This window comes from Streptomyces sp. NPDC034086 (assembly GCF_055575515.1).
On the sequence record NZ_JBVISM010000012.1, the window covers coordinates 133,913 to 188,979 of the forward strand.

The 55,067-nt window shown below is 74.6% G+C and carries 51 protein-coding genes and 1 pseudogene (2 of these 52 running past the window's edge); 18 read left to right on the forward strand and 34 right to left on the reverse strand.

Features of this window, described 5'->3' with window-relative positions; all coding sequences use genetic code 11:
• Positions 1–649: the 3' portion of a YhjD/YihY/BrkB family envelope integrity protein gene (locus ACZ514_RS24720; RefSeq protein WP_468166012.1), read on the forward strand. The gene continues 206 nt to the left of window position 1, outside the view; 649 of the gene's 855 nt are visible here — the last part of the coding sequence; the start codon falls outside the window, past its left edge; it ends in the stop codon at positions 647–649.
• 71 nt (positions 650–720) lie between these two features.
• Positions 721–1,578, forward strand: coding sequence for an oxidoreductase (locus ACZ514_RS24725; RefSeq protein WP_468166010.1), 858 nt, complete (start codon positions 721–723; stop codon positions 1,576–1,578).
• Between the two features lie 79 nt (positions 1,579–1,657).
• Here the strand turns inward: ACZ514_RS24725 and ACZ514_RS24730 are convergent, their stop codons facing one another.
• The 4 genes from ACZ514_RS24730 to ACZ514_RS24745 form a co-directional block, all read right to left on the reverse strand.
• Entirely contained in the window at positions 1,658–3,154 is a 1,497-nt protein-coding gene (locus ACZ514_RS24730; protein ID WP_469125676.1) for a fatty acyl-CoA synthetase, read from the reverse strand.
• Between the two features lie 90 nt (positions 3,155–3,244).
• A complete protein-coding gene (locus tag ACZ514_RS24735) occupies positions 3,245–4,360 on the reverse strand; it encodes a calcium:cation antiporter (protein WP_469125677.1) in 1,116 nt (371 codons plus the stop codon).
• Between the two features lie 212 nt (positions 4,361–4,572).
• The gene (locus tag ACZ514_RS24740; RefSeq protein WP_469125678.1) at positions 4,573–6,132 is read right to left on the reverse strand and encodes an acyl-CoA synthetase; all 1,560 of its coding nucleotides are present in this window, start codon (positions 6,130–6,132) and stop codon (positions 4,573–4,575) included.
• A gap of 15 nt (positions 6,133–6,147) precedes the next feature.
• The gene (locus tag ACZ514_RS24745; protein WP_468166002.1) at positions 6,148–7,254 is read right to left on the reverse strand and encodes a nitronate monooxygenase; all 1,107 of its coding nucleotides are present in this window, start codon (positions 7,252–7,254) and stop codon (positions 6,148–6,150) included.
• A gap of 715 nt (positions 7,255–7,969) precedes the next feature.
• On the opposite strand from ACZ514_RS24745, the gene ACZ514_RS24750 reads away from it, so the two are divergent.
• A complete protein-coding gene (locus tag ACZ514_RS24750; RefSeq protein WP_468166000.1) occupies positions 7,970–9,703 on the forward strand; it encodes a serine hydrolase domain-containing protein in 1,734 nt (577 codons plus the stop codon).
• 113 nt (positions 9,704–9,816) lie between these two features.
• Here ACZ514_RS24750 and ACZ514_RS24755 read toward each other — a convergent pair whose 3' ends face one another.
• The 4 genes from ACZ514_RS24755 to ACZ514_RS24770 are packed head-to-tail and all read right to left on the reverse strand — an operon-like array spanning position 9,817 to position 11,876.
• Positions 9,817–10,179 carry a DUF4180 domain-containing protein gene (locus ACZ514_RS24755; RefSeq protein WP_469125679.1) on the reverse strand — a complete coding sequence of 121 codons (363 nt, stop codon included), beginning with the start codon at positions 10,177–10,179 and terminating at the stop codon, positions 9,817–9,819.
• A gap of 11 nt (positions 10,180–10,190) precedes the next feature.
• Positions 10,191–10,868 carry a DinB family protein gene (locus tag ACZ514_RS24760; RefSeq protein WP_469125680.1) on the reverse strand — a complete coding sequence of 226 codons (678 nt, stop codon included), beginning with the start codon at positions 10,866–10,868 and terminating at the stop codon, positions 10,191–10,193.
• A complete protein-coding gene (locus ACZ514_RS24765; protein ID WP_469125681.1) occupies positions 10,865–11,248 on the reverse strand; it encodes a VOC family protein in 384 nt (127 codons plus the stop codon). The genes ACZ514_RS24760 and ACZ514_RS24765 overlap by 4 nt, the downstream gene beginning before the upstream one ends.
• A 19-nt stretch (positions 11,249–11,267) precedes the next feature.
• Positions 11,268–11,876 (reverse strand): TetR/AcrR family transcriptional regulator, encoded by a 609-nt coding sequence (locus tag ACZ514_RS24770; protein WP_468696470.1) that lies wholly within the window; start codon positions 11,874–11,876, stop codon positions 11,268–11,270.
• A 77-nt stretch (positions 11,877–11,953) separates the two neighbouring features.
• Between ACZ514_RS24770 and ACZ514_RS24775 the strand changes: the two genes are divergently transcribed.
• Entirely contained in the window at positions 11,954–13,129 is a 1,176-nt protein-coding gene (locus ACZ514_RS24775; protein WP_469125682.1) for an FAD-dependent monooxygenase, read from the forward strand.
• Positions 13,130–13,165: 36 nt separating this feature from the next.
• Here the strand turns inward: ACZ514_RS24775 and ACZ514_RS24780 are convergent, their stop codons facing one another.
• The 3 genes from ACZ514_RS24780 to ACZ514_RS24790 all read right to left on the reverse strand — a co-directional run bounded on the left by ACZ514_RS24780 (position 13,166) and on the right by ACZ514_RS24790 (position 17,714).
• Positions 13,166–14,755 (reverse strand): phytoene desaturase family protein, encoded by a 1,590-nt coding sequence (locus tag ACZ514_RS24780; protein ID WP_469125683.1) that lies wholly within the window; start codon positions 14,753–14,755, stop codon positions 13,166–13,168.
• Positions 14,752–16,971: a serine/threonine-protein kinase gene (locus tag ACZ514_RS24785; RefSeq protein ID WP_469125684.1), complete on the reverse strand. Its 2,220-nt coding sequence runs from the start codon at positions 16,969–16,971 to the stop codon at positions 14,752–14,754. The genes ACZ514_RS24780 and ACZ514_RS24785 overlap by 4 nt, the downstream gene beginning before the upstream one ends.
• A gap of 362 nt (positions 16,972–17,333) precedes the next feature.
• A complete protein-coding gene (locus ACZ514_RS24790; protein WP_469125685.1) occupies positions 17,334–17,714 on the reverse strand; it encodes an SgcJ/EcaC family oxidoreductase in 381 nt (126 codons plus the stop codon).
• A 260-nt stretch (positions 17,715–17,974) separates the two neighbouring features.
• Here ACZ514_RS24790 and ACZ514_RS24795 point away from each other — a divergent pair, with 260 nt between their 5' ends.
• The gene (locus ACZ514_RS24795; RefSeq protein ID WP_468165980.1) at positions 17,975–18,841 is read left to right on the forward strand and encodes a helix-turn-helix transcriptional regulator; all 867 of its coding nucleotides are present in this window, start codon (positions 17,975–17,977) and stop codon (positions 18,839–18,841) included.
• On the opposite strand, the gene ACZ514_RS24800 is transcribed toward ACZ514_RS24795, so the two are convergent.
• From ACZ514_RS24800 to ACZ514_RS24830, 7 genes are all read right to left on the reverse strand, one after another.
• Positions 18,771–20,306: an amino acid permease gene (locus ACZ514_RS24800; RefSeq protein WP_468165978.1), complete on the reverse strand. Its 1,536-nt coding sequence runs from the start codon at positions 20,304–20,306 to the stop codon at positions 18,771–18,773. The genes ACZ514_RS24795 and ACZ514_RS24800 overlap by 71 nt on opposite strands.
• A gap of 71 nt (positions 20,307–20,377) precedes the next feature.
• Entirely contained in the window at positions 20,378–20,851 is a 474-nt protein-coding gene (locus ACZ514_RS24805; protein WP_468696459.1) for a MoaF-related domain-containing protein, read from the reverse strand.
• Between the two features lie 56 nt (positions 20,852–20,907).
• On the reverse strand, positions 20,908–21,774 hold the full coding sequence (locus tag ACZ514_RS24810; RefSeq protein ID WP_468165974.1) for a tyrosinase family protein: 867 nt from the start codon (positions 21,772–21,774) through the stop codon (positions 20,908–20,910).
• 28 nt (positions 21,775–21,802) lie between these two features.
• Positions 21,803–22,246: a tyrosinase family oxidase copper chaperone gene (locus ACZ514_RS24815; protein WP_469125686.1), complete on the reverse strand. Its 444-nt coding sequence runs from the start codon at positions 22,244–22,246 to the stop codon at positions 21,803–21,805.
• Positions 22,243–23,787, reverse strand: coding sequence for an FAD/NAD(P)-binding protein (locus tag ACZ514_RS24820; RefSeq protein ID WP_469125687.1), 1,545 nt, complete (start codon positions 23,785–23,787; stop codon positions 22,243–22,245). Before ACZ514_RS24820 ends, ACZ514_RS24815 begins: the two co-directional genes overlap by 4 nt.
• A gap of 52 nt (positions 23,788–23,839) precedes the next feature.
• A complete protein-coding gene (locus ACZ514_RS24825; RefSeq protein WP_469125688.1) occupies positions 23,840–24,844 on the reverse strand; it encodes an ABC transporter permease in 1,005 nt (334 codons plus the stop codon).
• Positions 24,845–24,915: 71 nt separating this feature from the next.
• Entirely contained in the window at positions 24,916–25,716 is an 801-nt protein-coding gene (locus ACZ514_RS24830; RefSeq protein ID WP_468165966.1) for a class II aldolase/adducin family protein, read from the reverse strand.
• 493 nt (positions 25,717–26,209) lie between these two features.
• On the opposite strand from ACZ514_RS24830, the gene ACZ514_RS24835 reads away from it, so the two are divergent.
• Both ACZ514_RS24835 and lysA read left to right on the forward strand, forming a co-directional pair.
• Positions 26,210–26,572, forward strand: a complete 363-nt coding sequence (locus ACZ514_RS24835) for an SAV_915 family protein (RefSeq protein ID WP_469125689.1) — start codon at positions 26,210–26,212, stop codon at positions 26,570–26,572.
• 10 nt (positions 26,573–26,582) lie between these two features.
• Positions 26,583–27,922 (forward strand): annotated as a pseudogene (lysA, locus tag ACZ514_RS24840) (diaminopimelate decarboxylase).
• On the opposite strand, the gene ACZ514_RS24845 reads toward lysA, so the two are convergent.
• Together ACZ514_RS24845 and ACZ514_RS24850 are read right to left on the reverse strand one after the other, a co-directional pair.
• Positions 27,919–28,605, reverse strand: a complete 687-nt coding sequence (locus ACZ514_RS24845) for a DUF1326 domain-containing protein (protein WP_469125690.1) — start codon at positions 28,603–28,605, stop codon at positions 27,919–27,921. The pseudogene lysA and the gene ACZ514_RS24845 overlap by 4 nt on opposite strands.
• A 138-nt stretch (positions 28,606–28,743) precedes the next feature.
• Entirely contained in the window at positions 28,744–29,589 is an 846-nt protein-coding gene (locus ACZ514_RS24850) for a DUF2182 domain-containing protein (protein ID WP_469125691.1), read from the reverse strand.
• 203 nt (positions 29,590–29,792) lie between these two features.
• On the opposite strand from ACZ514_RS24850, the gene ACZ514_RS24855 reads away from it, so the two are divergent.
• Complete coding sequence (locus ACZ514_RS24855) at positions 29,793–31,124, forward strand: phosphatase PAP2 family protein (RefSeq protein ID WP_469125692.1); 1,332 nt, start codon at positions 29,793–29,795, stop codon at positions 31,122–31,124.
• 2 nt (positions 31,125–31,126) lie between these two features.
• Here the strand turns inward: ACZ514_RS24855 and ACZ514_RS24860 are convergent, their stop codons facing one another.
• Entirely contained in the window at positions 31,127–32,317 is a 1,191-nt protein-coding gene (locus ACZ514_RS24860; RefSeq protein WP_469125693.1) for an acyl-CoA dehydrogenase family protein, read from the reverse strand.
• A 129-nt stretch (positions 32,318–32,446) separates the two neighbouring features.
• Between ACZ514_RS24860 and ACZ514_RS24865 the strand changes: the two genes are divergently transcribed.
• The gene (locus ACZ514_RS24865) at positions 32,447–32,947 is read left to right on the forward strand and encodes a hypothetical protein (protein WP_469125694.1); all 501 of its coding nucleotides are present in this window, start codon (positions 32,447–32,449) and stop codon (positions 32,945–32,947) included.
• A gap of 61 nt (positions 32,948–33,008) precedes the next feature.
• Here ACZ514_RS24865 and ACZ514_RS24870 read toward each other — a convergent pair whose 3' ends face one another.
• Positions 33,009–33,851, reverse strand: coding sequence for a class II fructose-bisphosphate aldolase (locus ACZ514_RS24870; RefSeq protein WP_468696443.1), 843 nt, complete (start codon positions 33,849–33,851; stop codon positions 33,009–33,011).
• Positions 33,848–34,750, reverse strand: coding sequence for an SIS domain-containing protein (locus ACZ514_RS24875; RefSeq protein WP_467883923.1), 903 nt, complete (start codon positions 34,748–34,750; stop codon positions 33,848–33,850). Before ACZ514_RS24875 ends, ACZ514_RS24870 begins: the two co-directional genes overlap by 4 nt.
• A gap of 208 nt (positions 34,751–34,958) precedes the next feature.
• On the opposite strand from ACZ514_RS24875, the gene ACZ514_RS24880 reads away from it, so the two are divergent.
• Positions 34,959–35,747 carry a DeoR/GlpR family DNA-binding transcription regulator gene (locus ACZ514_RS24880; protein WP_469125695.1) on the forward strand — a complete coding sequence of 263 codons (789 nt, stop codon included), beginning with the start codon at positions 34,959–34,961 and terminating at the stop codon, positions 35,745–35,747.
• A 43-nt stretch (positions 35,748–35,790) separates the two neighbouring features.
• Here the strand turns inward: ACZ514_RS24880 and ACZ514_RS24885 are convergent, their stop codons facing one another.
• Positions 35,791–36,159 (reverse strand): nuclear transport factor 2 family protein, encoded by a 369-nt coding sequence (locus ACZ514_RS24885; RefSeq protein WP_469125696.1) that lies wholly within the window; start codon positions 36,157–36,159, stop codon positions 35,791–35,793.
• A 70-nt stretch (positions 36,160–36,229) separates the two neighbouring features.
• On the opposite strand from ACZ514_RS24885, the gene ACZ514_RS24890 reads away from it, so the two are divergent.
• Entirely contained in the window at positions 36,230–37,105 is an 876-nt protein-coding gene (locus ACZ514_RS24890) for a LysR family transcriptional regulator (protein WP_468165946.1), read from the forward strand.
• A gap of 36 nt (positions 37,106–37,141) precedes the next feature.
• Here the strand turns inward: ACZ514_RS24890 and ACZ514_RS24895 are convergent, their stop codons facing one another.
• The 5 genes from ACZ514_RS24895 to tdh form a co-directional block, all read right to left on the reverse strand.
• On the reverse strand, positions 37,142–37,603 hold the full coding sequence (locus ACZ514_RS24895) for a hypothetical protein (RefSeq protein ID WP_468696437.1): 462 nt from the start codon (positions 37,601–37,603) through the stop codon (positions 37,142–37,144).
• Between the two features lie 38 nt (positions 37,604–37,641).
• Entirely contained in the window at positions 37,642–37,881 is a 240-nt protein-coding gene (locus tag ACZ514_RS24900; protein ID WP_469125697.1) for a phosphotransferase-like protein, read from the reverse strand.
• 119 nt (positions 37,882–38,000) lie between these two features.
• Positions 38,001–38,915, reverse strand: coding sequence for a LysR family transcriptional regulator (locus tag ACZ514_RS24905; protein ID WP_468165940.1), 915 nt, complete (start codon positions 38,913–38,915; stop codon positions 38,001–38,003).
• Between the two features lie 12 nt (positions 38,916–38,927).
• The gene (locus ACZ514_RS24910; protein WP_469125698.1) at positions 38,928–40,136 is read right to left on the reverse strand and encodes a glycine C-acetyltransferase; all 1,209 of its coding nucleotides are present in this window, start codon (positions 40,134–40,136) and stop codon (positions 38,928–38,930) included.
• Positions 40,137–40,421: 285 nt separating this feature from the next.
• On the reverse strand, positions 40,422–41,450 hold the full coding sequence (gene tdh, locus ACZ514_RS24915; RefSeq protein WP_468165938.1) for an L-threonine 3-dehydrogenase: 1,029 nt from the start codon (positions 41,448–41,450) through the stop codon (positions 40,422–40,424).
• A 227-nt stretch (positions 41,451–41,677) separates the two neighbouring features.
• On the opposite strand from tdh, the gene ACZ514_RS24920 reads away from it, so the two are divergent.
• The gene (locus tag ACZ514_RS24920) at positions 41,678–42,589 is read left to right on the forward strand and encodes an alpha/beta hydrolase fold domain-containing protein (RefSeq protein ID WP_468696430.1); all 912 of its coding nucleotides are present in this window, start codon (positions 41,678–41,680) and stop codon (positions 42,587–42,589) included.
• A gap of 50 nt (positions 42,590–42,639) precedes the next feature.
• On the opposite strand, the gene ACZ514_RS24925 is transcribed toward ACZ514_RS24920, so the two are convergent.
• A complete protein-coding gene (locus ACZ514_RS24925) occupies positions 42,640–43,353 on the reverse strand; it encodes a class I SAM-dependent methyltransferase (RefSeq protein WP_468696429.1) in 714 nt (237 codons plus the stop codon).
• A 102-nt stretch (positions 43,354–43,455) separates the two neighbouring features.
• Complete coding sequence (locus tag ACZ514_RS24930; RefSeq protein WP_468165932.1) at positions 43,456–44,364, reverse strand: LysR family transcriptional regulator; 909 nt, start codon at positions 44,362–44,364, stop codon at positions 43,456–43,458.
• 257 nt (positions 44,365–44,621) lie between these two features.
• Here ACZ514_RS24930 and ACZ514_RS24935 point away from each other — a divergent pair, with 257 nt between their 5' ends.
• The 3 genes from ACZ514_RS24935 to ACZ514_RS24945 all read left to right on the forward strand — a co-directional run bounded on the left by ACZ514_RS24935 (position 44,622) and on the right by ACZ514_RS24945 (position 50,070).
• The gene (locus ACZ514_RS24935; protein WP_469125699.1) at positions 44,622–46,031 is read left to right on the forward strand and encodes an MFS transporter; all 1,410 of its coding nucleotides are present in this window, start codon (positions 44,622–44,624) and stop codon (positions 46,029–46,031) included.
• A 4-nt stretch (positions 46,032–46,035) separates the two neighbouring features.
• A complete protein-coding gene (locus tag ACZ514_RS24940) occupies positions 46,036–48,261 on the forward strand; it encodes a PP2C family protein-serine/threonine phosphatase (protein WP_469125700.1) in 2,226 nt (741 codons plus the stop codon).
• Between the two features lie 402 nt (positions 48,262–48,663).
• A complete protein-coding gene (locus ACZ514_RS24945; RefSeq protein WP_468165925.1) occupies positions 48,664–50,070 on the forward strand; it encodes an APC family permease in 1,407 nt (468 codons plus the stop codon).
• Between the two features lie 72 nt (positions 50,071–50,142).
• Here the strand turns inward: ACZ514_RS24945 and ACZ514_RS24950 are convergent, their stop codons facing one another.
• The gene (locus ACZ514_RS24950; protein ID WP_468165923.1) at positions 50,143–51,936 is read right to left on the reverse strand and encodes a glycoside hydrolase family 15 protein; all 1,794 of its coding nucleotides are present in this window, start codon (positions 51,934–51,936) and stop codon (positions 50,143–50,145) included.
• A gap of 55 nt (positions 51,937–51,991) precedes the next feature.
• Positions 51,992–52,549: a DoxX family membrane protein gene (locus ACZ514_RS24955; RefSeq protein ID WP_469125701.1), complete on the reverse strand. Its 558-nt coding sequence runs from the start codon at positions 52,547–52,549 to the stop codon at positions 51,992–51,994.
• A gap of 113 nt (positions 52,550–52,662) precedes the next feature.
• Between ACZ514_RS24955 and ACZ514_RS24960 the strand changes: the two genes are divergently transcribed.
• Together ACZ514_RS24960 and ACZ514_RS24965 are read left to right on the forward strand one after the other, a co-directional pair.
• Positions 52,663–53,127, forward strand: a complete 465-nt coding sequence (locus ACZ514_RS24960; RefSeq protein WP_468165919.1) for a MarR family winged helix-turn-helix transcriptional regulator — start codon at positions 52,663–52,665, stop codon at positions 53,125–53,127.
• Between the two features lie 62 nt (positions 53,128–53,189).
• Positions 53,190–53,753, forward strand: a complete 564-nt coding sequence (locus ACZ514_RS24965) for a dihydrofolate reductase family protein (RefSeq protein ID WP_468165917.1) — start codon at positions 53,190–53,192, stop codon at positions 53,751–53,753.
• Between the two features lie 45 nt (positions 53,754–53,798).
• Here ACZ514_RS24965 and ACZ514_RS24970 read toward each other — a convergent pair whose 3' ends face one another.
• Positions 53,799–54,230 carry a cupin domain-containing protein gene (locus ACZ514_RS24970; protein WP_468696414.1) on the reverse strand — a complete coding sequence of 144 codons (432 nt, stop codon included), beginning with the start codon at positions 54,228–54,230 and terminating at the stop codon, positions 53,799–53,801.
• Positions 54,231–54,399: 169 nt separating this feature from the next.
• On the opposite strand from ACZ514_RS24970, the gene dhaK reads away from it, so the two are divergent.
• Positions 54,400–55,067, forward strand: partial view of a dihydroxyacetone kinase subunit DhaK gene (dhaK, locus tag ACZ514_RS24975; protein WP_469125702.1) — the 5' portion only. Its footprint extends 340 nt past the window's final position; the window shows 668 of its 1,008 coding nt (coding positions 1–668); the start codon lies at positions 54,400–54,402; the stop codon falls past the right edge of the window.

Here is a 55,067-nt window from a genome sequence, read left to right on the forward strand (position 1 = left end):
CCTCGGGGTGACGGCGGCCTCGCGGTCCCGGGTCGAGATGCTGTTCGGGGCGGCGGACCTGGCACTGGAGCGGACCACCGCCTTCGGTCTGGCGGCCCTCGCCGTGTTCGGCCTGACCTTCGGCTCCGCCGTGCAGACCGGCTACGAGAAGGTGTGGGACCTGCCGACGGCCCGCTGGCACACCATGTGGCGCCACGTCGTGTGGCTGGCGCTGCTGGTCTGCTACCTGGCGCTGCTCGTCGGGATCCCCTCCCCGTCCGGAACCACGGCGGGCACGGCGGTGAGCACCTTCAGCGACACCGTCGGCACCTGTCTGTTCTTCTGGAGCTCCGGACGGCTCCTGCTGGGCGGCCGGGTCCGCTGGCGGGCGCTGCTGCCCGGCGCGGTGGCGACCAGTCTCGGGCTGCTGGGCCTGCGGGTCTTCTCGCAGATGGTGTTCTCCCCGCTGATCGCCTCGAACGCCGTCACGTACGGGCCGTTCGGGACGCTGCTGGTCGTCCAGTCCTGGCTCGTCGGCGTCGGCTTCGTGGTGTACGGCGGGGCCATGCTCGGGCGCCTCGCCCACGAGCACCTGACCCTGCGCCGGCTGCGCGCCGACGGGGTGCTGCCCCCCGCTCCCGGGCCTTCTCATGATCCGGGACAGGAGTGACGGCCGGGGGCGGCGGCGTGGCAGGATCGCTTCCGTACCACCCACAACACCACTGGCACACAGGGGGATTGATGTTAGAGCAGGCTCGCACCGCCGGACGGATATGGCTGATCACCGGAGCCTCCTCGGGCTTCGGCCGGACTCTGGCGGAGGCCGCGCTCGCCGCCGGGGACACCGTCGTCGCGGCGGCCCGCCGGACCGCCGCGCTCGGCGACCTGGCGGCCGCTCATCCGGAGCGGCTCGTACCGGTCGCGGCGGACGTGACGGACACGGAGCGCGCGGAGGAGGTGGTCGCCGAGGCCGTGGACCGGTTCGGCCGGATCGACGTCCTGGTCAACAACGCCGGCCGGGGCATGGTCGGAGCGGTGGAGGAAACCTCCGACGCCGAACTCCGCAGCCTGATGGACCTGCACTTCTTCGGCCCGGCCGCGCTGATCCGCGCCGTGCTGCCGCACATGCGGGCGCAGAAGTCCGGGGCGATCGTGCAGATGAGCAGTATGGGCGGGCGGCTCTCCTTCCCGGGCGTCGGAGCCTACTCGGCGACGAAGTTCGCCCTGGAGGGGCTGACCGAGGCACTGGCGGGCGAGGTGGCCGCCTTCGGGATCAAGGCGCTGATCGTCGAGCCCGGCGCCTTCCGTACGGGGTTCGCGGGCGGCGGGGCCCTCCAGCAGTCGGCCGCGGTGCTCCCGGCCTACGAGGACACGGTCGGCCCCATCCGCACCGGGCTCCCCGGGAGCGACGGCAAGCAGCCCGGCGACCCGGTGAAGGCCGCCGCCGCGATCCTGGCGGCACTGGACGCCGAGCGGACCCCGCTGCGGCTCGCGCTCGGCAACGACGCCCTCGACGCGATCCTGGCCCACGCGGACAACGCCCGCGAGGAGGCCCGTACCTGGGAGGCGGTCAGCCGGGGTACGGACTTCGACGCCTGACGTCCCCTCCCGGCGGCCGGGCCCGCCCCCGCCGCCGGGAACTCCCCGGCGGTGGGAACGCCCCGGCGGCGGGGGCGGTTCAGCGGGTGCCGAAGCGGTCGCGGAGCTCGCGCTTGAGGATCTTCCCGCTGGCGTTGCGCGGGAGGGCCTCGACGAACAGCACCCGCTTGGGTGCCTTGAAGTGCGCGAGCCGTTCGCGGGCGTAGGCCATCAGCTCCGCCTCGGTGACCTCGCCGCGGGGCACGACCACCGCCGTGACGGCCTCGATCCACCGCTCGTCGGGCAGCCCGACGACCGCCGTCTCGGCCACGCCCGGGTGGGTGTAGAGCACGTCCTCCACCTGCCGGGACGCCACGAGGACGCCGCCCGAGTTGATGACGTCCTTCACCCGGTCGACCACGGTGAAGTACCCCTCGGCGTCCCGTACGGCGAGGTCGCCGGACCGGAACCAGCCGTCCCGGAAGGCCTTCCGGGTGGCCTCGTCGTCGTTCCAGTAGCCCAGGCACAGCTGCGGGGAGCGGTAGACGACCTCCCCGGCCGTGCCGTCGGGGACGTCCGCACCGTCCTCGTCGACGACCTTCGCCTCCACGTGGCGCACCGGGCGCCCGCACGACTCCATCCGCCCCTCGTGCTCACCGGGACCCAGGACGGTGGCCAGCGGGCCGATCTCGCTCTGCCCGAAGCAGTTGTAGAAACCCAGCCCGGGCAGCCGGGCCCGCAGCCGTTCCAGCACCGGCACCGGCATGACCGAGGCCCCGTAGTAGGCCTTGCGCAGGGCGCCGAGGTCGCGCCGGGCGAACTCGGGGTGGCCGGCCAGCGCGATCCACACCGTGGGCGGCGCGAAGAGGCTGTCGGCGCCGGCCTCCACCAGGTCGAAGAGGTCCTCGGCGACGGGCGCGTCCAGGAGGGTGTTCAGGGCTCCCACCGCCAGGTACGGCAGCAGGAAGACGTGCGTCTGGGCCGAGTGGTAGAGCGGCAGCGAGTGGACGGGCCGGTCGTCCGCCCCCAGGTCCAGGGCCTCGATCGCGCTCTCGTACTCGTGGGCCAGCGCCCTGTGGGTCATCACCGCGCCCTTGGGGAGCGCGGTGGTCCCCGAGGTGTACAGCAGTTGCACCACCGCGGCCGGATCCCCGGCCGGCTCGTACGCGAGCGGCTCGGACAGCTCGGACAGGAACGAGCCCGGCGCGTCGCGCAGCGCCCGTACGGGGTGCCCGTCGGGGACCCGCGCGGCCAGGTCCGGGTCGGCGAGGACCAGGGAGCCCGCGCAGTCGCCGAGGATGTGCGCGAGGTCCTCGCCGGTGAGGTTCTGGTTGACCGGGACGTGGACGAGCCCGGCGCGGGCGCAGGCGAGGAAGGCGATGAGGTAGGCGTCGGAGTTGTGGGCGAAGGCCGCGACCCGGTCCCCCGCGGCCAGTCCGTACCGCTGCCGCAGCACGGCGGCGCCGGTGGAGACGGCCGCGTCGAGTTCCCCGTACGTCCAGCTCCGCTCCCGGTAGCGCAGGGCGACCCGGCCGGGGCCGCGCCGCGCGCTGTCCCGTACGAGCCCGTCGACCGTCTGGTGCCGCACTGCCGTCATGGCCGTGATCCTCGCCCGGGCCCACCGCCGGGTCAACATCGCCGCACCGTCCGGGACGGCCGGCATGCCGACGGGCTGCCGGGACCGGTGCTACGGGCTGACGGCGAGGAAGAGGTACGCGGCCAGCAGCACCAGGTGCACGCCGCCCTGCAGGAGGGTGGCGCGGCCGGGGACGATGGTCAGGGCCCCGACCACCACGGTCAGCGCGAGCAGCACCATGTGGACCGCCCCCAGGCCGAGCAGCAGCGGCCCGGTCAGCCACGCGGAGGCCAGGGCGATGGCGGGGATGGTCAGGCCGATGCTGGCGATCGCGGAGCCGTAGGCCAGGTTGAGACTGGTCTGCACGCGGTCGCGGCGGGCGGCCCGGACGGCGGCGAGGGTCTCGGGGAGCAGGACGAGCAGGGCGATGATCACGCCGACGACGGCGTGGGGCAGTCCGGCGTCGGAGACGCCCTTCTCGATGGTCGGGGAGACGGCCTTGGCGTTGCCGACGACCGCGACGAGCGCGGCGAAGAGGAGGCCGACGCTGAGGAGGGCGGCGCGGGCGGTGGGCGGTTCGGCGTGGTCGTCGCCGCCGCTGCCGGAGGGCCGGCCGGCGCTCGCGGTGTCCACGGGCAGGAAGTAGTCCCGGTGGCGGACCGTCTGGACGGCGATGAACAGCCCGTAGAGGGCGAGGGAGGCGACGGCGGCGAAGGTCAGCTGCGCGGTGGAGAACTCGGGGCCGGGCCTGCTGGTGGTGAAGGTCGGCAGCACCAGGCTCAGCACGGCGAGGGTCGCGACGGTGGCCAGTGCCGCGCCGGAGCCCTCGGCGTTGAAGACGGCGACCCGGTTGCGCAGGGCGCCGACCAGCAGGGAAAGACCGACGATGCCGTTGCAGGTGATCATGACGGCGGCGAAGACGGTGTCGCGGGCGAGGGAGGCGGTCTTGTCGCCGCCGTCGGCCATCAGGGTGACGATCAGGGCCACTTCGATGACGGTGACGGCGACGGCGAGGACGAGCGAGCCGAAGGGTTCGCCGACCCGGTGGGCGACGACCTCGGCGTGGTGCACGGCCGCGAGGACCGCGCCCGCGAGGCAGAGGGCGACCAGGGCCACGGCGGGGCCGGGCAGGTCGCGTCCCCAGCTGAGGACGAGCGCGAGGAGCGCCACCACGGGGACCAGGAGGGTCCAGTCGGTCAGGGGGGACCTGCGCGTTGCCGTACTCATGCCAGCCAAGGTGCCAGAGTTGCAGCCCGGGTGCGCCGTGGGGCGCGCATCCGGGGCTTGAAGTGGCATTTCTCACGACATGTCGGGGTGTGACGGGCCGTCGTGGGGCGGAGCCGCTGCTCCCGTCCGGAGTACGCGCGCCACGACGGCCGGGCCGGCCTGCGCGGGAGCGGACCGGCGGGGCCGCCGGGGCACGGGGCGGCGTTGCACCGTCACACGGCGCGCTCGCGGCCCTCCCAGTAGGGGGCGCGCAGGCGGCGCTTGTAGAGCTTGCCGTTCGGGTCGCGGGGCATCGTCCGGATGAAGTCGACCGACTTCGGCCGCTTGTAGCCGGCCAGCCGCCGTTCGCAGTGGTGCAGGATCTCGGCCGCCAGCGCGTCGCCCGCCTCGAAGCCCTCGGCGGGTTCGATGACGGCCTTGACCTCCTCGCCCCACGACGCGTGGGGGACGCCGAAGACGGCGGCGTCGGCGACGGCCGGGTGGGTGAGCAGGGCGGACTCGATCTCCGCCGGGTAGATGTTCACCCCGCCCGAGATGATCATGTCGATCTTGCGGTCACGGAGGAAGAGGTACCCCTCCTCGTCGAGGAAGCCGAGGTCACCGACGGTGAAGAACTCCCCGATGCGGTTCTGGCGGGTCTTGTCCTCGTCCTTGTGGTAGCTGAAGCCGCCGGTGTTCATCTTGATGTAGACGGTGCCCAGTTCTCCGGGGGGCAGTCGGTTGCCGTCGTCGTCGAAGACGGCGAGTTCGCTGATCGGCCAGGCCTTGCCGACCGTGCCGGGCTTCTTCAGCCAGTCCTCGGCGGTGGCGAAGGCCCCGCCGCCCTCGCTGGCCGCGTAGTACTCCTCCACGCACCGGCCCCACCAGTCGATCATCGCCCGTTTGACGTGGTCGGGGCAGGGGGCGGCGCCGTGGACGGCGTGCCGCATCGAGGAGACGTCGTAGGCGTCCTTGGTCTCCTGCGGGAGCGCGAGGAGGCGGTGGAACTGGGTGGGGACCATGTGGGTGTGGGTGCAGGCGTGGCGGTCGATCAGGCGCAGCATCTCCTCCGGGCTCCACTTGTCCATCAGCACCAGCGGGTGCCCGATGTGCAGGGACGCGCCGGCGAACTGGAGCACGGCCGTGTGGTAGAGCGGCGAGCAGACCAGGTGGACGTTGCCGTCGGAGGGCCGGATGCCGAAGATGCCGAGGAATCCGCCGAGGTACGTCTCCTCCGGCGGCTTGCCGGGCAGCGGACGGCGGATGCCGCGGGGCCGGCCGGTGGTGCCGGAGGTGTAGTTCATGACCCAGCCGAGGGTGCGGCCGGCGGGCGGCTCGCCGCTGTGGCCGTCGAGGAGGTCGGCGTACGGCCGGAAGCCCGGGACCGTTCCGACGGCGTAGCGGCGGCCGGGGTCGAGCCCCGCCTCTTCGGCGGCGGCGGTGGCCGCGTCGGCGAACCGCTCGTGGGCGATGAGCACCTTGGCGCCGGAGTCGGAGACGATCCAGGCGATCTCCGGCCCGACGAGGTGGTGGTTGACGGGCACCAGGTAGAAGCCCGCCTGGGAGGCGGCGAGGTAGGCGGTGAAGAACTCGACGCCGTTGGGCAGGACGACCGCGAAGGCGTCGCCCTTCTCCAGTCCGGCCGCGCGCAGGCCGTGGACCAGGCGGTTCACGTCGGCGTGCAGCCGGCCGGCGGACCATTCCTCGCCCTCGGGGGTGTACAGGACGGTACGGCCCGGGTCTGCCGCGGCCTGCGCCCAGAATCCGTTGGGCAGCTGCTGCGTGTCGGTCATGCTGCTTCTCACTCCTCAGGACCGGCCGGCGATACGGGTGATGCGGTCGATGGCGCGCTCGAACCCGCCGGTGAGCTCGTCGAAGACGGCCTGGACGTCGCGCTCGCTGTTCATCCGGCCGACGATCTGGCCCACCGGGGTGCCGAGCAGTGGCTGGACCTCGTACTTCTGGATCCGGGAGACGGCCTCGGCGACGAGCAGGCCCTGGAGCGGCATCGGGAGGGCGCCGGGCCCCCGCGGGTCGTCCCAGGCGTCGGTCCACTCGGTGCGCAGCTGGCGGGCGGGTTTGCCGGTGAGGGCCCGGGAGCGGACGGTGTCGCCGGAGCCGGCGGCGAGGAGCTTCTCGGTGAGGGCCCGGGAATGCAGGTCGGCCTCGGTGGTGGTGAGCCAGAGGGAGCCGAGCCAGACGCCCTGGGCGCCGAGGGCCAGTCCGGCCGCGATCTGCTCACCGCTGCCGATGCCGCCGGCGGCGAGGACGGGGAGCGGGGCGACGGCTTCCACGATCTCGGGGACCAGGACCATGGTGGCGATGTCACCGGTGTGGCCCCCGGCCTCGTAGCCCTGGGCGACGACGATGTCGATGCCGGCCTCGGCGTGGCGGCGGGCGTGCTTGGCGCTGCCGGCGAGGGCGGCGACCAGGACGCCGTTCTCGTGGGCGCGGGCGATGACGTCGGCGGGCGGGGAACCCAGGGCGTTCGCCAGGAGTTTGACGGGGTAGTCGAAGGCGACGTCGAGCTGGTTACGGGCGACCTGCTCCATCCAGCCGGTGATGCGCCAGCCCGAGGCCTCGCCCTCGGGGAGTTCGGGGACCTGGTGCCTGGCGAGGGTGTCGCGGACGAAGGCGCGGTGCCCGGCGGGGATCATCGCCTCGATGTCGGCCTCGCCGACGCCGTCGACGGCCTTCTTGGCCGGCATCACGACGTCGAGGCCGTAGGGCTTGCCGTCGGTGTGCGCCTGCATCCAGTCGAGGTCGCGCTTGAGGTCGTCGGGGGCGGTGTAGCGGACGGCGCCGAGTACGCCGAAACCGCCCGCGCGCGTGATGGCGGCGGCGACCGCCGGGAAGGGCGTGAAGCCGAAGATGGCGTGCTCGACACCCAGTTCCTTGCTCAGCTCCGTCTCCATGGGCGTGAGGATGCCGCAGGGCGGCGGCCGAGGGAAGAGGTTTTCTGATGCAGTGTCAGATTCTCGGGGGCGGGCCGGTGCGGAGGGTCCCCGGCGGGCGGGCAGATACCCAGTAGCGTGCGGAGCGCCCGGGGCGGCGGTCCGAACGCGCCCCCCGGGCACGGGGCGGCGGCGGGCCGCGCAGGGCGGAGCAGGACGGGCGGACGGGCGGACGGGCAACACGCGGCGGGCAGTGGACGGTTCGGAGCCGACAGGAGGGCCGATCATGGTGGGAGTCACGGGGGCCGGAGCGGAAGCCGCGGCGCCGCGCGGACCGCGGTACGACGGCGGGCCGGAGGACGGAACCGGGAGCGGGAGCGGGGCCGGCACCGGGGCCGGTGCAGCCCGAGCGGAAGCCGTGCCGCCAGCCGGAGTTGGAGCCGCGGCCGGGCCCGGACCGGCCCGCGCCGCGACACGGACGGCAACCGCCAGGGCTCGGTCCGGACCCGAAGCCGGCCGGACCGGCGAAACCGGAGCCGCTACCGGATCCCAAGCCGAGCCCGGCCACGAGCGCGAGGCCGGTCACGGCGTCGGAGCCGGGGCCGGGAACCAGGAGGGGGACGGGAACCGGGACGGGGACGGGAACCCGGACGGGGACGGGAACCCGGAGGGGGGCGGGGCCGGCCGGGGGCTGGGCCGGCGGCGTCTCGGGGCGCGGCTGCTGGCGCTCGGCGGGGTGCTGGTCCTGCACGCCGCGCTGCCGGGCCCGGCGGCCGGGGCGGCGGGCGGCGCGGCGGAGCGGCGCGCCCTCCAGGGCCTGCGGCTGCGCTACGGATCGGCGCGGCAGGCCGGGCTGGTGGAGCGGCACCTGGAAGGGGTCGCGGAGGAGGCGGGGCGCTTCCTCGGCCCCTCCCCCGAGCACCCGTACTACGCCGGCGCCGTGGTGCTCGCGGGGCGCGGCCGGACCATCGCCCTGCACCGGGCGATGGGGGACGCGGTGCGGTACGCGGACTACGACGGCCGCACCGACCGGCCGGTGGAGCTCCCGGCGGCCGAGCGGATCGCGATGACCGAGGACACCGTCTTCGACCTGGCTTCCCTCAGCAAGCTGTTCACCTCCATCCTGGCCGTGCAGCAGATCGAGCGGGGCCGCCTGGAGCTGGAGGCCCGGGTGGACCGGTACCTGCCGGAGTTCACGGGGGGCGGCAAGGAGGCCGTGACCGTCCGGCAGCTGCTCACCCACACCTCGGGGCTGCGCTCGTGGGCGCCCTTCTACCAGGAGTCCACCCGCGAAGGACAGCTGCGCCTGCTGTGGTCGGTGCGGCCGCAGGAGACCCCCGGGACCGTGTACCGCTACTCCGACCTGAACCTCATCGCGCTCCACCTGCTCCTGGAACGGATCACCGGCCGCACGTTGGATGCCCTGCTCCACGACGAGATCACCGCTCCGCTCGGGATGCACCGCACTCGCTACAACCCGCCCCCGTCCTGGCGCCGGGTCACCGCCGCCACCGAGGTGCAGCGCCCGCCCTGGTCGGGTCTGGACCGGGGACTGGTGTGGGGGCAGGTCCACGACGAGAACGCGTACGCCCTCGGAGGGGTCGCCGGTCACGCCGGTGTCTTCGGCACCGCCTGGGACCTCGCGGTCCTCTCCCGTGCCCTGCTCGACGGCGGGGTCTACGCGGGCAGGCGCATCCTGCGCCCCGCCTCCGTCGAACTGCTCTTCACCGACTACAACACCGCCTTCCCCGGCGACGACCACGGCCTCGGCTTCGAGCTCTACCAGCACTGGTACATGGGTGCCCTGGCCACCCCGCACTCCGCCGGGCACACCGGCTTCACCGGCACCTCCCTCGTCCTGGACCCCTCCACCGACTCCTTCCTGATCCTGCTCGGCAACTCCGTCCACCCCGTGCGGACCTGGCGGGCGGGCAGCGCGCCCCGCGTCGCGACCGGCAACCGCTTCGCCCGGGCCGTGCCGGTCCGTACGAGGCACGGCGGCCCCGCCTGGTTCTCGGGCATGGAGGCCGGCGGCTCGGGCACCCTCACGCTCCCCCCGCTGACCCCCGCCACGGCGCGGGCCCGCCTGCGCTGCGCGGTGTGGTGGGACACGGTGCCCGGCGCGGGGGCCTTCCACCTGGAGGTCTCCGCCGACGGGGCCGTCTGGGAACCGCTCCCCTTCCGCACGGTCCGCACGACGGGCGGCGCCGCCGAAGAGTGGCCGACCGGCTCGGCCGGGGGCTGGTCGGGCCGCGTCTGGCACCGCCTCGAAGCCCCCCTGCCCGCCTGGGCGGCCGGCCGCGAGGTCCGCATCCGCTTCCGGCACGCCACGACCGGCCGCTACGTGGGGCGCGGGGTGTACGTGGACGTCCTGCGGGTCGCCGAACCGGCCGGGCTCCTCTTCTCGGAGGACCGCCCGGCGGACGCGTCCCGCGTCGAGGCGTCCGGCTGGACCCGTTCGCCGGACTGACGGACGGCACGGCGCCGGGCGGCGGCCCGCGGCCTGCCTGCGGCCTGACTGCGGCCTGTGGGGAGCCGGGCGGGCGATGGGCAGATGCCGGTGGGGGAAGCTTTGACGGCGGGCTAGCTCTTGAGGCGCTCCCGCAGTTCCTCCAGGTCGGTGAGGAACCAGGTCTGGCCGCCCCGGTTGCATTCGCGGACGAAGTCCCGCAGGGCCGTGCTGTCGTCCGTGTGGCGGGAGATGTCGCCGAGGACGACGAGGCCGACGCGGTAGTTGACGAACTTCTGGACGATGTCGCCGGCGATCCGGGTGTTCAGCCGGAAGAACCCCTCGTCGAACCGTCCGGCCGGGACGACGACCCACCGGGCGCCCTGCCAGGCGGCGTTGCCCACCAGGTCCAGGACGTCCCGTTCGCCGCCGATCAGCCCGCCCTCCGGGTCGCACAGCAGGACGGGCACGTCGTGGATGGTGCTCAGGGTGCTCATGCGGAGCGAGGCTAGGCGCTGGTCGCGGGTGCGGGCGAGGTGTTTTCCGCTCCCCGGCCGCCGTCCGGGGAGCGGCCGGCGCGGTGGAGGTCGCGGAGGAGCGCGATCTCGGCGCCGTGGTGCAGGACTTCCTGGTTGACCCACCACACGACGTCGACGAACGGTTCCCCGGCGTCGCTGCCGTGCGGGTAGGTGCAGTACCCGACGGTGTCGAACGCGGCCTCGTCGACGCCCAGCAGCGCCGTGCGCCAGGCGTCGGCGGCGGTCGCGAACGCGGCCACGGCTCCGGCCGCGTCCCCGGTGACGGGGTGGTCGTCGCGGGTGAGGCGGCGGCTGCCGGCCGTGTGGTCTGCGCGCAGGGTCAGCATCTCCGTCAGGTGGCTCAGGCGCCAGGCGAGGGTGGTGAAGGGCGGCGGCCAGGGGTGCGGGTAGGGCGCGGCGTCGCGGCCCCACTCGCCCGTGCGGGCACCGGCCAGGAACGTCGCGCGCGGCCCCGGGCCGTCCGTGCGCCGCCGGACCGACCAGCAGTCGGCCACCGGCTCCCAGAGGTACTCCTCGTCGGTCATGGGCACCACCCGGGTGTCCGTACCGTCGCCGCTGTCCATCACCGGCCCCGCGAGGCGGTCGGACAGGCGTGCGGACGCGAAGGTGAACTGCCGTATCAGCGGCGCCAGGCGGGGTGCGCTCACTGGTCCTCCCGGATCAGGCAGAAGGGGTGTCCGGCGGGGTCCGCGTAGACGCGCCAGCCCCGGGCGTCGGGGGTGTCGTCGAGGAGGGTCGCGCCGAGGGCGAGGACCCGTTCCTGGGCCCGGTCGAGGTCGGCGACGGCGAGGTCGAGGTGGGCCTGCTGGGGCTGGGCGGGGTCGGGCCACCGCGGCGGCCGGTGGTCGGTGACCTGCTGGAAGGCGAGGACGGCTCCGGACGGGGTGTGGAGCGTGGCCCAGTGCTCGTCCAGGGTCCAGCGCCGGTCGGGCCGGTTGACCTCCCCTCCGAGCAACTCCCCGTAGAAGCGGGCGAGATCAAGGGGTCGCGGACAGTCCAGTACCACGCACTGCAATTCGGCGATCATGTCCGGATCCTAAGGGCCCTCAGGCCCGGGCGAGTGCGGCGTCGATCATCCGGCGGGCGACGGCGGCCAGTTCGGCCGGGTCCGGTGCCGGGCGGGCGTGGGCGAGGGCGCCCGCGAGGCGGTCGTAGAGCAGGCCGTCGGTCCAGGCGGCCAGCAGTTCGGCGGACTCCCCCGGCCGGGGTGCGCCGAGGGCCTCGAGGACGGCGGCGGCGCGGGCGCGGGCGGCGAGGCCCGCCTGGCGCAGGGCCGGTTCCAGTTCCGGGTTCCGGGCGGTCTCCAGGCTCAGCTCGAAGCGGGCCAGCTGCCGTTCCCGGCCCCGCGTCAGCCACTGGTGCAGCAGCGCCCCGAGCAGCCGCGCGGCGGCGTCCCGGTCCTGCGGGGTCTGCGGCGGGCCGGCGCCGTCGAGGTCGGCGAGGTCCAGCTCGGCGAGGCGCCGGTAGCAGGCGCCGATGAGCGCGGTCCGGGTGCGGAAGTAGTACGAGGTGCTGCCGGCCGGAAGGGCGGCGGCGCCGTCGACGGCCCGGTGGGTCAGGCCGCGCAGTCCTGCGGCGGCGACGAGGGCGATGGCCGTGTCCGCGATCAGCGTCCGGCGGTCGGCGGCGGGGGGCGGGCTCTCCGGGGTGGACATGGCGTCACTCTACAGCTGTAGAGTGACGTGCGAGCCTCTACGGATGTAGAGGGTCCGTCGAGGCAGGAGGCCGTGCCATGTCCAGAACCCCGCGCCACGCCGTCGTCGCCGGTGCCGGGATCGGCGGTCTCACCGCCGCCCTCGCCCTGCACCGCCAGGGGTGGCGGGTCACCGTCTGCGAACGGGCGGCCGCGCCGGCGGCCGTCGGCGCGGGCATCGTCCTCGCTCCCAACGCGCTGCGCGCCTACGACGCCATCGGCTTCGACGCCACCCGCGCGGCGGGCCGCGCCGTCCCGGCGTCCCTGGGCGTGCGCCGCCCCGGGGGTGCCCGGCTCAGCCGCGCCGACACCGCCGCGCTGGCCGCCCGCTACGGCCGGCCCCCGCTCGCCGTCCACCGCACCGCCCTCACCGCCGCGCTGGCGCAGGCGCTGCCCGCCGGCGCTCTGGTGTACGGGGCCGGGGTCACCTCCGTGGACGGGGACGGCGGCCGCGCGGTGGTCCGTACCGCCGCCGGGGACCTCACCGCCGACGCCGTGGTCGCCGCCGACGGCATCCACAGCGCGCTGCGCCGGCGCGTCTTCCCGGACCACCCGGGCCTGCGCTACGCCGGGGAGACCGCCTGGCGGACCGTGCTGCCGTCCGGACCGGCCGCCGAAGCGGCGGAGACCTGGGGCCGGGGCGAGCGCTTCGGGACGGTCCCGCTCGCCGACGGGCGGGTCTACCTGTACGCCACCGCCGTCGTCCCCGAGGGGTACCGGCCCGCGGACGTGCGCGGCGAACTGCTGCGGCGCTTCGGCACGTGGCACGATCCGATCCCCGCCCTGCTCGCGCGGATCGACCCGGAGGCGGTGCTCCAGCACGGCCTGTACGACCTGGCCGCGCCGCTCCCCCGGCTCCACGACGGCCGCACCGCCTGGATCGGCGACGCCGCACACGCCATGACCCCCAACCTCGGCCAGGGCGGCTGCCAGGCCGTCGAGGACGCCGTCGTCCTCGCCCACCTGCTGGGCGGTCCGGACGTACCGGCGGCCCTGGCCGCCTACACCCGGGCCAGGCTCGCCCGTACCGACGCCATCCGGGTCCGCGCCCGCCGGATGGGCCGGGTGGCCGCCCTCACCCATCCGCTGGCGGTGGCCGCGCGCGACCTCGCCCTCCGGACCGCCCCGGCGAGCGCCGCGCGGCGCGCGCTGGACGACCTGTTCGACGGCTTCACGCTCCCGGCCCTCCCGGCCCTGCCGACCCGCCTGGAATGAAGACCGCCCCCCGGCTCCGGCCGGTGTGGAAGCGGGTCAGCGGCCCAGTACCGCCATCGCCGCGTTGTGGCCCGGGATCCCGCTCACGCCGCCGCCCCGGACCGCCCCCGCACCGCACAGCAGGACGTTGCCGTGGGCGGTCTCCACGCCCCAGCGCCCCGCGTCCGCGTCTTCCCCGTACGGCCAGGACAGGTCCCGGTGGAAGATGTGCCCGCCCGGCAGCCGCAGTTCGCGTTCCAGGTCCTGCGGGGTCTTGGCCTCGATGCAGGGGCGCCCGTCGCCGTCGAAGGCCAGGCAGTCGGTGAGCGGCTCGGCCAGGTGGGCGTCCAACTGGGCCAGGGTGGCGGTCAGCAGCACCTCGCGGGCCTGCCGGTTGTCCTTCTCGAAGAGGCGCGCCGGAGTGTGCAGGCCGAAGAGGGTGAGCGTCTGGTAACCCCGGCCGGCGAGTTCCGGCCCGAGGATCGAGGGGTCGGCCAGCGAATGGCAGTAGAGCTCCGACGGCGGTACGGACGGCAGTTCCCCTCCCGCGGCCTCGCCGTGGGCGCGCCTGAGCTGCTCGTAGCCCTCCGCGACGTGGAAGGTGCCGCCGAAGGCCTCGCGGGGGTCCACCGAGGTGTCGCGCAGCCGGGGCAGCCGGCTCAGCAGCATGTTGACCTTGAGCTGGGCGCCTTCCGGGGCCGGTCCGGCGGATTCGGGGGCCTCGCCGAGGAGTCCGGCCAGCGCCCGGGGGGAGGCGTTGACCAGCACCGTGCGCCCCACGACCGTGCCCTCGCCCGTGGCCGTGCGGTAGGTGACCTCGGCCGGGGCGGTTCCGTCGGTGTGGATGCGCAGGACCTCGTGGCCGGTGGCGATCCGGGCGCCGCCCGCCCGGGCGGCCCCGGCCAGGGCGTCGGTGAGGGCTCCCATGCCGCCGACGGGCACGTCCCAGTCGCCGGTCCCGCCCCCGATCACGTGGTAGAGGAAGCAGCGGTTCTGCACGAGTGACGGGTCGTCGGCGTCGGCGAAGGTGCCGATGAGACCGTCGGTGAGGACCACGCCCCGGACCAGGTCGTCGGTGAAGCGTTCCTCCAGCGCCCGTCCGAGCGGCTCCTCGAACAGCATCCGCCAGGCCGCCTCGTCGTCGATCCGGGCCCGCAGCCCCGCACGGGTGGGCAGCGGTTCGGTGAGGGTCGGGAACACCTTGCGGGCGAGCCGGCCGGTGGTCGCGTAGAAGGCCCGCCACGCCTCGTACTCCCGGTCCGAGCCGGTGAGCTTCGCGAAGGACTCCCGCGTGCGCGTCTCGCCGCCGCCGACGAGGAGTCCGCCGGGGCGGCCGTCCCGCTCGAAGGGCGTGTACGAGGAGACCGTGCGCCGCCGCACCGCGAACCGCAGCCCCAGGTCACGGATGATCTTCGCGGGGAGCAGCGAGACGAGGTAGGAGTAGCGCGAGAGCCGGGCGTCGACCCCGGCGAAGGGGCGGGTGGAGACGGCCGCCCCGCCGGTGTGGCCGAGCCGTTCGAGGACCAGCACCGAGCGGCCGGCGCGGGCCAGGTAGGCGGCGGCGACGAGGCCGTTGTGGCCGCCTCCCACGATCACCGCGTCGTACACGTCCTGCGCGAGGCCCGGGGAACCTGAGTTGGCGGTCATGGCTCTTGGTAGCACACCTGGCCGAGCCGCTCCAGGCAGTGCGCCTCGTCGGCGTGGGCGAGGACCGTGTCGGGGTGCTCGTCGCCGAGGGAGCGTTCCCGGATGCCGGACAGGTCCCGGTAGATGGGCAGCGCCTCGTCCCAGCGGCCGAGCCGCCCCAGGCCGACGGCGAGTTCCCGGCGGCTGACCAGGGTGTCCGGGTGTTCCGCGCCGAGGACCCTGGCGCGCGCCGCGCCGACCTCGCGGGCCTCGGCGACGGCCTCCTCCCAGCGTTCGAGGCGGCCCAGGTTGACCCCGAGGACGTGGCGGGCGCGCAGGGTCTCCGGGTCGGCGGCGCCGTAGGCCCGGGTGCGGTCGCGGACCAGGGAGCGGAACAGGTCGAGGGCCTCGGCGGCGCGGCCGGTGCGGCCCAGGGCGATGCCGGTCTCGTAACGGGCGGCGAGGGCGTCGGGGTGGTCCCGGCCGAGTACGCGTTCCCGGGCGGCGGCGACCTGGCGGAAGCCGGTCAGGGCCTCCTGCCAGCGGCCGAGGCGGCCGAGGGCGTACGCGGCCTCGTAGCGGCTCTGCAGGGTCTCCGCGTGCTCGGCGCCGAGCACGGCGGCGCGGTCGGCCGCCACCTCGGCGGCGGTGGCGTGCGCCTCGGCGTGCCGGCCGAGGGCGCTCAGGGCGCAGGCCAGGCTGTGCCGGCAGCGCAGGGTGCCCGGGTGGAGCGGGCCCTCGGTGCGGACGCGGGCGGCCAGCACCGAGCGGTACACCTCGTAGGCCTCTCCGTGGCGGCCGAGGCGGCCCAGTTCGTACGCCTCCTCCTGGCGGGCGGCGAGGGTCTCGGGATGGTCGGGGCCGAACACCCGGGCCCGGCCCCGCGCCACGGCCGCGTACACGGCGAGGGCCTCCTCGGGCCGGCCGGCGCGGCTGAGGGCGAAGGCGCGGGTGTGGCCGGCGGCGAGGGCGTCGGGCTCTCCGGCCGCCGGGGTGCCCGGCGCCGGCCCGTAGGCGGCGGTGAGCCGGGGGTCCTCGGTGGGGGCGGGCCGGCTGATGCGGTGCCCGGCGGTACCGGTTCCGGTACTGGTACCGGAGGAGGCAGAGCCCGGACCGGCGGAACCGGACGCGGATCCGGAGGAGGCAGAGCCGGGACCGGCGGAACCGGACCCGGACCCGGATCCGGAGGAGGCGGAGCCCGGACCGGCGGAACCGGAACCCGGGCCGGTCGCGGCCGGACGGGCCGCCGTCCAGGAGCCGGTGAGCAGGGCCCACTCCCCGCTGGCGGGTCGGGCGTCCGCTCCGGCCTTGCGCCCGGCCGTCATCCCCGCCGCCCAGACGGGCAGCGGGGGCTGGGCGGCGGGCCGCCCGCCGGGGCCGAAGCGGGACTCGACCAGGCGCCGGTGCAGGTGGCGGGCGTCGCCGGGCCGGTCCTCGGGACGCTTGGCCAGCAGGTCCAGCACGAGCCGCTCGAAGTAGCCCGGCAGCTCGGGGCGGTGATCGCGCAGCGGTACGGGCGCGGTGTCGCGGTGGCCGACCAGCACGGACCAGGAGTCGCCGAGGTCGAAGGGCGGGGCTCCGGTGGCGATCTCGTAGAGGACGCAGCCGAGGGAGTAGAGGTCGCTGCGGTGGTCGACCTCGCCGCCCGCGATCTGTTCGGGCGACATGTAGTGCGGGGTGCCCATGGCCATCCCGCCGCCGGTGAGCTTGGCGGTGAAGCCGATGTCGTGCGCCAGGCGGGCGATGCCGAAGTCGCAGATCTTCACCGTGCCGTCGGTGAGCCGCATGATGTTGGCCGGCTTGAGGTCGCGGTGGACGACGCCCTGGTCGTGGGTGTAGCCGAGGGCGGCGGCCATCTGCTCGGCGATGTCGAGGACCACGTCGACGGGGAGCGGGCGCGCCTCGTTCTCCTCCATGAGCTGGCTGAGGTTGCGTCCCTCGAGGAGTTCCATGACCAGGTAGAGGGGGCCGCCGGAGGCGCTGTCGTCGCCGAAGTCGTGGACGACGGTGACGCCCCGGTGCTGGAGCGAGGCGGCGACGCGCGCTTCGCGGCGGAAGCGTTCGCGCAGGACCTGGGTGAAGTGGGCGTCCTGTTCCGGGCCGAGGGGCTTGAGGCACTTCACCGCGACCTGCCGGCCGAGCGACTCGTCGCGGGCACGCCACACCTCACCCATGCCGCCGCGCCCGATCAGATCGAGTGACCGGTACCGGCCCTGGATCAGTCTGGACTCCGCCATGTCTTAAAGCCGCCCCCGTCGTCGTGCCGCGCCCTCCCCGGCCGGTCCAGTATGGCCGCTGATGTTCGCAGTGTGTACGCGGAGGGGCGGGTGCCGGGGCCGAGTCGGCGCATCGCTCTCAAGATGTGACCTGGAGGCAGCCGCCGGGGCGGACCTGCGGGAATGCTGCGCAGCACGCGGCCTGTGGGGCGCAGGCGGCGGGTGGCCGCGCCCGAGGCCGGTGCGGGGTGTCCGTACGGCTGGTGCGCCCGGTGCGGCAGGGACCCGTGGGCGGCGCCAACCGGCCTGCGGCGCACCGGATTTCGGCCAGGGACGAGGGACACCGCCCCGGGCGGGTGCCGGGAAACCCGCCCGGACGTGCCTCAGCTCATCCGCGAGACGTGGTACTGGCGGATCCGCCAGCCGTCTCCGGCGTGCTGGACGAGGACGGAGAGGCGGACGGTGAGCGGGGTCCCGGCGGGGTCCTGCGGGGTGGGTGTCCGGAAGGTGACGGTGGCGAACCCGCCGAGCGCCTCGGCGGCGACGGGGCGGGAGTGCAGGACCTCCACGGTGGCGGTGGTGCCGGGCGGGACGTTGTCGTAGTAGGCGCGTATCTCCTCCCGGCCGTTCAGCAGCCGGGGGGACAGGCCCTGGAAGAGGGCGTCCTCGGCGAAGAGGGCGACGACGTCGTCGACGCGGCGCTCCCCGAAGGCCGCGCGCCACTCCTCCAGGACGTCGGCGAGTACCCCATAACGGTTCGACATGCGCCCGTTACCTCCGGTTCCATGGTCAATAACTTATGAAGACACCATGTTGACAGCCTACGTACCGATACCGGCTACTTTTCGAAGTGCATAATGAGGCCATGCAGGATCATGCAAGGCAGTACCCGGGGGAATGTTGTGAACGTGACCGCTCCGCGGACACAGGGGTCGGCGTATGCGGGGAGGGCCTGACCGTCTACCGCCAGGCCGTCGTGAAGGGATGCACGCCCAGGGAAGGCGCGCCCGCCTGTCTCCTGCGGATGGGCCTCCTCGTCCCTCCGCCGGACGACCCGACCGTCCTCGTGCCCGTGGCACCGGACGTCGCCAAGGCCGAACTCGTCCGCCCCATCGAGCAGTCGCTGGAGCGGCAGCGGCTGGACGCGCACGCCATCGCCGGGAGCTTCGTACCGGTGGCCGCGATCTACACCGCCGCCAAACGCGAACACACCGGCTGGGCCACCGCGATCGACGGGGAGAGGGTCGTCCACTCCACGCTGGCGCACGCGGTCCGCGAGTGCCGGGAGGAGCTGATGACGGTGCAGCCGGGGGGCTCGCGCGTCTCGTACGACCTGGACGAACTCGACCACGTACGCGGTGCCGTCCGGCACCGCACCCTGTACCCGCACGCGGCCCGGACCCACGCGGCCACGCTGCGCCACATCGAACGGCTCACGGAGGCCGGGTGCGAGGTCCGCACCCTCGACCACGTCTTCGACCGGCTGATCGTCATCGACCGGGCCGTCGCCTACGTCCCGGGCCCCGGCGAGGGCCGGACCTCGGTACTGGAGATCAGGCAGCCCTCCATCGTCTCCTTCCTCGTGCGGGTCTTCGAGGAGGCCTGGGAACGGGGTGCGACCATCGACCCGGGCGCCTCGCGCACCGTGGAGCCCGACATCGCCGACGAGATCCAGCGGGCCGTGATGCGCCTGCTGGTGGCCGGCCACACGGACGAGGCGATCGCCCGCCGGCTCGGCACCAGCCGGCGGACCGTCGCCGCGCACGTGAGCCGGATCGCCGCCACCGTGCAGAGCCGCAGCCGGGCCCAGCTCGGCTACCTCATCGCCACCAGCGGGCTGCTGCCCGTGGACGAAGGCGCCGAGCCGGACTGCGCCCCGCTGCCGGCCTGATCCCCGCCCGTCGAGCACCCGAGCGCCCGGCCGGACACCCCGGCCGGGCCCGCCCCCGGCTCCGGGCACGGCGCGCGCGCAGCGCCCGTACGCCGGCTGCCGCCAGCAGCACCAGGACCAGCAGCGTCGACCAGCCCAGCTGGCCGCGCGTCCCGGGGTCGAGGGCCATCAGCACGAGCACCGCCACGATGCCGGCCGCCGCGAGCCAGGACAGGTACGGGAAGCCGCGCATCCGCACCACCAGCAGGTGCGGGGAGTCCCGCTCCAGCCGGCGGCGCAGCACCAGGTGGGCGGCGGCCACGGTCAGCCACATGTAGAGCATGGAGCCGCCCATGGCCTTCGCCAGGAACGGCAGGATCCGTTCCGGCCAGCGGTGGTCGAGGGCGATCGCGACGAAGCCGAAGGCCGCCGACGCCGCGACGGCCGCACGCGGCGCGCCCCGGGCGGAGGTGCGCAGCAGGAGGCGCGGGGCCTCTCCCCGGGCGGCGAGCGAGTGCGCCATGCGCGAGGCGCCGTACAGGTTGGCGTTCATCGCGGACAGCAGGGCGATGAGCACGACGACCTCGATCAGCCGCCCCGCGCCGGGGATGCCGAGCCGGTCGAGGACCGCGACGTAGGGGCTGCGGCCGGGTGTGGCCGCGTCCCACGGAAGCAGGGTGACGATCACGGCGATCGAGCCGAGGTAGAAGAGGCTGATCCGCCAGATGGCGCTGCCGACCGCCTTGGTGACGGAGCGGGCGGGGTCGCCGGACTCGGCGGCGGCCATGGTGATGACCTCCATGCCGCCGAAGGCGAACACCACGGTCAGCAGGCCCGCGACGACACTGTCCCAGCCCTGGGGCAGGAACCCGCCGCGGCCGGTCAGGTTGGTCATGCCGGGCGACTCGACTCCGGGCACCGCGCCGCACAGGGCGGCCACGCCGAGGGCGAGGAAGGCGATGATGGCGGCCACCTTGATGCCCGCGAACCAGAATTCGGCCTCCCCGAAGGAGGAGACCGAGAGCATGTTGGACTGGGTGAAGACGGCCAGTGCCGCGAGGGCGATCGCCCACTGCGGTACGGCCGGGACCCACTGGTGCAGGATGGTCGCGGCGGCGATCAGCTCGATGGCGATCGCGATGACGGTCACGGCCCAGTACAGCCAGCCGGCGGTGAAGCCGGCCCACCGGCCCAGGGCGCGGTCGGCGTAGACGGAGAACGAGCCGCTGGCCGGCATGGCGGCGGCCATCTCGCCGAGCATCCGCATGACCAGCAGGGCCAGCGCGGCGGCGAGCGCGTACGACAGGATGATGGCCGGGCCCGCGACCCGCAGGCCGGTTCCGGAGCCGACGAAGAGCCCGGCGCCGATGACCCCGCCGAGGGCCAGCATGGTCAGGTGGCGTGGGCGCAGGGCGCCGGCGAGTTCCCCGTCGGCCGGGGCCCGGGCCGCGGGCGGCCGGGGTGTCTGGGTGAGTGGAGCGGACATGTGCGGTTCCCCCGGGTACGGACGTGCGCGGGGCCGGCGTCCGTGGCGCCGGCCCCGCGTCACGGTGTCGGTCAAGAAGAGACGCGCTCGAGCGTCGCGGTGTGCAGCTCGCCGGCGCGGCCGCCGTCGGGGGTGGCGTACGTCCAGTAGACGCTGACGGTGGAGCGGCCGAGGTCCATGACGTGGCTGACGGTCATGCCGGAGGTCTCGACCCAGTTGACGAAGTAGAGGCCCTCGCCCACCTGGCGGACGGAGAGCCGCTCCTGGCCGCTGTGGCCGGCCATCGGGCCTTCCAGGGCGGTCCAGTCGAGGGTCGTGCCGTCGGCGGAGTAGGAGTTGCGCAGGACGGCGCCGTTGTCGAGGGTCAGGACGTACGTGTGGCCCGCGAAGGCGGGGACGGCGGCGGCCGGCCGTGCGGCGGGGGCGGTGAGGGCCGCGGCCGGGGAGGGAGCCGGGGCCGGGGCCGCCGCGTGGGCGGACGGGGCCGCGGCGAGGGCGATCAGGGCGGTGGCGGCGAGGGCCGGGACGGTGGTGCGCAGGCGCATGACGGTTCCTTCTCGGTGGTGGTGACGGGGTGTGGGCAGCGGGCGCGCGGGGCGCGTCACTGCGCGTACTGGTAGAAGCGGGTGTGGTCGAGCAGCTCGGAGGGCCGCACCTGCCACGGGGACATGGGCTCGTCGAGGCTGATGACCCGGCCGTGCTGGGGGTCGCCGGCGGGCAGGGGCCGGCGCGGCTCGTAGCCGGATCCGGGGTGCTTGCGCTGCCAGCGGGCCCAGACGAGGTCGATGAAGGTGTGGTGGAGCCAGAAGACCGGGTCGTTGGGGGAGGTCCCGCCGGTCATCTGGCCGCCGACCCACAGGTGGACCCGGTTGTGGTTGTGCCAGCCCTCCTTCTCCCCGACGGTCCAGCCCTCCAGCTTGTTGCGGAAGCCCGCGGTGGTGGCGGTCGAGTCCCAGGGGGCGGAGTCGTACACCGGGTCGTCGACGGCCCGGGCGAGTTCGGCGGGGGTGGGCAGCGCGACCGGGTCCGCGGGGCGGCCGAAGTCGCGCATCAGGTACTTCTCCTCGGTGACGCCCACGTTCACCGGCCAGTCGCCCCGGTCGAAGGCGAACGGGCCGGTCATGACCCGGCGGTCGCCGGGGCGGCCGTTGCCGCCGAGGAAGTCGTCGGCCCACAGGCCCGAGGTGGGCGACTGGTCGGTGGTCCAGTCCCAGTAGGGCAGGGTGACCTTCGGGTCGACCTGCTGGAGGGCGCGTTCGAACTCCAGCAGGTACTGGCGGTGCCAGGGGAAGAAGGAGGGGGACATGTGTCCCACCCGCTGCCCGCCCTCGCCGTCGGAGACGAAGTACTGCCCGTGCAGCCGGACGAACTCGTCGTAGACGCCGCGTCGTTTCACCTCCAGGAGGGCCGCCACGAACCTCGCCCGCTCGTCGGCGTCCAGGTCCTTCTGGTTCTTGCGCGTGTACACGTGTGCTTGATCCTCGCTCTGTCGGACGTCAGTGGTGGTGCAGCCGGGCCGTCGAGAGCTGCGCGGTGCCGATCTCGTCCACCGCCGCCCGCGCCACCTCCAGCGGTGTGGGGAAGGACTGGTAGTGGCTGACCAGGCTCAGGTAGCTGCCGTCGGCGCGGCGCATGACGTGCAGCGGACGGCCGTCGATGCTGACCTCGATGCCGGGGCCCGGGCCGGGGGCCGGGGCCGCGGCCTTCCGGGCGGAGGCGTAGCGCACGGCCGTGGGTCCGCCCTGGATACGGCGGCCCCGGTACACCTCGTCGAAGCTGCCGGGGAGCGGGGCCGGCGCGGCGGCGGCCCCGGCGGGTGTGCCGGCGGGCGCGGGGGCGGGGTCGGCCAGGACGATCGGCGCGACGGCGGCGCTGGTGCCGACGACGACGGCCGTGGTGAGGGCGGCCCGCATCATGTCCCTGCGGGTGATCGTGTTCATGCGTGCTGCTCCTGGGTGGCGGTGGCCGGTGCGGTGATGTCCTCGAGGACCGCCCGGACGATGTCGTCGGCCCGTTCGAGGACGGAGGGCATGCCGGAGGTGAAGAAGAGCGTCCCGGCGCCCATGTCGCCGATCGCGTGCATCCGCCGGTGGGGCCGGCCGGCGCCGACGGCCCGGCTGGTGGACGGTTCGATGTGCAGGCCGCCGTAGGGGTGGTACTCGCCGATGCCGTCCTCGACGAGCGAGTCGACGAACGGGCGGGCCTGGGCCGGGACCCGGTGGGAGGGCGCGCTGACGGCGTTGACGACGACGTCGCTCTCGTACTCCCCTCCGTCGGCCCCGATGTGGAAGCCGGCGCCGGCCAGCGGCTTGACGTTCCACAGGCCGCGCAGGACGCGCAGGCCGCCCGCCTCGTGGAGCTCCAGCAGTCTGCGGGCGTTGGCCGGGGGCATCGGGCAGCACAGGCTCATCACGGCCCGGTAGTGGTGGTCCCGGATGAAGTCCTGGTCGGCGGGGCGCAGCAGCGTCCAGGCGTCGGGGCCGCTCTCGGGGACGGCGTGCTGCATGACCCGCATGCCGGTGTCGGGCTCGTCGATGCGGTCGTACTGGCGGCGCAGCCGCTCCAGGGGCGGTTCCGTGGCCAGGGAGGACAGTTCGGCGACCACCGCGGACGGGTCGGCGCCGTGGGCGGCCAGTTCCCGGTCCAGGAGCTCCAGTACGTCGTCCAGCGCGAGCCGGCCGTCGTGGTTCCGGGCGGCGCGGGCGTGCAGGGCGGCGGGGGTGAAGTGCCGGATCTCGGGGAAGACGGGGCGCTGGCGCACGGCGGGCAGGGCGCCGTTGCGGGAGGCCATGGTGATCCGGCCCCGGTGGCCGCGGGCGGCGAGGGAGACGACGGTGTCCACGGCCGCGAGGCCGGTGCCGAGGACGGTGACGTCGGCGGTCGCGGGTATCGCGGCGACCGTGGTGCGCAGCGGGTAGGGGTCGGCGAAGTAGCCGGGGCTGCCGTCGAGCCCGTAGTGGTCGGCGGGCCGGCCGGCGCCGACCGCGCAGACCACGTAGTCGAAGGCGTGCGTACGGCCGTCGCGGGTGGTCAGCACCACCTCCTCCCCCGCCTCGCGGGCCGCGACGACCGCGTCGCGGACGATGCCGGTGGGCCAGCCGCCGAGGGAGAGCTCGCCGACGGCGTTCTCGGCGGTGCGCTCCAGGTAGCTGCCGAACACCCAGCGGGGCGGGAAGTAGCCGTCCGCGGCGTAGTCGCCCTGCCCGTACGGGAGTCCGGAGGCGCGCAGCCAGTTCAGGAAGTCGTCGGGGTCTCCGGTGCGGGCGCTCATCTCCGCCGGGATGATGTTGGCGAGGACCGTGTCGGCGTCGTGCTGGTAGGCGCGGCCGCGCCACAGGCTGCCCGAGGGTTCGAAGACGGTGATCGAGCCCCGGCCGCGGCCCTGGGTGCGGGAGAGCCGGTCCAGCAGGCAGACGGCCGCGGCCCCTCCGCCGACCAGGCCGATGCGCGTCGGCGGGCGGTCGTTCGTGTCGATGGTCATGGTCACCCTTCGTGGAGAGGAGTCGGCGGGAGGGGCGCCCGCGGGGGCGCCGTCAGTGCGCGGGGGCGGGCTGCGGCTCGGCGGTGGCGGCGGCCGTGGACGCGGCGGCGGGGCGGCGGCGGGAGCTCGCGTAGAGCAGGCCGAGGCCGATCAGCGCCCAGACGACGAGCACCAGGACCGGGCCGCCGGCACCGGCGCCGTCGAAGGGACCCGCGGTGCGCAGCAGGGTCGCGGCGGCGCCCGCCGGGAGGAACTGGCCGATCGAGCCCAGCGGCTGCGGCAGCATCTCGGGGGCCGAGGCGAGTCCGGAGAGCGGGTTGCCGACGACGAACATCAGGACGGCGCCGACCGCTATGCCGGGCGGGCCGATCAGCGAGCCGAGCCCGGTGATCAGGGAGACCATGGCCAGCTCCAGCAGGGCCACGATCCCGGCGTTGACGAGGTAACCGCCCGGCGCCACCCCGCTGAGGTGGGTCAGCATCAGGGAGCTGAGGAGTCCGGAGGCCAGGGCGAAGCCGATGACGCCGAGGAACTTGGCGCCGTTGGCACGCACCTTGAGGACGAAGAGCAGGGCGGCGATCACGGCGGTGATCAGGAGGGGCAGGAAGCCCATGGAAAGGCCCGCGCCGCTCGGGTCGTCGGAGTCCGCGGGCACGACGTCGGTGACGCGTACCGGACCGCCGGCGAGTTCCTGCGCCTGCCCGGTCAGCGTCCGGGCGACGGCGGGCGAGGCGGCGGAGGCCAGGCGCAGTTCCAGTCCGCCGGCGGTGGGCAGCAGGGCCCCGTACGCCTCGCGGTCGCGCAGGGCGGCGTCGGCCTCCTCGACACCGGAGGCGGTCCCGATGTCGTAGGCGCCGGGGGCGGTCTCGCGCAGCCGGTCGGCGAGCTGCTCCGCGCTCTGGGGGGCGCCCGGTGCGGAGACGACCAGGACGGGCAGGTCCCGGGGTGCGGCGTGGGACGCCGACCAGGAGAACCAGCCGCCGATGACGAACTGCACGATCGCGACGATGACGAGGATGGTGCGCGCTTCCGCGCGTGGTGAGGCGGTCGAACTCATGAGTGCTTCCTGGGATCGGTGCGGCCGGCGGACGGGCGGGGCAGGCGGCGGGGGCGTTCGGGCGCGGGCGGCTACTCGTCGAGCAGGTCGGGCTGTTCCGCCGTGATCTCGTCCCACATGATCTGGAAGCTGTAGCGGCCGAGCTGCTCGTCGCCGAAGCCGTCCCGGGCCAGCAGGGCCTGCTCGTGGGACATGGGGACGGGGCGGCCCGCGGCCAGGGCCAGCAACTGGACCTGTGCGCAGCTCTCGTAGGTGAAGAACCAGTGGACGGCCTCCTCCAGGGAGCCGCCCACGGTGATCAGGCCGTGGTGGCGCAGCAGCATGGCTCGCTTGGCGCCGAGGCGGTCGGCGATGTCCTGGCCGTGTTCGATCCGGATGGCGGGGCCGTCGTAGTCGCCGTAGAGGACCTGGTCCTGGTAGAAGGCCGCGGACTCCTGGTCGTAGGGCTCCAGGAGCCGTTCGAGGGCGCCGAGGGCGCGGGCGTGGACGGTGTGGCCGTGCGCGATGGCGTCGGCCCCGGGCCGCTCGTGGATCTTCGAGTGGATGGTGAAGGCGCTGGGGTTGACCTTGCCGGTGCCGTCGACGACGCGGCCCGACGCGTCGACGCGGATCAGATCGGCCACGCGGACGCGGCTGAAGGAGACGCCGAAGGGGTTGACCCAGAAGGTGTCGAGGTCCTCGGGGTCGCGGACCGAGATGTGGCCGGATATCCCCTCGGCGTAGCCCGCCTTGCCGAACAGCCGCATCGCGGCGGCCAGTCGCTGCTTGCGGTGGCGGCGCTCCTCCTCGGCGGAGGCGAACACCGGGTCCGCCGGGATCGGCAGACCGGTGTGGGTGTCGGCGAGGAAGGCTTCGGGTGCGGTGGTGGACACGTCTTGTCTCCTGGATGGTCGGTTTCGGGCCTGCCCGCCCCCCGCTCCCCCGGCCGCGCCGAGGCACGGCAGGGCAGGGCGAAGCCTGGCCACGGGTCAGGGAAGGCGCGCCTAAACCCCTGGTCAGCTGGGGTGTGGCGACTCGGGAGGGCATCGGCTCCCGCTCCTGAATCCTGTCCCACACCGAGGTGGTTTTTCGGCCTCCAAAGCCCCCGCACGGGTTCATAAGCGTGCGTTTCACGTTTGCGCAGCGGGCCTGATTACGGGCATAGCGGCACAGACCGCGCCCGGCGACGGGCGTCCCGCCCCCGCGGGACGGGCGCGGACGGTGTCAACGGGCCGTCAGGAGGTGACCGGGCGGCGTCAACGGCCCGTCAGAGGGTGGACCCGGGAGGGCCGGTGCGGGCCTAGCCTCGGTGGGCGCGCCCCGGGACGCCTCCCCGCTGCCCGGGGCCCCCTCCGGCGTCCCGCGGTTCCTCCAGGAGGAGACCTCATGTGTGTGTTCTCGTACGCAGACGATCCCGAGCCGGAGGAACGCGTCCCGGCCGGACCCCTGTACGTGCCGGTCCGGCCGGGAGGCCCGGAGGTGGTGGTACGCCTGTTCCGTACTCCGCTGGGCGCCCGTACCGCCGTCGGTTTCACCGGGCCGGACCGGCTCGCCGCCGCGCTGGGAGCCGGGCACCCCTGGATCCGGCTCTCGGAGCCGGCGCTGCGCGCGCTGGCCGAACCGCTCGGGGCGGCCCCGCTCACCGTGGACCCGGTCCTGACCGCTCCGGGGGTCACCCCGGCGCCGCCCGCCGAGCCCCCGCCGGTGCCCGCGCCCCGGGCCTCGGGTGCCGCCGCGCGGACCGCCTGAAGGGGGCGCCATGACCATCGCAGCCGTCCCCGAGGTGCCGGCGGGCGCCGGGGACCTGTCCGTCTGGTCCGCCTCCACGTCCGCGCTCGCCCGCGGCGGCCTGGCCGTCGGCGGGGTGCCGCTGGCGAAGGTCGCCGAGCGGTTCGGGACTCCGGCGTACGTACTGGACGAGGCCGAGGTGCGCGCACGCTGCCGCGCCTACCGGGAGGCCTTCCCCGGCGCCGAGATCCTGTACGCCGCCAAGGCGTTCCTCTCCCGCGCGTTGGTGCGCTGGGTCCGGGAGGAGGGGCTCGGCCTCGACGTGTGCTCCGCCGGGGAACTGGAACTCGCCGTGACCTCGGGGTTCCCCGCCGAGCGCATCGTGCTGCACGGCAACGCCACGTCACCCGCGGACATCGGGGCCGCGCTGCGGCTCGGCGTGGGGAGGATCGTCATCGACAGCCCCTCCGAGATAGCCCGCATCGCCGCCGCCGTGGGACCCGGGGGCCGCCAGAGGGTCCTGGTGCGGGTGGTGCCGGGTGTCCACGCCGGCGGCCACGAGAAGATCCGTACCGGTACGGAGGACCAGAAGTTCGGGCTGTCCGCCGCCGACGGCAGCGCCCGGCGGGCCGTCGACCGGATCCTGGCCCAGCCGCGGCTGGAACTCACCGGACTGCACTGCCACATCGGCTCCCAGATCACCGCCGTCGGCCCCTACCTGGTGGCGCTGCGGCGCATGGTGGAGCTGATGGCCGAGGTCCGCGACGCGCACGGGGTCGCCCTGCCCGAGCTGGACCTCGGCGGCGGGCACGGCATCGCGTACCGCCCCGGGGAACCGGAACCGGCCCTGGACCCGGGCGGGCTGGCGCGGGGGCTGCGCACCGGCCTCGCCGAGGCCTGCGCCGCCGCCGCTCTGCCCGTGCCCCGGCTGGCGGTGGAGCCGGGACGGGCCGTCGTGGGCCCGGCCGGGGTCGCGCTGTACGGGGTCCTCGCCGTGAAACGCACCCGGGGCGACGTGTTCGTGGCCGTGGACGGCGGGATGAGCGACAACCCGCGGCCCGCCCTGTACGGAGCGCGGTACGCGGCCCGGCTGGCCGGCCGCGCCTCCACGGCCGGCCCCCGCACCGCCACCGTCGTGGGCCGGCACTGCGAGGCCGGTGACGTCCTCGTCGCCGGGGCGGCCCTGCCGGACGACGTCCACCCCGGCGACCTGCTCGCCGTACCGGTGGCCGGGGCCTACCAGCTGTCCATGGCCTCCGGGTACAACATGGTCGGCCGGCCGCCGGTGGTCGCGGTGCGCGGGGGCGCGGCGCGGACCTGGTCAGGCGCGAGACCCTGGACGACTTCCGCAGCCGCGACATCGGGGACTAGCCCGTCCGGGTCTGGCCTCCCGGGCCCGTGTCGTCGGGTCCGGTCCAGTCGAAGGTGATGTGCTTGCTGGACTGGCCCTGCCGGTTCCAGTGGAAGCCGAAGGCGTCGGCCCGGTCCGCGGTCGAGCGGCCCCAGGTGGCGACCTGCCCCGGTCCGGTCTCCGAGCCCGGCAGGTTCGTCGACTGGACCCGCGCGCCCTCGGGGGTCGTGGGACCCGTGAGGGCCACCGCTCCGGCCTCGACCCGGCCGGGGACGGTGGCCCTCCAGCCGCCGAGGTCCTCGTCGACCTCGATGTGGACGGGGGCGAAGTCCAGGCCGCGCATCTCGGCGTCCATCATGGCCACCATCTCGGCCGGCCAGCTGCCCGCCCGGCCCCCGAAGATCATCTGGAGTGCCTGGCGCTGGGCCTCGTCGGCGCGCTCGTCGAGGAAGATCGCCGCGTACGTGTCACTGTGCTCCGCCCACACGTTCCCGACGAAGGAACCGAGCATCAGGACGTTCAGCCCGTCGAGCGTCACGCCGCCGTAGTCGCCCTCGCGGATGTGCCAGGCGAGGACTCCGTCGCACGCGCCGTAGCTGGGCGGCTGGGCGAAGGAGCAGGGGCACGGAACGTCACACCTGCACGTGTCGAACCAGTCCCCAGCCACGTGCCAGGCCGGGACGGTCGCTGTGGTCTCGGACATCTCATCGCCTCCACGTGACCCCGCGCCGGGCGGGCGTCGCGGAGGGCCCGCCACGCACGGGGCGGACACCGCCGCCCGCGTGCGGCGGCACGGGTCATCAGCTCGATTCTCCTCCTGCCGCCGTGCCGGGGGAAGCGGTCACCCCGCCCGGCGCATGTCCGTCTCCCCCATCGGCGGGGTGTGGTCCAGTCCCGGCAGCAGCCAGTCCTGGAAGGGGGCGAGGGCCGCCAGTACGAGGAAGACGAGGCCCACGGCCCAGGCCAGCCACGGGCCCTGCCGCCAGAGCTTCTCCAGGAAGATCACCCCGGCGACGGCCGCCATCGCGGCCACGTTCATCACCCCGAGCGGGATCAGGACGATCATCAGGCCCCAGCAGCAGCCGACGCAGTACAGGCCGTGGTGCGCGCCGACCCGCAGGTCCTTGGCCCACCGCCGGTAGCGCGCGTACCGGGCGAGCTGGAACATCGGGTTGCGGCAGTGCCGCAGGCAGATCCGCTTCAGCGGCCCGAACTGCTGGAGCCCCGCGAGGAGGAAGGCGCCCGCGCCGATCCACCGGGCCGTCCCCGGGACGGCCTCCGCCAGGCGCCCGGTCACGGTCAGCGCCCCGTACACCAGCAGCCCGAAACCGGTCCAGGCCAGCAGGTACCCGCTCACGAACTCGGCGGTGCGCAGCGCGCGGGCGGGGCCCGCCGAGCGGCGGCCGATGCCGCGTGCCCAGGTGAGGGCGACGGGCGCCACCGAGGGCAGCATCATCGCCGCCATCATGACCACCCACAGCGCGAGGAAGAGCGGCAGCGCCACGCCCATGCCGCCCGGCCCCATGCCGCCCGGCCCCGGCCCCATCCGCCGGGCCTGGCCGGCCGTGGCCGCCCAGGCGAGTACGGCGATCAGTACCATCAGCGTCCAGCCGACCGCCAGCTCGCGCCTCGACAGCAGGACTGCGGGCCGGTTCGGCGCGGGTGCGCCGGGACGGACGTGCGGCATGGTGCGCCTCCCTGGGGCGCGCGGTGGCCCGAGGACCCTCCCAGCTCAGCACAGAACCGGGGGTGCGGCGAACCCTGGGGGCCTGGCCGACCTCATGAGCGGAACGCCACCACTCCGCTAACATGTTCGAGCTAACAATGACCATGTTGAAATATGAACATCGGCTGAAAATGATATCTGCGGTATCGCGCACGCTTGCGCGCATGGGCGGCGGAATCGAGTCCGGGGCTTGGCGTCGGCCACGGATCATTCTGTGGGCCGCGGTGAGCGTGACGGGCCTCGGATTCCTCGTCGCCCTCGAAATGGCCGCGCGCCATTACGGCGTGGCGGGTCCGATCACCGACCAGGCGCGAGAGGTGGTCTTCGCCCCGAGGTCGGGGACCGTGCTGTACGCGAGCATGGCGTTGATGATGGTCGTGCTCACCTGGCGGCAGCGGTTCCTCGCGCTGGGCGCCGCGGTCGGCATCGACCTGGTCCTCTGGCTCGTGCGCTGGGCGCTCGGCGCCGAGAACATGGCCGGCAGCGGCGCCCTGTGGGTGACCCTCGGCTGTGCCGTCCTCGCCGTCACCCGCCGCACCGGCTCCGAGCGCGCCCTGCTGCTGAAGGGCGCCGGGCTGGCGCTGCTGCTGGTCACCGGCCGCAAGACCGGCTACGCCTGGCTGCTGATCACCGCGAAGACCCGTCCGATGGTGCTGGACCAGTACGTGGCGGCCGCCGATCACGCGCTGGGCAACCCTTCCTGGGTGGCCGGCCGGATCGTGGAGGCCACCGGCCCGGCCGGGCACCACGTGCTCGAATGGGTCTACATCCAGCTCGCGGTCGGCGCGGTCCTGGTCGCCCTGTACCAGCTGCGCCACGTGGCGGTGCGGCGCCGCTTCCCGGCCCACCACCTGGTGCGCACGTTCCTGGTGGTCGGCCTGCTCGGACCGGGCATCTACATGGTCTTCCCGGTGGTCGGGCCGATCCTCGCCTACGGCGCCGACGGCGGCCAGTGGGCGGTGGCCGACCTGTGGCCGCACACGGCTCCCGCCCTCGGGACCCCGCGGCCGATGCTCTTCGACGAGATCACCCCGCGCAACTGCATGCCCAGCCTGCACACGGCGTGGGCGACCGCGATCTTCATCCACTCCCGCAAGGGTCCGTGGGCCCTGCGGTTCCTCGGCACCTTCTGGCTGGTCGCCACGCTCGGCGCGACGCTGGGCTTCGGCTACCACTACGGCGCGGACATCGTCTCGGGCGTGGTGTTCACCCTCACGATCGAGGCGGCGCTGCGGGCGCTCGCCCGCGGCTGGGACCGGCGCGCGACCCTGCTGGTCGGCTCCGGCACCGCGGTCTTCACCGCGCTGCTGGTGTCGTACCGCTACCTGTCGACGCAGATGGCCGCCCACCCGTGGGTGTTCGGTCCCCTGGTGCTCCTGGCATCCGCCGCGGTCGTCTACGGCTACGTACGGACCACCCGCCTCTGGGACCGCCGGCCCGCGCAGGTGCGCGTCCCGGGACCCCGCTCGCAGGAACCCCAGCCCGAGCTGGTCTGAGGTCAGCGGCGGACCTTCGGCATGCCCAGGCCGATCCAGGAGATGATCTCGCGCTGGATCTCGTTGTTGCCGCCGCCGAAGGTGAAGATCACGGCGCTGCGGTAGCCCCGTTCCAGCTCGCCGTGCAGGACGGCGCCCGCGGAGCCGTCCTTGAGGGAGCCCGCCGCGCCGACGACCTCCATGAGCCAGGCGTACGCGTCCCTGCGCGCCTCCGAGCCGTACACCTTGACCGCGGAGGCGTCCTGCGGGGTGAGGGTGCCCGACTCGACGGCACCCACCATCTGCCAGTTGAGCAGCTTCATCGCGTCGAGGCGGGCGTGCGTGCGGGCGAGACGGCCGCGCACCCAGGCCAGGTCGATCACCCGGCGCCCGTCCGCGAGCTTCGTCGCGGCGGCCCAGCGCTGTACGTCGTGCAGGGCGCGGATGGCCATGGTGCCGTGGGCGGCGAGGGTGACGCGCTCGTGGTTGAGCTGGTTGGTGATCAGGCGCCAGCCCTTGTTCTCCTGCCCGACGCGGCGGCTCGCGGGTACGCGGACGTCCTCGTAGTAGCTGGCGGTCGTGTCGTGCGAGGCGAGGGTGTTGATCAGGGTGCAGGAGTAGCCGGGGTCGGAGGTCGGCACGAGCAGCATGGTGATGCCCTTGTGCGCGGGGGCGTCCGGATCGGTGCGGACCGCGAGCCAGACCCAGTCGGCGGTGTCGCCGTTGGTGGTCCAGATCTTCTGGCCGTTGACCACGTAGGTCCCGCCGTCCTCGTCGCCCTCGCGGACGGCCTTGCAGGACAGGGCGGCCAGGTCGGTGCCCGCGCCGGGCTCGCTGTAGCCGATGGCGAAGTCGATCTCCCCCGAGAGGATCCGGGGCAGGAAGTACGCCTTCTGCTCCTCGGTGCCGAAGCGCATGAGGGTCGGGCCGACGGTGTTCAGGGCCATCAGCGGCAGCGGGACGACGGCCTGCGCGGCCTCGTCGAAGAAGATGAACTGCTCCATGGCCGACATGCCGCGGCCGCCGTACTCCTCGGGCCAGCCGACGCCGAGCCAGCCGTCCGCGCCGAGGCGGCGGATCGTCTCGCGATAGAAGCGCTTCTGCGCGGCGGGGTCCTCGTAGCGGCCGTGGACGTCTTCCGGCACGAGCCCGGCGAAGTAGGCGCGCAGTTCGGTGCGCAGCTGCTGCTGCTCAGGCGTGTATTCGAGGTGCACGGCCCCTCCGGGAGTCTCGCGGTCGCGCCGGTCGCTGCGGTGGCGGCGGTCAGAGTAGAACCCGTTACAGGAATTGGGAAGGCCCGGGGCGGTGCACGGCGTCCGCCCGCGCCGGTAGGGTCACGCCCCATGACGGACGCGGAGACGGTCGTGGCGGGCAGCGAGATCGTGGTGGAGTGCCCGGGGCTCACCCACCACCACACGGGTGAGACCCCGGTACCCCTGAGGCTGCGGCGGCGGACCGCCGACGGGACGTGGATCTTCGAGGTGGGCACCCCGGTCGCCCAGGTCCCGCTGCTGGCCGGGACCGCGCCGGAGCAGGACGTACGCGACTTCGCGCTGGGGATCCTGGACGTCCTGGAGGCCGACGGCGGGGAACCCGACTTCCGGCTCTACGACGACGGCTACACCGAGGTGCGGGCGACGGTCGGCTACGGCCCCGAGCTGTACCTGGCGCTGGAGGCCACCTTCGACCCGGACCGGGACAGGATCGGCGCGGGGGCGGACGGCGCGCCCCGGTACGCCAATCCCTTCGGCTGGTGCTTCGCGGAACTGGGCGGGATCCCGCTGGCCGAGCCGGAGGCGCTGGGCGGGTTCGCGCGGGCGCTGCTGGCGGCCCTCGACGGCTGACGGGGCCCGCGCCCGCGCGAAGGGGCGGCATCCCGCCCGCATGCGCGCTCCGGCGGCGGTGTCAGGGCCGGCCCAGCGCCCCGATCATCGCCTCGGCCGTCGCCGCCATCGCCGTGCGGGCGGCCGTGAGGTACGGGCGGGGGTCCGCCGGGGTGAGGTGGGTGCGGATGGCCTCGGTCATGGCCAGGTTGAGGGCCGTGCCGATGTTGACCTTGCGGATCCCGCCGGCGACGGCGGCCGCGAGTTCCGCGTCGGGCAGGCCGGAGGAGCCGTGCAGCACCAGCGGCACGTCCAGGGTCTTGGCGAGCCGCGCCAGCAGCGCGTGGTCGAGGGAGGCGGTGCGGCGGGTCATGGCGTGGCTGCTGCCGATGGCCACGGCCAGGGCGTCGACCCCGGAGTCGGCGACGAACCGCCGGGCCTCGTCCGGGTCGGTACGGGCGCCCGGCGCGTGCGGGTCGAGCGGCGCGGCCCCGTCCTTGCCGCCGACCTCGCCCAGCTCCGCCTCGATCCACAGCCCGTTGGCGTGGGCCCAGTCGGCGGCGGACCGGGTGGCCTCCAGGTTCTCGGCGTAGGGCAGGTGCGCGGCGTCGTACATCACGGACCCGAAGCCGGCGTCCGCGGCCTGCCGCAGCAGGTCGGGGCTCTTGACGTGGTCGAGGTGGAGGCCGACGGGCACCCGGGCGGCCTCCGCGCAGGCGGCGGCGGCCCGGGCGATGGGCAGCAGGGCTCCGCCGCGGAACTTCACGGCGTTCTCGCTGAGTTGCAGGATGACGGGCAGGCCGGTCCGTTCGGCGCCCTCGACCACGGCTTCGGCGTGTTCCAGGGTGATGACGTTGAAGGCGGCGACGGCGCCGCCGGCCGCGGCGGCCCCGGCGACGAGGGCACCGGCGGCGGCGAGGCTCATCGGACCGCCTCCTCGCCCGCGGTCAGGATCACCGAGCGGGTGAGGTTGCGGGGCGCGTCGGGGTCGAGCCCCCGGTGCGCGGCGACGGCGACGGCGAGGCGCTGTGCCCGCACGAGCTCGGCGAGCGGGTCGAGTTCCCCGTCCACCCATTGGGCGCCGGTGCCCAGGACCTGCTCGGCGATCCCCTCGGGGGTGTCGCCCAGTGACCAGGTGACGGAGCCGGGGCCGGTGACGCTGACGGGCCCGTGCCGGTATTCCATCGCGGGGTAGGCCTCGGCCCACGACAGCGACGCCTCGCGCATCTTGAGGGCGGCCTCGTGGGCCAGGCCCACGCTCCAGCCGCGTCCGAGGAAGGTGAACTGGCCGCGCGCCTCGAGACCGTTGGGCAGGGGCAGCTCCAGGGCGGTGCGCGCGTCGGCGATCACGGCGGGGGTGTGGGCGCCGACGTGGGCGCGCAGCAGGGTGAGGGCGGTGGTGGCGAAGCGGGTCTGGACGACGGACCGTTCGTCGGCGAAGTCCAGTACGACGAGGTCGTCCGCGAGGGTCACCACCGGGGTGTCCGGGTCGCCGATGACGGCGGTGGTCGGGGTCCCGGCCTCCCGCAGTCCGGCGAGGAGGTCCAGCACCTCGGTGGTGGTCCCCGACCGGGTCAGGGCGACGACCCGGTCGTAGCGGCGGTGGCGGGGGAACTCCGAGGCGGGGAAGGCGTCGGTCTCCCCGTGCCCGGCCTCCTCGCGCAGGGCGGCGGCCGCCTGGGCCATGTAGTACGAGGTCCCGCAGCCGACGACCGCGGTACGCTCGCCGGGCCCGGGCAGCACCGCCCGGTGGGCCGGGGCCAGTTCGGCGGCCCGTTCCCAGCTGTCGGGCTGCGTGGCCAGCTCGTACGCGACGTGACTCATGCGGGCTCCTTGCGGGTCGGATGCGCCGGCCGGGAGGCGTACCGGCCGGACTTCCCTGCGTGCTCCTGCGATGTCCTGGCTGTGCTGCGTGTTCCTGCAACGTAGCGGGCGGTTTCGCGCAACTTCAAGCATCTCCCCGGTGATCCGCTGGGCTAATCTCGACGGCGGGGCCCGGCGGGGGCCCGGGGGACGACACGGGAGGGGCGCCATGACCCGCGAGGAACGCTGGCGGAGACTGCTGGACCTGCTGGTGGAACACCACGGGCTGGAGGTGGAACCGGCCGCCGAGGCGCTCGGCGTGTCGGCGGCGACGATCCGCCGGGACCTCGACCAGCTCGCGGAGCAGCAGCTGCTCGTCCGCACGCGCGGCGGGGCGGTGCCGCACGGGGTCTCCTACGAACTCCCGCTGCGGTACCGCACCTCGCGCCGGGCCGCCGAGAAGCGCCGGATCAGCGAGGCGGTCGCCGCCCTGATCGCGCCGGGGGAGGTGATCGGGCTGACGGGCGGCACCACGACCACGGAGGTCGCCCGCGCCCTCGCGGCCCGCGCCGACCTCGCCGCGCCCGTCGGCGGCTCCCCCGCCCTCACCGTGGTCACCAACGCGCTCAACATCGCGGGCGAACTGGCGGTCCGGCCCCAGTTCAAGATCGTCCTGACGGGCGGGGTGGCCCGGCCGCAGTCCTTCGAACTGACCGGGCCGCTGGCCCAGCAGACGCTCGGTCAGCTGACCGTCGACACGGCCGTGGTCGGCGTCGACGCCTTCGATCCGGCCGACGGCGCGGCCACCCGCCACGAGGACGAGGCCGCCGTCAACGCCCTGCTGTGCGAACGGGCCCGCCGCCTGGTCGTGGCGGCGGACTCCACGAAGCTGGGCGTGCGCGCCTTCGCCCGGATCTGTGCCACCTCCGCCGTGGACGTCCTGGTGACGGACACCGCCCTGCCGGACGCCGCCGCCCGGCCCTTCCGGGACGCGGGCGTCGAGGTGGTGCGGGTCTGACGCCGCGCCAGGGAAAGACGTACCGCGGGCCTCCCTGCTCCGCTCAGCCCCGCCCCTCGAGGCCCGCCAGCACCGCGCGCGGGTCGAAGGCGACCCGGATCCGGGCGATCCTCCCGTCCTCCACGTGCATCCAGTTCGCCGTCGGCGCCGGCGGCGCCACGGTGGTGTGCAGCTCGAACCAGGTGATCACCTCGTCGCCCTCCGCCACCCGCGCCTTCACCTCGATCTTCTCCAGCACCTGGCCGACCCCCTTCAGCCCGGCCAGGGCCTCCTCCACCCCCGATGCCGTTCCCAGCGGCCCGACGAAGTCGACGTCCTCGGCCACCAGCCCCCGTACGGTCTCGAAGTCACCCGCCTCCCAGGCGGTGAAGTAGGCCTCGGCAAGCTGTCGCGCGCTCTTCGTTGTCGTCATGCCTCCATCCTCCCGAGCACCTCGGCATCAGTCCAACAGATGATGACGATGGGACCTATCATCGGTGGATATGGAGATGCACCAGCTGCGCTACTTCGCCGCCGTGGTGGAGGAGGGCACGTTCACGGGCGCCGCACGCCGCCTGCACGTCAGCCAGTCCGGTGTCAGCACCCAGGTGGCCAAGCTGGAACGCGAATTGGGGCAGCCGCTGTTCGACCGCTCCGGGCGCCGGGTCCGCCTCACCCCCGCCGGCGAGGCGGTGCTCCCCCTCGCGAAGAACGCCCTCGCCACCCTCGACGCCATCCGGCACGCCGCGGCCGAGTTCGCCGACGCCGTGCGCGGCCGCGTCCGGCTCGGCATGATCGCCGGCTGCTCGATCCCGCCCTTCCTCGACACCGTCGCCGGCCTCGGCCGCACCCACCCGGGCATCGAACTCAGCCTGCACGAGGCCCACTCCGACGACCTCCAGTCCCAGGTCCTCTCCGGCGCCCTCGACCTGGCCCTGATCGCCTACGCGGGCGAGGTCGCCCCTGGCCTGGAGCCGGACGTCGTCATCGACGAGCCGATCGCCGTATGCGTACCGCCCGGGCACCCCCTCGACCGGGCGGAACCCCGGCTGGCCGGCCTCCGGGGCGAGAAGGTCCTCTGCCTCTCCCGGGGCACCGGCATCCGCGCCGCCTACGAGGACTCCTGCCGCCGGCTCGGCCTGGACCCGCGCGTGGACATCGAGGCCGGCTCCCCGCCCACCCTGCTCCGCCTCGCCGAACGCGGCGCGGGCGTCGCCGTCCTCAGCGCCTCCTCCGCCCAGGGCTCCGCCCTGCGGGCCGTCCCCCTCGCGGACGCCGCGACGCACGCCCGGCTCGCCCTCGTCGCCCGCCGCGACCAGCACTCCCCGTCCGTGGGCCTGCTGCGCTCCCGGCTCCTCGCCGCACTGCGAGCCGGCTGAGACCCGTCCGGCCGGTCATGTGGACGCTTCATGTCGTCACTGACCGGAAGGCCCCCGCTGTGCGGGGCGGAGGACGGGATCGATCGCCGCCAGGCTCTGGTGCAGCCGACGGGCCCCCCGGGCAACACGGTCGTCGGTGCCGCCCGACATCTCCTCACAGAGCCGTAGCGCCTCGTCCAGATCGTCCGAGAAGATGCTGAAGACATCGAGGATCGCGGTGTGGATGTGATCGGCGTGGTTGTCGTCGGCGCCTGCCAGTGCGGACGCGACTATCGCCAGTCCGGCCCTGTCCTTTCGCCGGAGCAAGCCCTCCGCGGTCCGCCGGGTGACGAAGGTGTCACCACGGTCGAGCACAAGCCCCAGCAGCGGCTCCACGGCCTCCGGCATCTCGGCGAACCCTGCCAGACCGTGACCGGCATCCGCCCGGTCGCGCCAGTCCTCGCTTCGCCCGAGTTCGCCCAGCGTCACGACCACCGCACGCCGCAGGTCACTGTCCACGGACTCGCCCGCCCCTTCCCACGGTTCCGGTCAAAATATCACCGAGGCGCCCTGCCGGATGGTCGCCAGGACAGGTCCTGGGGAACCGCGGGCCGGGCGAGGCGGGCGGCGATGGTGCGGGCGCAGGCCGGGGACTCCGTGTGCGTGGTGTCCGCCTCCAGGTCGTAGGAGACCCCTTCGTGGACCACGGCCGCCTGGGTCGCCGCCGTGCCCCCGGCGTGCGGTCGCCGCGCGCCACCTCCGCATCCTCGCGGGCAGGGCGTCGGCGAAGGAATCACTGCCGAACGCCGGCCGCGGGTCGGGCAGTTCGGCCTGGAGGCAGCACACGGTCCCGGACTTCCCCGGGCTGGTACGGCCGCTCCCGGCCCGGCGCGTGCCGGTTTCGGCGCCCGGCCGCTCAGTGGGCCGGGACCCGCTGGGCCGCGTGGGTCAGGGCCGCCAGGACCGGGGCGATCAGCGGGTGGGTCTCGGCTCCGCGACGGGTGGCGGCGAAGACCCGGCGGGTGGCGGCCGGGCCCGCGACGGGGCGTACGCGGACCTCCCGGAGGTCCATGCCGCGCAGCGCCGAACGCGGCACCAGCGCCACCCCCGCGCCCGCTCCGACGAGGGCCGTCACCGCCCGGAAGTCGTCCGAGGAGTGGACGAAGCGCGGCTGGAAGCCCGCCAGTTCACATGCCAGCAGGGTCACGTCGTGGCACGGGTTCCCCGGGTACTGGCCGACCCAGTCCGCGTCGGAGAGGTCCGCCAGCGCCACGGCGGGCAGCCCGGCGAGCGGATGCCCGGACGGCAGCACCGCGTCGAAGGGTTCCGCGTACAGCGGGAGCACCGACAGCCGGCCGTCGTCGGCGCCCGGCGCGCCCCGGTACTCCACCGCCAGCGCCAGGTCGGCCTCCCCGGCGAGCAGCAGCGGCAGGCTCTGGTCGCCCTCCGCGTCGCGGACCCGGAGCCGGATGCCCGGGTGCTCCACGGCGAGGCGGGCGATGGCGGGGGCCAGTACCTCGGCGATGCCGGTCGCGAAGGCCGCCACCGTGACCTCACCGGCGGAACCGCCCGCGTACGCGGCGAGTTCCGCCTCGGCGCGCTCCAGCTGGGCCAGCACCTCGTGCGCGTGGCCCAGCAGGATCTCGCCGGCCGCCGTGAGCCGTACGCCCCGGCCGCTGCGGGTCAGCAGCGCGTGGCCGGTCTCCTGCTCCAGCGCGGCCAGCTGCTGGGAGACGGCGGAGGGGGTGAGGTACAGGGCTGCGGCCGCGGCGGTCACCGTACGGTGGTCCGCCACGGCCCGCAGGATGCGCAGCCGGCGGGGGTCGATCACACCCCCATGATGTCAGCCCTGAGCAGCGGAAAGCGTCGCGCGGGCGTCCACGAAGGCGGCCACCGCGCGCTCCACGTCGGCCGTCGAGTGGGCCGCCGAGAGCTGGACGCGGATCCGGGCCGCGCCGAGGGGAACGACCGGGTACGAGAACCCGATCACGTACACGCCGCGCTCCAGCAGCAGCTCCGCCATCCGGCCCGCCTCGGCGGCGTCGCCGATCATGACGGGGGCGATGGCGTGGTCGCCGGGCAGGATCTCGAAACCGGCCTCGGTCATCTTCGTGCGGAAGAGCTTCGTGTTGGCCGTGAGCCGCTCGCGCAGGTCGTCGGCGGACTCCAGCAGGTCGAGGACCTTCAGGGAGGCGGCGGCGATGACCGGGGCGAGGGAGTTGGAGAAGAGGTACGGGCGCGAGCGCTGGCGCAGCAGTTCGACGATCTCGGCGCGCGCGGCGACGTAGCCGCCGGAAGCGCCGCCGAGGGCCTTGCCGAGGGTGCCGGTGATGATGTCGACGCGGTCCATCACCCCGTGCAGCTCCGGGGTGCCGCGGCCGCCGGGGCCGACGAAGCCGACGGCGTGCGAGTCGTCGACCATGACCATGGCGTCGTAGCGGTCGGCGAGGTCGCAGATCTCGGTGAGCGGGGCGACGTAGCCGTCCATGGAGAAGACGCCGTCGGTGACGATGAGCTTGCGGCGGGCGCCGCCCTCGGTGGCCTCCTTCAGGCGCGCCTCCAGCTCGGCCATGTCGCGGTTGGCGTAGCGGAAGCGGCGGGCCTTCGACAGCCGGATGCCGTCGATGATGGAGGCGTGGTTGAGGGCGTCGGAGATCACCGCGTCCTCGGCGCCGAGCAGGGTCTCGAAGACGCCGCCGTTGGCGTCGAAGCAGGAGGAGTAGAGGATCGTGTCCTCCTGGCCGAGGAAGGCCGACAGGCGGACCTCCAGCTCCTTGTGCACCTCCTGGGTACCGCAGATGAAGCGGACGGAGGCCATGCCGTAGCCCCAGCGGTCGAGCGCGTCCTTCGCGGCGGCGACCACGTCGGGGTGGTCGGCCAGCCCGAGGTAGTTGTTGGCGCAGAAGTTCAGCACCTCGCCGGGGGCGCCGCCCGCGGTGACGGCGACGGCGGCGTTCTGCGGGGTGCCGATGACGCGCTCGGGCTTGTGCAGGCCCGCGGCGCGGATCTCGTCGAGGGTGGTGCGGAGGTCTTCGCGTACGGACTCGAACATGGGCTTCGGATTCTCCTTGTGCGGATCGCCGTCCGGCGGACGGGGAGGAGGGGGCCGGGCCCCGCGGAGGGGGGAGGGTGGGCGGGGCCCGGCCCGGAGGGAGATGGTCTCGTGCGGTGGCCGCGGCCCGGTCCCCCGCGGTCCCGGCCGGGAAGGCGGGCGCCGGGCGCCGGTCCCGGTCCGGATCCCGGCTGCGGGAGGTCGGAGCGGGGGCCCGGATCCGGGGCCGGGCCGGGGTACCCGGGGCTCGGGGGCCCCGGCCGGCGGCCTGGCGGCCGTGCGGCCTCAGGCCGTCCAGTCCAGGATGATCTTGCCGCTGCGGGCGGTCGCGGCCTCGTCGAAGGCGGCCTGGAAGTCGCGGTGCGAGTAGCGGCCGGTGATGACCGGGGACAGGTCGAGGCCGCCCTCCAGCAGCACGGTCATCGCGTACCAGGTCTCGAACATCTCGCGGCCGTAGATGCCCTTGATGGTGATCATCGAGGTGACGACCTTCGCCCAGTCCACCGGGAACTCCTGGGCCGGGAGGCCGAGCATGGCGATCCTGCCGCCGTGCGTCATGTTGTCGATCATGTCGCGCATCGCCTCGGCGCGGCCGGACATCTCCAGGCCGACGTCGAAACCCTCGCGCAGCCCCAGCCGGGTCTGCGCCTCGGCGATGGAGGACTCGGCGACGTTCACCGCGAGCGTGGCGCCCGCCTTGCGCGCGATGTCCAGGCGCTCGGGGCTGACGTCGGTGATGACCACGTTGCGCGCCCCGGCGTGCCTGGCCACGGCGGCCGCCATGATGCCGATGGGGCCCGCGCCGGTGATCAGCACGTCCTCGCCGACCAGCGGGAAGGACAGCGCCGTGTGCACCGCGTTGCCGAAGGGGTCGAAGATGGCCGCCACGTCGAGGTCCACGGCGGTCCGGTGCACCCATACGTTCTGCGCGGGCAGCACGACGTACTCCGCGAAGGCCCCGTCGCGTCCGACGCCGAGCCCGACCGTGGAGCGGCACAGGTGGCGGCGGCCGGCCAGGCAGTTGCGGCACTTGCCGCACACCAGGTGGCCCTCGCCGCTGACCAGGGCGCCGGTCTCGATGTCGCGCACGTCCGCGCCGACGGCCGCGACCTCGCCGACGAACTCGTGGCCGAGGACCAGCGGGGTCTTCACCGCGCCCTGCGCCCAGCCGTCCCAGGCACGGATGTGCAGGTCGGTGCCGCAGATGCCGGTGCGCAGCACCTTGATCAGCACGTCGCCGGGGCCGTACTCGGGCTCGGGGACGTCCATGAGCCACAGCCCGGGCTCGGCCTTGTGCTTGACGAGTGCCTTCATGGCGGTGGCTCCAGGCATGCGGAAGGGAGCGCCGCTCCCGCTGGTGCGCGGGGGGCGTCAGTGACGGGGACCAATCTGCCGATCGGCCCGGTGATCAGTCCATCGAGACTTTCTTAAGCGGGCCGACAGCGCAGCTTCACGCCTATGCTCCTCCCGTGACGGGGAGGGGACCGGGGGGCGGCAGCCGCGCTATGGTCCCTCACCGGGGAAAAGGGGAGGTGAGGGGCGTGCCGAGTCTGCGCAGCAGGGCGCTGTCGGCCGCACTGGTCGCGATGCGGCGGCGCAAACGGTTCACGACCGCCGAGGCGGTGCGCGCGGCCGTGGCTCAGGCGGCCCGCAGGCCCGCTTCCCATCTGCCCCCGCGTTCGCTGGGTCGGGTGGCGGAGCTGTCGCGGACCTTCGTCGGGGCCTGGCCGGTGTACGACGCCTCGCCGCGCGGCGAGGAGCCCGTGGCCCAGGTGCTGTACGTGCACGGCGGCGCGTACATCGGTGAGCTGGTCCGGCCGCACTGGTCGCTGATCCGGACCCTGGTGACGCGGGCCCGGGCCCGGGTGGTCGTGCCCGCGTACGTGCTCGCCCCGCGCGGGACCGCCGACCGGAACGTCCCCGTGGCCGCCGATCTGCTGAGCGGCCTGATCGAGAGCGGCGGCGCGGGCGGAACGGTACTGATCGGGGACTGTGCCGGTGCCGGGCTGGCGCTGGCCGCCGCGCAGCGGCTGCGGGAGCGCACGGGTGCGCAGCCGTCGCGGATCGTGCTGATCTCCCCGTGGCTGGACGTGAGCATGAGCCACCCCGGCCAAGGGGCGCTGGAGGCGGCCGATCCGGTGCTGGCGAGGGCCGGTCTGGCCGAGGCGGGACGGCTGTACGCGGGCACCCTCGCGGTGGACGACCCCCGGGTGAGCCCGCTGTACGGCTCCTTCGAGGGGCTGGCGCCCCTGACGGTGTTCACGGGCAGCCGGGACGTGCTGGCCCCCGACAGCCAGGAGCTGCGGCGGCGGGCCGGGGCGGCCGGGGTCCGGGTGGAGTGGCACGAGGAACCGGGCCTGCCGCACGGGTACCCGCTGCTGCCGGTCCCGGAGGGGCGGGCGGCCCGGGACAGGATCGTCGAGCTGGTCGGGGAGACCGCGGACGGCGGCTAGACCGGCCGGAGCCGCACCGCCCGGGGCCGGGCGGTGCGCGCCGGGCGGGGTCAGGCGGTGCACGTCATGAGCGAGCTGACCGGCCAGGCCCGGTACGCCGTCCAGTACGCCTCGTCACGCGCGGCGTCGGCGGGCGGGGTGCGGGAGGGCTGCCAGCCGACGGTGCTGAAGCCCGCGTCGACGGCGGCTTCGGCGAAGTCGGCGTGCGCCCATTCGCGGTACTCGAAGTGCTGCGGGGGTTCCGTCAGGAACTGGGCCTTCAGCAGCGGGGCGTCCCCCTCCGGCACCCGGTCGAGGATGCGCATCCCGTACGGGGACCAGTCCACGCGCGGGTACGCGCCGGGGTTGCGCACGAGCGACAGCAGCCGTCCACCGGGGCGCAGGTTGGCCCGGATGCCGCGGAACATGGCGTGCAGGGCCGCCCGGTCGGGGGCGTGGTTGAACAGGTAGACGGCGGTGGCGAGGTCGAAGGGACCGAGCTGCGGCATGTCGGCGGCGTCCGCGACCACGTACTCGACGGCGCAGGGGGGAGCGGACGCGCGGGCCCGGCGGACCCGGTCCGGGCAGCTGTCCACGCCGACGGTGCGCCGGGCGCCGCCGCTCGCCAGCAGTGCGGCGGTGCCGCCGTGCCCGCAGGCCACGTCGAGGGTGTCGAGGTCGCGGACCCCGCCGAGGGCGTCGAGGGCGGTGCTGAGGGTGAAGGCGTCGGCCGCCGTGAAGGCGGCGCGGGGCGCCGGGTGCGTGTCGTCGTACGGGGGTCGCATGCCGGATGCCTCCCCGGCGGGGGCGCGGCTGACGGCGTGCGCGGTGCCGCGTCCCCCCTTCGGGGGAGGCGTTCGGCGCATCGAGGCTCCGGGGGCGCCCCGTCAGCCGGGCAGCAGCTCGCGGGCGCAGGCGCGCAGCCAGACGTGCGCCGGGTCGGCGTCGTGGCGGGGGTGCCAGGCGAGCCCCACGGGCAGCGGCGGGAGCTCCAGGGGGACTTCGAAGGTGACGAGGCCGAGGGCCTCGGCCTGGGGGACGCTGCGGGAGGCGATCAGGCCGATCAGGTCGGTGTCCCGCAGCACGAAGAGGGAGGCCGGGAAGGAGCCGACGCCACCCACGACCCGCCGGGACAGCCCCCGTTCGGCCAGGGCGGTGTCCACCGGCCCTTCCAGCCTGCCGCGCCGCGAGACGGTCAGGTGTTCCCCCGCGGCGAACCGGCGGGCGGTGATCCGGCCGCGCAGCAGCGGGTGTCCGCCGCGTACGACGCCCAGCATCCGGTCGTCGAAGAGGTGCTCGCTGCGCACCTCGGGGGCGCGGCTGTCGATGACGCCGAGTTCCAGGTCCGCGACGCCCTCGCGCAGCACCGGCAGGTCGACGTGGCTCTCGGACAGGAACCGCAGCCGTACCCCGGGGGCCTCGCGGGCCGTCCGCCGGAAGAGCGCGGCTCCGAACGCGGCGGCGAAGGAGTCGTGGGCCAGGACGGTGAAGGTGCGGGTCAGGGTCGCCAGGTCCACCTGGCCGCCCGTGAGGAACAGGGCGCGGGCCCGCTCCACCACGGCGCGGACCTCGCCCTGGACGGACAGGGCGTGCGGAGTGGGGACCATCGTGCGGCCGGCCCTGACCAGCACGGGATCGCCGAGGGCCTTGCGGATCCGGCCCAGGGTGCGGCTCATGGCGGGCTCGGACAGGTGCAGGCGGGCGGCGGCGCGGGAGACGCTCGACTCCTCGAGGAGGACGTCGAGGGCGAGGAGAAGGTTGAGGTCCAGCCCCGAGGCGGATTGCGTCACGCGCATTCATCCCTTGCAGAACTTGCACTGGAAAGCAGGTCACGCCAACCCTACGGTGATCTGCGGGGTGTTCGAGCAGACCGGACCGGACCGGACAGGACAGGGCCCGGACCGCCCCCGCGCATCCCGTCCCCACCGACCGTCGACTCCCAGGAGGAGCCGTGCTCCGCCGTGCCCGCACACCGTCCCCGCCGCCCCCGCTCACGCCGTCGTCGCCACCGCCGCCGGACGACGCTTCCGCGGCCGGTCCCTCCCGTGCCGCCGTGCTCGCGCTCTGCGCCTGCGTGCTCGTCGCCCAGGGCATGGTCGCCGCAGTGAACCTGCTCATCCCGCAGCTCGCCGCCTCCGCCCTGCACCCGGGCCCGGAACAGCTGCTGTGGTCGGTCGACGCGTACGTGATCGTCTTCGCCGCGCTGCTGATCCCGGCCGGGGCGCTCGGCGACCGCTACGGCCGCAAGGGCGCCCTGCTGGCCGGGCTCGGCCTGTTCGCCGCGGGCGGGGCCGTCAGCGCGCTCGCCGCCGCCCCCGCCACGCTGATCGCGGGACGCGGGCTGTGCGGGGCCGGAGCGGCGCTGATCATGCCCGCCACCATGTCCGTACTGGTCCACCTGAGTCCGCCCGAGCGGCGCGGGCGGGCGCTCGCCACCTGGACGCTGTCCGCCGGCCTCGGGGGTCTGGCGGGGAACGTGGCGGGCGGTCTGGCCGGGGAGTTCCTGACCTGGCGGGCCCTGTTCTGGGCCGTCGTCCCGCTGGGCGCGCTGCTCGCCCTCGCCGTGGCCCGCGCGGTGCCGCGTACGCCTTCGCGCGCGGACGCGGCCGTCGACCCGCTCGGCGCCCTGGTCCTGGCGGGGGCGCTGTTCGCGGTGGTCCACGGCATCATCGAGGGGCCCGCGCACGGCTGGTCCTCGGTCCGGGTCCTGGGCTCCTTCGGGGGCGGGGCGGTGCTGCTGGCCGCCTTCACCGCACACGCGCTGCGCGCCGCCCGCCCCCTGCTGGACCCGCGGGTCTTCGCCTCGCGCGGGCTGCGCGCGGGGACGCTCGGCATCGGCGCCGCCTTCTTCGGGCTCTTCGCCCTGTTCTTCGTCAACGCCCAGTACCTCCAGTACGCCAAGGGGTTCTCGCCGGCCCTGGCGGGGCTGGCGATCGTCCCGCTCACCGTCGGCATGGCGGTGGTGCCCCGGTTCGGCGCGCGGCTCGCGGAGCGGACGGGGCCGCGGCTGCCGGTGGGGGCGGGGATGCTGCTGATCGCAGCCGGGCTGCTGCTGGTGTCGGCCGCCGACGCGGGCACCCCGTACGCCGCGTACGCGGGCTGCCTGCTGGTCCTGTCGGTGGGCACCGGGCTGTGCGCGCCCGCGCTGACGCTGACGGTGGTCTCGGAGCTGCCGGCGCACCAGGCGGGGCTGGGCTCGGGGCTGAACACCGCCGCGCGGGAGATCGGCGCGGCGCTGGGGGTGGCGGTGGTCGGGACGGTGCTGGCCTCACGGTTCCACGGGGACCCGGCGGACCCCGCGCGGGCGGCCGCCTTCACCGACGCCATGGGGGTGGCGCTGCGGACGGTGGCGGCCGTGCTGGTCGTCGCCTCGGCGGTGGTGGTCCGGGGGTACCGGGGTGCGGGCGGGGGGCGGAGCCCGGGCCGCGCGGGTGCAGCCGCCGGGGGCGAGGGCGCATCCTGACTGTGTGACGGCGAGAGCGGACAGCGGCGGCCCCTCCCCCGTCGCCACGGGCGGGGCGCTCGCACGGGCGGCGGCCGGAGCGATGGGGGCCGTCGGCGGGTACGCGGGCAGTGTCTACCTGCGCTCCGATACGGACGGGCTGCTGCGGATGGCCGTGGTCACGGGGCTGCCGGTGCGGTTGTTCCGGCCCTGGTGGCGGATGCAGGTGAACCGGCCGTACCCCGTCGCCGAGGCGTACCGCACCGGACAGTCCGTGCACCTGCCGGACGCGGAGGCCGCGATGCGGCGCTTCCCGCAGCTGATGGCCGGGCTGCCGTTCCCGTTCGGGTCGTTCTACGAGCCGGTCACCGCCGGCGGAGAGCGGTTCGGGGTGCTGCTGGTGCTGCGGCCCGCGACGCCCGGCGAGGAGCTGGGGGCCGGTGCCCGGGAGCGGCTGCGGGAGGTCGCCGCCGGGCTGGCGGGGGAGCTGGCCGCGCTGGACGCCGCCGGGGAAGCGGTCCGCTGGGACGGCGACCCGCTGTGCGTACCCGTGCCCGCGTCCGCCGCCGCGGACGAGGCCCGGGAGGCCGTGGACCGGCTCGGGACGGCGGTCCTGTCCGTGGACCGGCAGGGCGGCATCGTCTTCGCCAACACCGCCACCGGGGAGCTGCTCGGGCGGGACGCGCCGGGGTTGCGGGGACGCGTGCTGTGGGAGGCGCTGCCCTGGCTCGGCCACCCCGCCTACGAGGACCACGTACGGGGGGTGTTCGTCTCGGGCGAGCCGGTGCGCTTCACGGCCCGGCGGGGCCCTCCGCCGGACGGCGACGCCCGCCCCGGCACCGGCCCCGGCACCGGCGCGGACGCGGAGTGGCTGTCCGTGGGCCTGCACCCGGGGCCGTCGGGGGTGACGGTCACCCTGGAGGCCGCCGACCCTCCCGCCTACGCTCCCGGGTCGGTGAGCCGCCCCGGCGCCGGGATCGGTTCGCCGGCGGACCGGGCCTCCTCCCTCTACCGGCCGGTTGCCCTGGCCATCGCGCTGACCGAGGCGGTCACCGCGCGCCAGGTGTCGGCCGTGGTCGCCGAGGAGCTGCTGCCCGCGTTCGGCGGCCGGCAGCTGGCGATCTACGTGCTCGACGAACGGCACCTGTACCTCGCCTCGGAGACCGGTTTCCCCAAGGGGTTCCTGAACCGGTTCGACGGGGTCTCGCTCCACGAACGGCTCCCGGGCGTGGAGACCCTGACCTCGGGCCGGCCGCTGTTCTTCGAGTCGATGGAACGCCTCGCGGAGGCCTATCCGGGGATCCCGCTGGACGCCGAGGTCGGGGCCCGGGCCTTCCTGCCGCTCATCGCCTCCGGCCGCCCGGTCGGCTCCTGCATCCTGGGCTTCGACCAGCGCCGCGGCTTCAGCCCGGAGGAGCGTACGGTCCTCACCGCGCTGGCGGGCCTGATCGCGCAGGCCCTGGAGCGGGCGCGGCGCTACGACAGCGAGGCGGCGCTGGCCCGGGGGCTCCAGGCCGCGCTGCTGCCGCACCGGCTGCCGGTGCGGGGCGAGGTGACCACGGTGGGCCGGTACCTGGCCGGGACGGACGGCATGGAGGTCGGCGGCGACTGGTACGACGTCGTCGAGACGGCCGGGGGCCGGCTGGCGCTGGTCATCGGCGACGTCCAGGGCCACGGGGTGGCGGCGGCCGCCGTGATGGGCCAGCTGCGCAGCGCCGTACGGGCCTTCGCGCTCAGCGGCAACGACCCGGAGCAGGTGGTGCGGGGGACGAACCAGCTGCTGATCGACCTGGACCCGGGGCAGTTCGCCAGCTGCTGCTACGTCCTGCTCGACCCGGGCTCCGGCCGCGCCCTGGCCGTCCGCGCCGGGCACCCGCAGCCGCTGCTGCGGCACGCCGACGGCCGGGCCGAGGTGCTGGACCTGGCGGGCGGGGTGGTGCTGGGCGTCGACCCCGGGGCGCGGTACCCGGTGACGGAACTGGAGCTGGCGCCGGGCGCGGTACTGGCCCTGTACACCGACGGGCTGGTGGAGACGCCGGGCGCGGACATCGACGACGGCGTGGAGCGGCTGCGGGCGGCGCTGGCCGCGGCCCGGCCGTCCCCGCTGACGGAGACGGCCGACCGGCTGGTCGCCGAGGCGGCCCGTACCGCCGACCGCCCGGACGACATCGCCCTCCTCCTCGCCTCCCGCGATCCGGCCCCGCCCCCTGCCGCCGGCGCCGCGCCGGAGCCGCCCGCCGGACCCTCCTGACAGCGGCGGCCGCCCCCGCCGCACGCACCCGCCCAGCGGCCCCCGCCGGAACGAGTCGGGCGCATGCGGCATAGACCCCCAGGCGCGGCCAGAAGCCCCGCCCGGCGCCCCGCCGGCCCCCGCGGCACGTCTCGCGGTCCGGCGAACCGGAAGGAAATTCGCCGGTCCCCGCTGCGGTTCCCGCACCGGCGGGCCGGCCTACGTTTACACGCCCTTTACGCCCGGATCACGGGGCGGCGACCCTCGTGCACGACGGATTCCGCAGCGGAACGGCTATTGACCTGCGGATCCGGTGGAGCTTGCATAGCGGCCCGGGAGCCACCGAACGAGTACCCCCACCGCCCCGGAGGCGATACCGCTCCCGCACTCCTTCACCGCCCTGCCGATCGGAACAACGTAGCGATGACTGACACGATCAGCGCACCCCAGGCCCTCGCGCCGGCCACCGGTCCCACCCCGCCGAAACTCAAGCGTTCCATCGGTGTCGTCGGCGGCACCCTGCTCACGCTGTCCTGCGTGACACCCGCCTCGACCCTCTTCGTCGTCGTGCCCGACCTCTTTTCCAGCCTCGGCACCTGGACCGCGCTCACCATCGCCATCGGCTCGCTGCTCTGCGTCGGCGTGGCGTTCTGCTACTCGGAGCTGGGCACGCTCATCCCCAGCGCCGGCGGCGAGTACGCCATGGTGTCCACGCTCGCGGGCCGGCTCGCCGGCTGGCTCGTCTTCGTGCTGTCCCTGCTCGTGGTGATGATCGTGCCGCCGGTGATCGCCATGGGCACGGCCGACTACCTGGCCCCGGTGATCGACGTACCGGCCCCGCTGGCGGGCGCCGCGGTGATGCTGCTCGCCACCCTCGCCGGTCTGCTGGACCTGCGGGCCAACGCCTGGATCACGGGCGTCTTCCTCGTCCTCGAGGTGATCGCCGCCGCGCTGGTCGCGGTGCTCGGCTTCGCGCACGGCGAGCGGGGGGCCGACGCCCTGGTGCGGGGCTCGGTCGCGGCCGAGGGCGGCGGCGTGTCCACGGTGACGGCCATGATGGTGGTGTCCGGGCTGGCGATCGCGCTCTTCGTCACGCAGGGCTTCTCCACCGCCGTGTACCTCTCCGAGGAGCTGGAGCAGCCGCGCCGCGACGTCCCGCGGACCGTGCTGGCGACCCTGGCGATCTCCGCGGCCGTCATCCTCGTCCCGGTCATCGGGATCACCGTGGGCGCCCCGGACCTGGAGGCGCTGGCCTCCGGCGACCTCGGCGCGATGGTGACGGCCTGGTCGAACTCGGCCGTCGGAACCTTCGTCAGCCTCTGCGTGGCCCTGGCCATCGTCAACGCCGGCATCGTCATGGTCATCCAGAACTCCCGGGTGCTCTTCGCCTCGGCCCGCGACAAGGCCTGGCCCGAGCCGGTCAACCGCGGCCTGTCGCGCCTGGGCCGCTTCGGCTCGCCGTGGGTGGCCACCCTGCTCGTCGGCCTGCCGGGCGCGGCCATGTGCTTCGTGAACCTCGACACCCTGTACGGGGTGACCGGCGTGTCGGTGACCGGCATGTACCTGCTGGTCGCGGTCGCCGCGCTGTACAGCCGGCGCGGGGCGCACGGCGAGAGCGCCGCCTGGCGGATGCCGCTGTGGCCGGCCGTGCCGGTGGTGCTGATCCTCGTGTTCGCGTACATCCTGACGCAGCAGGAGACCGAGTACCTGCTGTGGACCGGCGGCATCACCGCCGCGGCCACCGTCTACTGGGCGCTCTACCTGCGACCGCACAAGGACTCGCGCTGGCTGGTCAGCGTCCCCGACACCGAGGAGACGCGGGAGGCGTAGCCCCTACCCGCGCCCGGAGTACAGCCCCGGGGGCCGCCGCGATCCGCGGCGGCCCCCGGGGCGCGGGCGGGTTCAGCCGGCGGCTGGGCCGGCGGACAGGGTGACCGCGGTGTTCACCAGGCCGACGTGGCTGAACGCCTGCGGGAAGTTGCCGAGCTGGCGGCCGGCGCGGGGGTCGTACTCCTCGGCCAGCAGACCCACGTCGTTGCGCACCGCCAGCAGCCTCTCGAAGAGCTCGCGGGCCTCCTTGGTCCGGCCGGTCATGTGCAGGGCGTCGGCCATCCAGAACGAACAGGCCAGGAAGGCGCCCTCGTCTCCCGGGAGCCCGTCGACGGGGAGGCCCTCGGTGCTGTAGCGGCGGACCAGTCCGCCGCTGCCCAGTTCCTCCCACACGGCGTCGATGGTGCCGGTCACGCGGGGGTCGTCGGGCGGGAGGAAACCGACGCGGGGGATGAGCAGGGTGGCCGCGTCCAGCTCGCGGGAGCCGTAGTACTGGGTGAAGGTGCCGCGCTCGGGGTCGTAGCCCTTCTCGCAGACGTCGCGGTGCACCTCGTCCCGCATGGCCCGCCAGCGCTCGACGTCGCCCGGCAGGTCGGGGGCGGCCTCCAGGGTCCGCACGGCCCGGTCGGCGGCGACCCAGGCCATCACCTTGGAGTGCGTGAAGTGGCGGCGCGGCCCGCGCACCTCCCACAGCCCCTCGTCGGGCCGGCGCCAGTTGCGTTCCAGGAAGTCGAGGAAGGACAGCTGGATCTTCCAGGCGTGCCGTTCCGAGGCCAGCCCGGAGGCCCGGGCCAGGTGGAGGGCGTCCAGGACCTCTCCGTACACGTCCAGCTGGAGCTGGTTCACGGCGGCGTTGCCGACCCGGACGGGGGCGGAGCCCTCGTACCCGCGCAGCCAGGGCAGCTCGGTCTCGGGGATGCGGCGTTCGCCGGAGATGCCGTACATGATCTGGAGATCGGCGGCGTCGCCCGCGATGGCACGCAGGAGCCAGGACCGCCAGGCACGGGCCTCGTCCAGGAAACCGGTGGACAGGAGGGCCCCCAGGGTCAGGGTGGCGTCGCGCAGCCAGCAGTAGCGGTAGTCCCAGTTGCGGACCCCGCCGATCTCCTCGGGCAGTGAGGTGGTGGCGGCGGCGGCGATCCCGCCGGTGGGGGCGAACGTGAGGGCCTTGAGGGTGATCAGTGAGCGGGTCACGGCCTCCCGGTAGGGCCCCTCGTAACGGCACTGGGCGGTCCAGTCGCGCCAGTCGGCGAGGCTGTGCTCCAGCGCCTCGTACGGGTCGACGGTCTCGGGCCGGGGCTCGTGCGAGGGGTGCCAGGTCAGCACGAAGGCGACCTTCTCCCCCGGGCCGACGGTGCATTCCGACCGGGTGCTGCGGTCCTCGCCCCAGGTCCGTACGGGCGGCTCGCTGCGGAACCACGCCGAGTCGGGTCCGGCGATCGCGACGCGGTCGCCCTCGCTGCGCCGGACCCAGGGCACGACGTGGCCGTAGTCGAAGCGCAGGCGCAGGGTGCTGCGGACGGTGACCCGGCCGGAGACCCCCTCGACGATCCGCATGACGTCGGGCGCGCTGTCGCGCTGCGGCATGAAGTCGACGACCTTGACGGTGCCTTCGTCGGTCTCCCAGTAGGACTCGAGGGCCAGCGAGCCGTCGAGGTACGCCCGCCGCGTACACCGCTCGCCCTCCTCGGCGCCGGCCGGGGCGATGCGCCAGTGGCCGTTCTCCTTGTCGCCGAGGAGGGCGGCGAAGCAGGCGGCGGAGTCGAAGTGGGGCAGGCACAGCCAGTCGATGGACCCGTCACGGCCGACCAGTGCGCAGGTCATCAGGTCGCCGATGAGTGCGTAGTCTTCGATGGGTTGTGTCATTCATCCGCTTTTCCCGCAAAGGCGGGGGGTCAATCAGTCTGCCCGCAAGGGTGTTTCAGTGACGGACGAGCAGGACGAGGACGGCGAGGACCACGCCGAGGGCGAGGGCCCCGGCGCCGAGGGCCGGCCGGTGGGTGCGCAGGGCGGGGACCGGCAGGAGGCGGTCGACGGCGTGGCGGCCGGGACCGGTGAGGGTGAGGGCGGCCGCGGCGACGGCCAGCAGGAGCTCGTACTCCATGCCCTTCGGGGCGAAGAAGGCGCCGGCGCCGTGGACGGCCAGGGCGTTGATCATCGTGCCGGTGACGGCCGCTCCGGCGAGGGGGGTGAGCAGGCCCAGGGCGAGTCCGAGGCCGCCCAGGGTCTCGGCGAGGCCGGCGACGGCGGCCATGGCGTCGCCCGCCGGGTAGCCGGCGGCGCTGAAGAACCGGCCGGTGCCGCCGATCCCGCCGCCGCCGAACCAGCCGAAGAGCTTCTGGGTCCCGTGGGCGGCGACGGTGAGGCCGAGCACGACGCGCAGCAGGAGCAGTCCGGCGTCGTGGGCGCGGGCGTCGGCCGCGGGCGCGGCGGGGGCTTCTGCCGCGGTCTTCGTCAGGGTGGCGGAGGCGCTGGTCATGGGGGTCCTTCCGGTGGGTCTTCGCGGCCCGAGGGGAGATTGGTTCAAATTCGAACCGGCGACGCGAGCCTAGCTACTGATTCAAATTCGAACAACTCGTGTACCCTGGCGCCATGGCTGACACGAGATGGCTGGACGACCGCGAGATGCGGGCCTGGAGGGGTTTCCTGGCCGCGTCGGCCCTGGTGAACCGGCGTCTCGACCAGCAGCTCAAGGACGACTCGGGACTTTCCCACCCCCAGTACGAGATCCTCGTGCGGCTCGCCGCGGCACCCGGCCAGGAGCTGCGCATGACGGAACTCGCGAACGGGCTGATCAACTCCAAGAGCGGCCTGACCTACCAGGTGGGGCAGCTGGAGAAGGCCGGCCTGGTCCGCCGCCGCAGCTGTCCCTCCGATGTGCGCGGGATCTTCGCCGTCCTCACCGACGCCGGCCGTGCCCGCCTGGAGGAGGCGGCCCCGGGCCACGTCACCACCGTGCGCGAGGTCCTCGTCGACGTCCTCACCCCCGAGCAGCTGGACGCCCTGGCGGACGGGCTCGGAGAAGTCAGCCGCCGCCTGCGCGACCAGGGCGCCTGACGCCGGGCCCGGCTCCGCGCCGGACCGCGCGCCCGAGACCCGCTTCGTGAAAGGCTGGCGCCGTGCGAAGACTGATCTACGCCATGAACGTGAGCCTGGACGGCTACATCGCCGCGCCCGGCGACGACATCGGCTGGAGCGTGCCGAGCGACGAGCTGTTCGGGTTCTGGTCCGACCGGTTGCCGGCGACCGAATTGGCGCTGTACGGGCGCAAGCTGTGGCAGACGATGAGCTCCTACTGGCCGACCGGCGACCGGCTGCCCACCGCCACCCCTGCGGAGAAGGAGTACGCGCGCCGCTGGCGGGACATGCCGAAGGTGGTGTTCTCCTCGACGATCGGCACGGTCGACTGGAACACCCGCCTGGTCACCGGCGACGCGGTCGCCGAGATCACCCGTCTGAAGGCCGAGGACGGCGGCCCGATGGACATCGGCGGCGCGACGCTCGCCGGGGCGGCCATGCGGGCCGGGCTGATCGACGAGTACCTGCTGGCCACCGCGCCGGTCCTGGTGGGCGGCGGCACGCCCTTCTTCACCGCCCTGGACAGCTGGGTGAACCTGAAGCTGGTGGAGACCCGGACGCTTCCCTGCGGCGTGGTCCTGACCAGGTACGAGACGAGGCGCTGAGCGCCCGCACACGACACGACCGCCGCGGGAGCGCGGCTCACCGGCTCAGCCGGCTCCGACGGGCAGCCGACCGAGCCGGCTCTCCAGCCGGGCCGGCAGGGGCAGCAGGCGGACGCCCTCCTGCTCGTCCGGGTCGGTCCGCGCGACCAGGCAGACCACGTCCTGGTCCCCGCTGTTCACCGGCATGTGCGGGGTGTCCGCGGGGACGTAGATGTAGTCACCCGCGCGCAGCACCGTGTGCTCGGACAGGTCCTCCCCGTGCCACACCTCGACCTCGCCGGACTGGATGAAGATGGCCGACTCGTGTCCCTCGTGGAGGTGAGGACGGCCCCGGGTGCCCGCCGGCATCACCAGCCGATGGAGACACAGCCGCTGCGAGCCGGCCGATCGCGCGCTGACGCCCGTTCCGAAGGTGCCGCCCTGGACGCCCTCGTACTGTCCGGTTCGCACGACCGTGCACTGCTTCTGATCTGTCACGTGCGCAGTAGACCAGTCCGCCGGCGGCGGCCGATCGGTTCACGCCACGCCCGTCACCGAAGGCGGTCCGCCCGGCACTGCGGCGCGGTTTCCGAGATCCCGCGGGGCGCCCTGGCCTACCGTCGGCAGCGGGTCACAGGACAGGACTCCACCGCACCGGGAGGTTTCCGTGAAGATGCTCATCAACTCCGCCGACACCGTGGTCTCCGACGCGCTGCGCGGCATGGCCGCCGCGCACCCCGAACTCGACGTCGACGTGGAGCGCCGGGTCGTCGTACGGCGCGACGCGCGGGCCGGCGGGCGGGTCGGGCTGGTGTCCGGGGGCGGGTCCGGGCACGAGCCCCTGCACGCCGGCTTCGTGGGGCCCGGGATGCTCTCGGCGGCCTGCGCCGGGGCCGTGTTCACCTCGCCGGTGCCCGACCAGATGCTGCACGCGGCCGGCGCCGTCGAGGCCGGGCAGGGGGTGCTGTTCGTCGTCAAGAACTACACCGGGGACGTGCTGAACTTCCAGATGGCCGCCGAACTGGCGGAGGAGGAGGGCATCCGGGTGGAGCGCGTGCTCGTCAACGACGACGTCGCCGTGACCGACAGCCTGTACACGGCCGGCCGGCGCGGCACGGGCGCCACCCTCTTCGTGGAGAAGATCGCCGGGGCGGCGGCCGAGGAGGGCGCGCCGCTGGAGGCGGTCGCCGCCCTCGCGCGGCGGGTCAACGACTCGTCCCGCAGTTTCGGGGTGGCGCTCAGCGCCTGCACCACCCCCGCGAAGGGCGGCCCGACCTTCGACCTCCCGGACGGGGAGCTGGAGTTGGGGGTGGGGATCCACGGTGAACCCGGCCG

Excerpts from the sequence above, each read along its gene's own strand:
- ACZ514_RS24855 (WP_469125692.1), top strand. The coding sequence starts at position 29,793 with ATGGGCGGCGGAATCGAGTCCGGGGCTTGGCGTCGGCCACGGATCATT.
- ACZ514_RS24790 (WP_469125685.1), bottom strand. The coding sequence starts at position 17,714 with ATGTCGAACCGTTATGGGGTACTCGCCGACGTCCTGGAGGAGTGGCGC.
- ACZ514_RS24865 (WP_469125694.1), top strand. The coding sequence starts at position 32,447 with ATGACGGACGCGGAGACGGTCGTGGCGGGCAGCGAGATCGTGGTGGAG.
- ACZ514_RS24925 (WP_468696429.1), bottom strand. The coding sequence starts at position 43,353 with ATGCGACCCCCGTACGACGACACGCACCCGGCGCCCCGCGCCGCCTTC.
- ACZ514_RS24795 (WP_468165980.1), top strand. The coding sequence starts at position 17,975 with ATGGGCCTCCTCGTCCCTCCGCCGGACGACCCGACCGTCCTCGTGCCC.
- ACZ514_RS24780 (WP_469125683.1), bottom strand. The coding sequence starts at position 14,755 with ATGACCGCCAACTCAGGTTCCCCGGGCCTCGCGCAGGACGTGTACGAC.
- ACZ514_RS24735 (WP_469125677.1), bottom strand. The coding sequence starts at position 4,360 with ATGAGTACGGCAACGCGCAGGTCCCCCCTGACCGACTGGACCCTCCTG.
- ACZ514_RS24875 (WP_467883923.1), bottom strand. The coding sequence starts at position 34,750 with ATGAGTCACGTCGCGTACGAGCTGGCCACGCAGCCCGACAGCTGGGAA.
- ACZ514_RS24785 (WP_469125684.1), bottom strand. The coding sequence starts at position 16,971 with ATGGCGGAGTCCAGACTGATCCAGGGCCGGTACCGGTCACTCGATCTG.
- ACZ514_RS24960 (WP_468165919.1), top strand. The coding sequence starts at position 52,663 with ATGGCTGACACGAGATGGCTGGACGACCGCGAGATGCGGGCCTGGAGG.
- ACZ514_RS24950 (WP_468165923.1), bottom strand. The coding sequence starts at position 51,936 with ATGACACAACCCATCGAAGACTACGCACTCATCGGCGACCTGATGACC.
- ACZ514_RS24805 (WP_468696459.1), bottom strand. The coding sequence starts at position 20,851 with ATGCGCCTGCGCACCACCGTCCCGGCCCTCGCCGCCACCGCCCTGATC.
- ACZ514_RS24800 (WP_468165978.1), bottom strand. The coding sequence starts at position 20,306 with ATGTCCGCTCCACTCACCCAGACACCCCGGCCGCCCGCGGCCCGGGCC.
- ACZ514_RS24825 (WP_469125688.1), bottom strand. The coding sequence starts at position 24,844 with ATGAGTTCGACCGCCTCACCACGCGCGGAAGCGCGCACCATCCTCGTC.
- ACZ514_RS24815 (WP_469125686.1), bottom strand. The coding sequence starts at position 22,246 with ATGAACACGATCACCCGCAGGGACATGATGCGGGCCGCCCTCACCACG.
- ACZ514_RS24775 (WP_469125682.1), top strand. The coding sequence starts at position 11,954 with ATGTCCAGAACCCCGCGCCACGCCGTCGTCGCCGGTGCCGGGATCGGC.
- ACZ514_RS24890 (WP_468165946.1), top strand. The coding sequence starts at position 36,230 with ATGGAGATGCACCAGCTGCGCTACTTCGCCGCCGTGGTGGAGGAGGGC.
- ACZ514_RS24910 (WP_469125698.1), bottom strand. The coding sequence starts at position 40,136 with ATGTTCGAGTCCGTACGCGAAGACCTCCGCACCACCCTCGACGAGATC.
- ACZ514_RS24765 (WP_469125681.1), bottom strand. The coding sequence starts at position 11,248 with ATGATCGCCGAATTGCAGTGCGTGGTACTGGACTGTCCGCGACCCCTT.
- ACZ514_RS24835 (WP_469125689.1), top strand. The coding sequence starts at position 26,210 with ATGTGTGTGTTCTCGTACGCAGACGATCCCGAGCCGGAGGAACGCGTC.
- ACZ514_RS24870 (WP_468696443.1), bottom strand. The coding sequence starts at position 33,851 with ATGAGCCTCGCCGCCGCCGGTGCCCTCGTCGCCGGGGCCGCCGCGGCC.
- ACZ514_RS24745 (WP_468166002.1), bottom strand. The coding sequence starts at position 7,254 with ATGGAGACGGAGCTGAGCAAGGAACTGGGTGTCGAGCACGCCATCTTC.
- ACZ514_RS24850 (WP_469125691.1), bottom strand. The coding sequence starts at position 29,589 with ATGCCGCACGTCCGTCCCGGCGCACCCGCGCCGAACCGGCCCGCAGTC.
- ACZ514_RS24930 (WP_468165932.1), bottom strand. The coding sequence starts at position 44,364 with ATGCGCGTGACGCAATCCGCCTCGGGGCTGGACCTCAACCTTCTCCTC.
- ACZ514_RS24770 (WP_468696470.1), bottom strand. The coding sequence starts at position 11,876 with ATGTCCACCCCGGAGAGCCCGCCCCCCGCCGCCGACCGCCGGACGCTG.
- ACZ514_RS24755 (WP_469125679.1), bottom strand. The coding sequence starts at position 10,179 with ATGAGCACCCTGAGCACCATCCACGACGTGCCCGTCCTGCTGTGCGAC.
- ACZ514_RS24955 (WP_469125701.1), bottom strand. The coding sequence starts at position 52,549 with ATGACCAGCGCCTCCGCCACCCTGACGAAGACCGCGGCAGAAGCCCCC.
- ACZ514_RS24725 (WP_468166010.1), top strand. The coding sequence starts at position 721 with ATGTTAGAGCAGGCTCGCACCGCCGGACGGATATGGCTGATCACCGGA.
- ACZ514_RS24845 (WP_469125690.1), bottom strand. The coding sequence starts at position 28,605 with ATGTCCGAGACCACAGCGACCGTCCCGGCCTGGCACGTGGCTGGGGAC.
- tdh (WP_468165938.1), bottom strand. The coding sequence starts at position 41,450 with ATGAAGGCACTCGTCAAGCACAAGGCCGAGCCCGGGCTGTGGCTCATG.
- ACZ514_RS24885 (WP_469125696.1), bottom strand. The coding sequence starts at position 36,159 with ATGACGACAACGAAGAGCGCGCGACAGCTTGCCGAGGCCTACTTCACC.
- ACZ514_RS24945 (WP_468165925.1), top strand. The coding sequence starts at position 48,664 with ATGACTGACACGATCAGCGCACCCCAGGCCCTCGCGCCGGCCACCGGT.
- ACZ514_RS24730 (WP_469125676.1), bottom strand. The coding sequence starts at position 3,154 with ATGACGGCAGTGCGGCACCAGACGGTCGACGGGCTCGTACGGGACAGC.
- ACZ514_RS24820 (WP_469125687.1), bottom strand. The coding sequence starts at position 23,787 with ATGACCATCGACACGAACGACCGCCCGCCGACGCGCATCGGCCTGGTC.
- ACZ514_RS24740 (WP_469125678.1), bottom strand. The coding sequence starts at position 6,132 with ATGACCGACACGCAGCAGCTGCCCAACGGATTCTGGGCGCAGGCCGCG.
- ACZ514_RS24880 (WP_469125695.1), top strand. The coding sequence starts at position 34,959 with ATGACCCGCGAGGAACGCTGGCGGAGACTGCTGGACCTGCTGGTGGAA.